Origin of the sequence: Nitrosomonas sp. ANs5, from assembly GCF_050584665.1 — a bacterium.
GTDB lineage: Bacteria > Pseudomonadota > Gammaproteobacteria > Burkholderiales > Nitrosomonadaceae > Nitrosomonas.
Genome location: NZ_JBEUDO010000002.1, coordinates 1 through 57,671 on the forward strand (window position 1 = coordinate 1; position 57,671 = coordinate 57,671).

Annotated in this window: 53 protein-coding genes, 1 tRNA gene and 1 CRISPR repeat array (1 of these 55 running past the window's edge); of the genes, 19 read left to right on the top strand and 35 right to left on the bottom strand. The window is 54.8% G+C overall.

Translation table 11 applies throughout. The annotated features are described in order from the left end of the window. The coding region (locus ABTW62_RS00630; RefSeq protein ID WP_430902640.1) for a transposase at positions 1 to 334 on the bottom strand (334 nt) is incomplete at its 3' end. Between the two features lie 139 nt (positions 335 to 473). Here ABTW62_RS00630 and ABTW62_RS00635 point away from each other — a divergent pair. Then, positions 474 to 878, top strand: coding sequence for an IS66 family transposase (locus ABTW62_RS00635; protein WP_430902755.1), 405 nt, complete (start codon positions 474 to 476; stop codon positions 876 to 878). Positions 879 to 1,089: 211 nt separating this feature from the next. Here the strand turns inward: ABTW62_RS00635 and ABTW62_RS00640 are convergent, their stop codons facing one another. Continuing rightward, the gene (locus ABTW62_RS00640) at positions 1,090 to 2,346 is read right to left on the bottom strand and encodes a glycerophosphodiester phosphodiesterase family protein (RefSeq protein WP_430902641.1); all 1,257 of its coding nucleotides are present in this window, start codon (positions 2,344 to 2,346) and stop codon (positions 1,090 to 1,092) included. A gap of 279 nt (positions 2,347 to 2,625) precedes the next feature. Here ABTW62_RS00640 and ABTW62_RS00645 point away from each other — a divergent pair, with 279 nt between their 5' ends. Both ABTW62_RS00645 and ABTW62_RS00650 read left to right on the top strand, forming a co-directional pair. Continuing rightward, positions 2,626 to 3,417, top strand: a complete 792-nt coding sequence (locus tag ABTW62_RS00645) for a hypothetical protein (protein WP_430902642.1) — start codon at positions 2,626 to 2,628, stop codon at positions 3,415 to 3,417. A gap of 97 nt (positions 3,418 to 3,514) precedes the next feature. Continuing rightward, a complete protein-coding gene (locus ABTW62_RS00650) occupies positions 3,515 to 4,603 on the top strand; it encodes a DUF1624 domain-containing protein (protein WP_430902643.1) in 1,089 nt (362 codons plus the stop codon). A gap of 160 nt (positions 4,604 to 4,763) precedes the next feature. On the opposite strand, the gene ABTW62_RS00655 is transcribed toward ABTW62_RS00650, so the two are convergent. Next, complete coding sequence (locus ABTW62_RS00655; RefSeq protein WP_430902644.1) at positions 4,764 to 8,675, bottom strand: EAL domain-containing protein; 3,912 nt, start codon at positions 8,673 to 8,675, stop codon at positions 4,764 to 4,766. A gap of 742 nt (positions 8,676 to 9,417) precedes the next feature. Here ABTW62_RS00655 and ABTW62_RS00660 point away from each other — a divergent pair. Genes ABTW62_RS00660 through ABTW62_RS00670 form a run of 3 tightly spaced genes read left to right on the top strand, consistent with a single transcriptional unit; the run spans position 9,418 to position 11,750 of the window. After that, positions 9,418 to 9,930, top strand: coding sequence for a DUF6580 family putative transport protein (locus tag ABTW62_RS00660; protein ID WP_430902645.1), 513 nt, complete (start codon positions 9,418 to 9,420; stop codon positions 9,928 to 9,930). Beyond that, a complete protein-coding gene (locus ABTW62_RS00665; protein WP_430902646.1) occupies positions 9,923 to 10,624 on the top strand; it encodes an ATP-binding protein in 702 nt (233 codons plus the stop codon). The genes ABTW62_RS00660 and ABTW62_RS00665 overlap by 8 nt, the downstream gene beginning before the upstream one ends. Then, positions 10,593 to 11,750 (top strand): damage-control phosphatase ARMT1 family protein, encoded by a 1,158-nt coding sequence (locus tag ABTW62_RS00670; protein WP_430902647.1) that lies wholly within the window; start codon positions 10,593 to 10,595, stop codon positions 11,748 to 11,750. Before ABTW62_RS00665 ends, ABTW62_RS00670 begins: the two co-directional genes overlap by 32 nt. Positions 11,751 to 11,789: 39 nt before the next feature. Here the strand turns inward: ABTW62_RS00670 and ABTW62_RS00675 are convergent, their stop codons facing one another. From ABTW62_RS00675 to flgB, 13 genes are all read right to left on the bottom strand, one after another. After that, entirely contained in the window at positions 11,790 to 12,926 is a 1,137-nt protein-coding gene (locus ABTW62_RS00675) for a hypothetical protein (protein ID WP_430902649.1), read from the bottom strand. Further along, on the bottom strand, positions 12,919 to 13,470 hold the full coding sequence (locus ABTW62_RS00680) for a hypothetical protein (protein ID WP_430902650.1): 552 nt from the start codon (positions 13,468 to 13,470) through the stop codon (positions 12,919 to 12,921). Before ABTW62_RS00680 ends, ABTW62_RS00675 begins: the two co-directional genes overlap by 8 nt. Positions 13,471 to 13,709: 239 nt before the next feature. Then, a complete protein-coding gene (gene flgL, locus ABTW62_RS00685) occupies positions 13,710 to 14,915 on the bottom strand; it encodes a flagellar hook-associated protein FlgL (protein ID WP_430902651.1) in 1,206 nt (401 codons plus the stop codon). Between the two features lie 29 nt (positions 14,916 to 14,944). Continuing rightward, positions 14,945 to 16,843 (bottom strand): flagellar hook-associated protein FlgK, encoded by a 1,899-nt coding sequence (gene flgK, locus ABTW62_RS00690; RefSeq protein ID WP_430902652.1) that lies wholly within the window; start codon positions 16,841 to 16,843, stop codon positions 14,945 to 14,947. Between the two features lie 156 nt (positions 16,844 to 16,999). Then, entirely contained in the window at positions 17,000 to 18,016 is a 1,017-nt protein-coding gene (gene flgJ, locus ABTW62_RS00695) for a flagellar assembly peptidoglycan hydrolase FlgJ (RefSeq protein ID WP_430902653.1), read from the bottom strand. 12 nt (positions 18,017 to 18,028) lie between these two features. Beyond that, positions 18,029 to 19,141 carry a flagellar basal body P-ring protein FlgI gene (locus ABTW62_RS00700; RefSeq protein WP_430902654.1) on the bottom strand — a complete coding sequence of 371 codons (1,113 nt, stop codon included), beginning with the start codon at positions 19,139 to 19,141 and terminating at the stop codon, positions 18,029 to 18,031. A 32-nt stretch (positions 19,142 to 19,173) separates the two neighbouring features. Beyond that, on the bottom strand, positions 19,174 to 19,911 hold the full coding sequence (locus ABTW62_RS00705) for a flagellar basal body L-ring protein FlgH (RefSeq protein WP_430902655.1): 738 nt from the start codon (positions 19,909 to 19,911) through the stop codon (positions 19,174 to 19,176). A gap of 60 nt (positions 19,912 to 19,971) precedes the next feature. Further along, positions 19,972 to 20,754 (bottom strand): flagellar basal-body rod protein FlgG, encoded by a 783-nt coding sequence (flgG, locus tag ABTW62_RS00710; RefSeq protein WP_430902656.1) that lies wholly within the window; start codon positions 20,752 to 20,754, stop codon positions 19,972 to 19,974. A 65-nt stretch (positions 20,755 to 20,819) separates the two neighbouring features. Next, positions 20,820 to 21,563, bottom strand: a complete 744-nt coding sequence (flgF, locus tag ABTW62_RS00715) for a flagellar basal-body rod protein FlgF (protein ID WP_430902657.1) — start codon at positions 21,561 to 21,563, stop codon at positions 20,820 to 20,822. A gap of 48 nt (positions 21,564 to 21,611) precedes the next feature. Next, positions 21,612 to 22,880 (bottom strand): flagellar hook protein FlgE, encoded by a 1,269-nt coding sequence (gene flgE, locus ABTW62_RS00720; RefSeq protein ID WP_430902658.1) that lies wholly within the window; start codon positions 22,878 to 22,880, stop codon positions 21,612 to 21,614. A gap of 15 nt (positions 22,881 to 22,895) precedes the next feature. Continuing rightward, the gene (locus ABTW62_RS00725) at positions 22,896 to 23,570 is read right to left on the bottom strand and encodes a flagellar hook assembly protein FlgD (protein ID WP_430902659.1); all 675 of its coding nucleotides are present in this window, start codon (positions 23,568 to 23,570) and stop codon (positions 22,896 to 22,898) included. An 11-nt stretch (positions 23,571 to 23,581) separates the two neighbouring features. Further along, positions 23,582 to 23,986, bottom strand: coding sequence for a flagellar basal body rod protein FlgC (gene flgC / locus ABTW62_RS00730; protein WP_090413377.1), 405 nt, complete (start codon positions 23,984 to 23,986; stop codon positions 23,582 to 23,584). 2 nt (positions 23,987 to 23,988) lie between these two features. Continuing rightward, positions 23,989 to 24,402 (bottom strand): flagellar basal body rod protein FlgB, encoded by a 414-nt coding sequence (flgB, locus tag ABTW62_RS00735; RefSeq protein ID WP_430902660.1) that lies wholly within the window; start codon positions 24,400 to 24,402, stop codon positions 23,989 to 23,991. Positions 24,403 to 24,626: 224 nt separating this feature from the next. Between flgB and flgA the strand changes: the two genes are divergently transcribed. Beyond that, positions 24,627 to 25,322 (top strand): flagellar basal body P-ring formation chaperone FlgA, encoded by a 696-nt coding sequence (gene flgA / locus ABTW62_RS00740; protein WP_430902661.1) that lies wholly within the window; start codon positions 24,627 to 24,629, stop codon positions 25,320 to 25,322. A gap of 135 nt (positions 25,323 to 25,457) precedes the next feature. After that, on the top strand, positions 25,458 to 26,165 hold the full coding sequence (locus ABTW62_RS00745) for a hypothetical protein (RefSeq protein WP_430902662.1): 708 nt from the start codon (positions 25,458 to 25,460) through the stop codon (positions 26,163 to 26,165). A gap of 93 nt (positions 26,166 to 26,258) precedes the next feature. On the opposite strand, the gene ABTW62_RS00750 is transcribed toward ABTW62_RS00745, so the two are convergent. The 5 genes from ABTW62_RS00750 to ABTW62_RS00770 form a co-directional block, all read right to left on the bottom strand. Next, positions 26,259 to 28,616 carry a PhoX family protein gene (locus ABTW62_RS00750; protein ID WP_430902663.1) on the bottom strand — a complete coding sequence of 786 codons (2,358 nt, stop codon included), beginning with the start codon at positions 28,614 to 28,616 and terminating at the stop codon, positions 26,259 to 26,261. 110 nt (positions 28,617 to 28,726) lie between these two features. Beyond that, a complete protein-coding gene (locus ABTW62_RS00755) occupies positions 28,727 to 29,671 on the bottom strand; it encodes an alpha-L-glutamate ligase-like protein (protein WP_430902664.1) in 945 nt (314 codons plus the stop codon). Position 29,672: 1 nt separating this feature from the next. After that, the gene (locus ABTW62_RS00760; RefSeq protein ID WP_430902665.1) at positions 29,673 to 31,208 is read right to left on the bottom strand and encodes an inactive transglutaminase family protein; all 1,536 of its coding nucleotides are present in this window, start codon (positions 31,206 to 31,208) and stop codon (positions 29,673 to 29,675) included. Then, positions 31,205 to 31,795, bottom strand: a complete 591-nt coding sequence (locus tag ABTW62_RS00765; RefSeq protein WP_430902666.1) for an ATP-dependent zinc protease family protein — start codon at positions 31,793 to 31,795, stop codon at positions 31,205 to 31,207. Before ABTW62_RS00765 ends, ABTW62_RS00760 begins: the two co-directional genes overlap by 4 nt. Before the next feature lie 97 nt (positions 31,796 to 31,892). Further along, a tRNA-Gly gene (locus tag ABTW62_RS00770) sits at positions 31,893 to 31,963 on the bottom strand. Between the two features lie 58 nt (positions 31,964 to 32,021). Between ABTW62_RS00770 and thiS the strand changes: the two genes are divergently transcribed. The 3 genes from thiS (at position 32,022) to trmB (ending at position 33,810) form a co-directional block, all read left to right on the top strand. Beyond that, on the top strand, positions 32,022 to 32,222 hold the full coding sequence (gene thiS, locus ABTW62_RS00775) for a sulfur carrier protein ThiS (RefSeq protein WP_430902667.1): 201 nt from the start codon (positions 32,022 to 32,024) through the stop codon (positions 32,220 to 32,222). Between the two features lie 70 nt (positions 32,223 to 32,292). Further along, complete coding sequence (locus ABTW62_RS00780) at positions 32,293 to 33,096, top strand: thiazole synthase (RefSeq protein ID WP_430902668.1); 804 nt, start codon at positions 32,293 to 32,295, stop codon at positions 33,094 to 33,096. Positions 33,097 to 33,126: 30 nt separating this feature from the next. Next, positions 33,127 to 33,810 (top strand): tRNA (guanosine(46)-N7)-methyltransferase TrmB, encoded by a 684-nt coding sequence (gene trmB / locus ABTW62_RS00785; protein ID WP_430902669.1) that lies wholly within the window; start codon positions 33,127 to 33,129, stop codon positions 33,808 to 33,810. Positions 33,811 to 34,258: 448 nt separating this feature from the next. On the opposite strand, the gene hemW is transcribed toward trmB, so the two are convergent. The 5 genes from hemW to ABTW62_RS00810 form a co-directional block, all read right to left on the bottom strand. After that, positions 34,259 to 35,503, bottom strand: a complete 1,245-nt coding sequence (gene hemW / locus ABTW62_RS00790) for a radical SAM family heme chaperone HemW (protein WP_430902670.1) — start codon at positions 35,501 to 35,503, stop codon at positions 34,259 to 34,261. A 102-nt stretch (positions 35,504 to 35,605) separates the two neighbouring features. Further along, positions 35,606 to 36,220, bottom strand: a complete 615-nt coding sequence (gene rdgB / locus ABTW62_RS00795) for an RdgB/HAM1 family non-canonical purine NTP pyrophosphatase (protein WP_430902671.1) — start codon at positions 36,218 to 36,220, stop codon at positions 35,606 to 35,608. 201 nt (positions 36,221 to 36,421) lie between these two features. Beyond that, positions 36,422 to 37,150, bottom strand: a complete 729-nt coding sequence (gene rph, locus ABTW62_RS00800) for a ribonuclease PH (protein ID WP_430902672.1) — start codon at positions 37,148 to 37,150, stop codon at positions 36,422 to 36,424. A gap of 63 nt (positions 37,151 to 37,213) precedes the next feature. After that, complete coding sequence (gene map / locus ABTW62_RS00805) at positions 37,214 to 38,020, bottom strand: type I methionyl aminopeptidase (protein ID WP_430902673.1); 807 nt, start codon at positions 38,018 to 38,020, stop codon at positions 37,214 to 37,216. Positions 38,021 to 38,220: 200 nt separating this feature from the next. After that, on the bottom strand, positions 38,221 to 38,823 hold the full coding sequence (locus ABTW62_RS00810; protein ID WP_430902674.1) for a hypothetical protein: 603 nt from the start codon (positions 38,821 to 38,823) through the stop codon (positions 38,221 to 38,223). Between the two features lie 111 nt (positions 38,824 to 38,934). Between ABTW62_RS00810 and ABTW62_RS00815 the strand changes: the two genes are divergently transcribed. Next, positions 38,935 to 39,573, top strand: a complete 639-nt coding sequence (locus ABTW62_RS00815; RefSeq protein ID WP_430902676.1) for a c-type cytochrome — start codon at positions 38,935 to 38,937, stop codon at positions 39,571 to 39,573. Between the two features lie 200 nt (positions 39,574 to 39,773). On the opposite strand, the gene der is transcribed toward ABTW62_RS00815, so the two are convergent. From der to ndk, 9 genes are all read right to left on the bottom strand, one after another. After that, a complete protein-coding gene (gene der / locus ABTW62_RS00820) occupies positions 39,774 to 41,177 on the bottom strand; it encodes a ribosome biogenesis GTPase Der (RefSeq protein WP_430902677.1) in 1,404 nt (467 codons plus the stop codon). 251 nt (positions 41,178 to 41,428) lie between these two features. Further along, positions 41,429 to 42,628, bottom strand: a complete 1,200-nt coding sequence (gene bamB / locus ABTW62_RS00825) for an outer membrane protein assembly factor BamB (RefSeq protein WP_430902678.1) — start codon at positions 42,626 to 42,628, stop codon at positions 41,429 to 41,431. A gap of 29 nt (positions 42,629 to 42,657) precedes the next feature. Then, the gene (locus ABTW62_RS00830; RefSeq protein ID WP_430902679.1) at positions 42,658 to 43,302 is read right to left on the bottom strand and encodes a YfgM family protein; all 645 of its coding nucleotides are present in this window, start codon (positions 43,300 to 43,302) and stop codon (positions 42,658 to 42,660) included. A 24-nt stretch (positions 43,303 to 43,326) separates the two neighbouring features. Then, complete coding sequence (gene hisS, locus ABTW62_RS00835; RefSeq protein ID WP_430902681.1) at positions 43,327 to 44,589, bottom strand: histidine--tRNA ligase; 1,263 nt, start codon at positions 44,587 to 44,589, stop codon at positions 43,327 to 43,329. Further along, on the bottom strand, positions 44,582 to 45,826 hold the full coding sequence (gene ispG, locus ABTW62_RS00840) for a flavodoxin-dependent (E)-4-hydroxy-3-methylbut-2-enyl-diphosphate synthase (protein ID WP_430902682.1): 1,245 nt from the start codon (positions 45,824 to 45,826) through the stop codon (positions 44,582 to 44,584). Before ispG ends, hisS begins: the two co-directional genes overlap by 8 nt. 54 nt (positions 45,827 to 45,880) lie before the next feature. Then, on the bottom strand, positions 45,881 to 46,948 hold the full coding sequence (locus ABTW62_RS00845) for a helix-turn-helix domain-containing protein (RefSeq protein WP_430902683.1): 1,068 nt from the start codon (positions 46,946 to 46,948) through the stop codon (positions 45,881 to 45,883). After that, entirely contained in the window at positions 46,941 to 47,732 is a 792-nt protein-coding gene (pilW, locus tag ABTW62_RS00850) for a type IV pilus biogenesis/stability protein PilW (protein ID WP_430902684.1), read from the bottom strand. Before pilW ends, ABTW62_RS00845 begins: the two co-directional genes overlap by 8 nt. A gap of 41 nt (positions 47,733 to 47,773) precedes the next feature. Further along, a complete protein-coding gene (gene rlmN, locus ABTW62_RS00855; RefSeq protein ID WP_430902685.1) occupies positions 47,774 to 48,895 on the bottom strand; it encodes a 23S rRNA (adenine(2503)-C(2))-methyltransferase RlmN in 1,122 nt (373 codons plus the stop codon). Positions 48,896 to 49,077: 182 nt separating this feature from the next. Next, positions 49,078 to 49,503: a nucleoside-diphosphate kinase gene (ndk, locus tag ABTW62_RS00860; RefSeq protein WP_430902686.1), complete on the bottom strand. Its 426-nt coding sequence runs from the start codon at positions 49,501 to 49,503 to the stop codon at positions 49,078 to 49,080. 94 nt (positions 49,504 to 49,597) lie between these two features. Here ndk and ABTW62_RS00865 point away from each other — a divergent pair, with 94 nt between their 5' ends. The 7 genes from ABTW62_RS00865 (at position 49,598) to cas6 (ending at position 57,327) form a co-directional block, all read left to right on the top strand. Further along, a complete protein-coding gene (locus ABTW62_RS00865) occupies positions 49,598 to 49,744 on the top strand; it encodes a hypothetical protein (RefSeq protein WP_430902687.1) in 147 nt (48 codons plus the stop codon). Positions 49,745 to 49,840: 96 nt separating this feature from the next. Further along, positions 49,841 to 52,495 carry a type III-A CRISPR-associated protein Cas10/Csm1 gene (gene cas10 / locus ABTW62_RS00870; RefSeq protein WP_430902688.1) on the top strand — a complete coding sequence of 885 codons (2,655 nt, stop codon included), beginning with the start codon at positions 49,841 to 49,843 and terminating at the stop codon, positions 52,493 to 52,495. Between the two features lie 72 nt (positions 52,496 to 52,567). Then, a complete protein-coding gene (csm2, locus tag ABTW62_RS00875; protein ID WP_430902689.1) occupies positions 52,568 to 53,020 on the top strand; it encodes a type III-A CRISPR-associated protein Csm2 in 453 nt (150 codons plus the stop codon). 23 nt (positions 53,021 to 53,043) lie between these two features. Further along, the gene (gene csm3 / locus ABTW62_RS00880) at positions 53,044 to 53,781 is read left to right on the top strand and encodes a type III-A CRISPR-associated RAMP protein Csm3 (RefSeq protein WP_430902690.1); all 738 of its coding nucleotides are present in this window, start codon (positions 53,044 to 53,046) and stop codon (positions 53,779 to 53,781) included. 1 nt (position 53,782) lies between these two features. Beyond that, entirely contained in the window at positions 53,783 to 54,757 is a 975-nt protein-coding gene (gene csm4, locus ABTW62_RS00885) for a type III-A CRISPR-associated RAMP protein Csm4 (RefSeq protein WP_430902691.1), read from the top strand. Positions 54,758 to 54,762: 5 nt separating this feature from the next. Next, positions 54,763 to 56,367, top strand: a complete 1,605-nt coding sequence (gene csm5 / locus ABTW62_RS00890; RefSeq protein WP_430902692.1) for a type III-A CRISPR-associated RAMP protein Csm5 — start codon at positions 54,763 to 54,765, stop codon at positions 56,365 to 56,367. Then, the gene (gene cas6, locus ABTW62_RS00895) at positions 56,368 to 57,327 is read left to right on the top strand and encodes a CRISPR system precrRNA processing endoribonuclease RAMP protein Cas6 (protein ID WP_090412888.1); all 960 of its coding nucleotides are present in this window, start codon (positions 56,368 to 56,370) and stop codon (positions 57,325 to 57,327) included. 75 nt (positions 57,328 to 57,402) lie between these two features. After that, positions 57,403 to 57,671: direct repeats of the CRISPR family, unit length 36 nt; unit sequence GTTGAACTACTGCCCTGATTTAAAAGGGATTGAGAC (it continues 1,219 nt past the right edge of the window).

A 57,671-nucleotide genomic window follows, 5' to 3' on the forward strand; every position in this document is an offset into this window, starting at 1 on the left:
AGACATATCTTGTCAGTTCCAGCAGGTAGGTGTCCTTCTGGATCAAGATCGCCTTGTAGCGCCCCTGGAACAGGTGCCCCACTATGCCATGGCGGCGATTGAAACGCTGCGTATAGACGCCGTTCAATTGGCGCATGCTTTTGGACAGATTTCCATCGACCGTTTCCACAAGCAGGTGATAGTGGTTGGTCATCTGACAATAGGCATGCACGATCCAGTTGAAGCAAGTGCAGACATCGCCGATAACGGCCAGCCATGCTGCCCTGTCATCATCATCCAGAGAGATGTCCTCGCGCCTGTCGCCTCTCGAAGTTACATGATACAGGACGCCCACAAATTCTAATCGTAGAGGTCTAGCCATGGGCCGAGTGTAGCGCGGAGTGGTGTAAAATGTTGGAAAGTGAGAACTGACCCCGTGGATACGTGGATACCGAGAAACCTGTAAAGAAGTTTCCAGCAGCACGGAAAAACGACTGAGCGATAAAGCGTTGGCCAATTTGCAAAAGCGCTACCGGAATATTTTAACGCGCGCCGAAAAAGAGCTGCCGGTCATTCCCCCCAAACCCAGCGGCAAGCGCGGCAAACTTGCCAAATCTGATGCGCATAATCTCTGGGTAAGACTGAAAACTCATGAAGCGGCTGTACTTCTGTTTGCCAAAGATCCGCATGTCTCGTTTACCAATAATCGGGCAGAGCGGGACTTGAGGATGTCCAAAGTCAAACAAAAGGTCTCGGGCTGTTTCAGAGTCATCGACTATGCGCAGGCCTATTGCCGTATTTCAAGCTATCTGCAGTCCATGGCCAATAGAGGATACAACCCGCTTATCGCCATTCAAATCGCTTTGGCGGGCGAGGCTCATAGGGTATGGGGCGAGTAGTTACGCCGCAAAAAAATCATCAACCTCGCAGTGGCCATACGGCAACGTAAATGGTTTGATGGACTCTGTAAAAAATCCAGTACTTTTACGATTCCCGTCAAATTTACGCCTATTTTTTCACCGTAGAAATTTCTAATGGGAAATCTGGGATGAAGATGGGTTTGCTGTCTATGCCCACGAAAAAACCCGACCCATCCTGCTGCCAGGCCAGTCACTCCAGATTCATGCAGTTAGCATAGTAAGTGACCGTCGCGGGCCAGTCGGAGAAAATGCCGCGGATGCCGACCTGCCTGGCCAGCACATCGAGCAGGATGTACATGTCGCCGTCGCTGCCGATCGCATCAGCAACCGTCTGATAGTACCAGCCGCCACCGGTTTTCAGCGGGCCGGAACGCTCCAATGTCCAGGTGATGATGCCCAGACCGTTAGCTTTTGCGATCCTGGCATATGCCGAGGGCACCATCTCACCAGAAGCGTTCAATGTCACCACCCCCCATAACGGGGGCGCGACGATCTTGATGCCTTCGGCCGCCAGCGAAGGCAGCCTGACGGTTGCGGCCTCCAGATCGGCTTCATCCTGCATCGCTTCCAGAAATACCGCCTGTTTGCCAAACTGCGGCGCGTTGCTGATCCAGTAACGAATATCCTCCAGGGAAAACGATTGCAGGTAAACGTCTTCGGCACGGATACCCGCCGCCTTGTATTCATCGATGATTTTCTGCGCGTAGGCCTGTTGCGTGAAACCGTCGAAGGGCATCGGTACACTGGGCACCTTCAGCTCCGGCGCCATCTTGACGCCCAACGCCCTGAACAGTTCGATACTCTCCGCATGCGTCATCAATGCCGCATCCGTCGCGTATAGATCGGTGCGCCAGCTCGGAGTCGCATCCATATATTCTTCGAGCGTGCTGGCATCCGGATTGCCGGCATCCATTCTGGCGCGAAGCGATTTGAATTCGGTGACGGTGATATCGCTGGTACAGCAACGCACATTCGCAAAGGGTTTGTCGGCGTCATAATCGGGTGGCATCGTGCATTTACCGGCCAGATCGGTTGTGAGGATGTTGGTCGTCGTATGCAGGTCGCACTGCGCATGACGGCAGACCAGTGCCTTATCCTTGGTGAACGTCACATCACATTCGAGTACGCCAGCGCCCATACGCGCGGCCGCCGCATAGGACTGCCGGGTATGCTCCGGGAACTGCAGGGGTGCGCCACGATGGCCAATCGAGAACCCGGTTTGATGAAAAGGCCCTTCGGCGCATTTTTGCAACGCGGTTTTCAGATCCCCTTCGGCCATGCTGTCAACCAGATAATAAGGACGTGGCCCAAGCTGAACGTTGAAGCTCGATGCGGCCAGGAGCGGAGTATCACGGCAGTTTTCGTTACAGTCGGCGGTTGCTACCGGGCGCGGCAGCAGTATTGCGGCCACCATGGCTGCCGCCCATGCTTTGCGAAGGAGATACATTGCGTTTTCCTGAGGACTATTGTGTGATTGCCGAAATCAAAGCTGATATGCAATCATAATCGCTACAGTATGCCAAAGCTATCAAGAACAGTTCGATGTGCGCCGGAAGCATACAAGCACGAAGTGGCCGGCTGCAGCAAGTTGGGCCGCAAAAGCGCAAATCACATTGCAAGCGTCAGCAGGTTCATACCGACAATCGGTACAATCACCAGAGAACACAAAGCTAACAAATCATTACAAGATGCCATGCTTGCACCCTTGACCGGCATCATAAAGACTATGCGTACAACTGCTCCAAAAACGACTAACCGGATCGTACTGCTGGGCGCCAGCAACCTGACGGTGTCATTGCGCCGGATCATCCAGTGCATGCAGCACCACTGCGGCCGGCCCAGCGAGATACTGGCGGCAGCCGGCCACGGGCGCTCCTATGGGCTAAGCAGTCAATTTCTCGGGCGCGAACTACCAGGCATCGCCGCCAGCGAATTATGGGCACAGCTGGATGACTGCAGGATACTGCCCACTTACGCTTTCCTGACGGATATTGGCAATGATATTCTGTATGGCGCAACACCCGCACAAATTCTGGGCTGGGTGGCCTGGTGTATCGAGCATTTACAGCAACAATCCGCCCAGATCATTGTGACAGACTTGCCACTCGCATCCATTGAATCGCTACCAGCATGGCGTTACAAGCTCTTTCGCAACCTGTTTTATCCCTATTGCCGGCTCTCCCTGGATGAGGTACGTGAATGCGCACGGGCGGTTCATCATGGCCTGCTGACGCTGGCGGCACATCAGCCGTTCGTGTTGCAGGCGCAACATCCGGAATGGATAGGCGCGGATGCCATTCATCACGTTTACTGGAAACGCGATGCCTTTTATCAACAGGTTTTCCGGCATCTGCGGGCGTCGCCAGGCACAGCCGGGCTGGATGGATGCAAGCAATCAGTTTCTCAGCGCTGGTTGCATCGGCCAAAATTTGCTTACAAAAAAGTGCTGGGCAGGGAAAAACGCCACCCGCAACCAAGCGGGCTCTTATTCGATGGATCGGTGGTTTCCCTGTATTGACCGCAGGCAGGCATAGTGGAACAGACGGTACAATGTGGCCTTATCGGTTTGCCCGAGACAACGGCAAACACCTCACAGACATGAACGGATCAGCCCTATGAATCGGATTGCAGCAATCGACTGGATGCGTGGCATTGTCATGGTATTGATGGCACTCGATCACGCCTCGATTTTTTTCAATGAAGGACGCGTCGCCAACGACAGCATCGTGACCCATGTAGTCGGCTCAAGCTTCATAACCGAACAATTCTTTACACGCTGGATCACTCACTTGAGTGCACCGACCTTCATTTTCTTGACGGGCACAGCCATGGCATTGAGTTTCGCGCAACGACGGGCAAGAGGCATGGACAGCCGCGCGATCGATCGCGATTTCCTGATCCGCGGCGCATTCATCGCCCTGCTCGATGTCACCGTCTTTTCGCTGATGGCCGGGAAACTGTATCTGCAAGTGCTGTATGCCATCGGTATCGGCATGATGCTGATGGTACCGCTCTCCCGCCTCAGCAGCCGAAGCTTGCTAATCGCCGCACTGGTTCTGCTGTTTGGCGGAGAGGCCTTCACTGTAATGTTCTGGCAGCCACATGGCGATGTGCCCCTGTGGCTCGCACTGACCTTTGCCCCCTGGCTGAGCGAATCGTTTACTGTGCTCTATCCGGCCATTCCCTGGTTCGCCATCATGCTGCTCGGATGGGTATTCGGAGCATGGCTGACGACGGCCGAAGCCAGCGGCCGGGCGGTCGCGGGCGTGCTCCTGGCCAGCAGCCTGATTGCCATCGGTGGTTACTTGCTGGTGCGCGGCTTCAATGACTATGGCAACATGCTGTTGTATCGTGAAGACGATTCGATCATTCAGTGGCTGCATGTCAGCAAATACCCACCCAGCATTGCCTATATCTCGCTGGAGCTGGGGCTGATGGCATTGTTAATGGTGATTATGCTGTGGCTGAAACCACGGGTAGGGGTACGTCGCTATGGTTCCATTCTGGTTTTCGGCCAGACCGCGCTTTTCTTTTATCTGGCCCATTTTGCAGTGCTGGGCATGCTCACCCTGTTCATGGAACGGGCCGGCCTCGGGCAAGCGTATCTCGCCGCCATGATCACGCTGGTATTGCTCTACCCGGTTTGTTGCGGCTATCGTGCCTTGAAATGGCGTTATCCGGACAGCTTGCTGCGTTTTGTTTAAACCCCGGGGTTCCGGATTGCTCACCCTGAAAATGGCATCATTCAGTCCGTGACATTGCCGGTAGCGCGCACATGAAAAAAGAACCGCTACACTTTTTCTCGCAAGATGGGGACTACAAACAATTGCAATCTAATGAGGAATGCGGGCCAATTGCTGCGATTTATGCCAGGAAACTCACTACTCCGGAGGCCGGCAATGGCTCACTGAAATAAAATCCCTGATAAAAATCACACCCCTTTTGCGCCAGATAGTTGGATTGCTCCACTGTTTCCACCCCCTCGGCAATCACTTTTATATCGAGACTATGCGCCATGGCAATGATGGCCGTCACGATCGCATCATCGTTGCTATCGACCATGATTTCATGAATGAATGACTGATCGATCTTCAGAGTACTGATAGGATAGCGCTTCAAGTAATTGAGACTGGAATAGCCCGTTCCAAAATCATCAATCGAAATCTTAAAGCCCATCATACTGAGTTGACGCAGGGTCTCAATCGTTTTTTCAACATTTTCTGTCAGGATACTTTCAGTAATCTCGAGAGTCAGGCAGTCTGCCGCCACGCCTGTTTCGCTCAAAATGCGTGCGATATTTTCAGTGAGCGCCCTGCCCTGCAATTGCTTGATAGAAATATTGATAGCCAATCTTGGTACAACATATCCCTTAGCTTGCCAGTCTTTTATCTGCAAGCATGCTTTCTCCACCACCCACTCACCGATCGGTACGATTAGGCCTGTTTCTTCAGCCAATGCAATAAATATGGATGGCGAAATCCATCCTCTCTCGACATGCTGCCAGCGCAGCAGCACTTCCATACCCACCAGCTTGCCACTGACCATATCCGCAATGGGCTGAAAATACAACATCAAGTCACTGCTTCTCAATGCATGATGCAACTCGATCCCGAGATAATGCCTTTCCATGGCCTTCCGGTCCATTTCCGGCGAAAAAAACTTGTATGTATTCCGCCCGGTGCTCTTGGCATAATACATGGCGATATCGCTGCGCTTCATGAGTGTATCGGCATCGCTCCCGTGTTCGGGAAAGACAGATACACCGACGCTTGCACCTATACTTAATTCCTTTCCATCTATATGGTATGGCTGCGCCAATACTCTCAGTATTTTCTGGATCACAATTTCGACATCCTGATCAGCATGAATCGATGGCAGGATGATGATAAATTCATCCCCTCCCTGCCGGGCAACCGTATCCTCCTCACGGATACTCAGCAATAGCCTTGCTGCAACTTCTTTCAATAGCAAGTCGCCTACACTGTGCCCGAGCGAATCATTGATGACCTTGAAATGATCCAAATCCAGAAACAGGACTGCCATTTTCCTATGGTTGCGCCGACAATGTGCAATTGCCTGAGAAATGCGATCTTGCAACAGAAGCCGGTTAGGCAGGCCCGTCAACACATCATGATTAGCCATATAATTTACCCGTTGCTCGACCTGTTTGCGCTCAAGCCATAGTCGCAAGTCATCCGCAACAAGATCAATAAAATTTTGCTCCTCAGGCAAAAGAAAGGGCATGTCCTTTATATAACATACATGTATCCAGCCCTCGACTTTGTTGTCCAGGACGATCTCTGCCTGCAACTTGCATCGACCAAAGGCATGCTTGCTATACTTTTCAGAAAAGAATTGCTTGTCCCCGTATTCAATAATCGCCACGGCAAATTCAGGAAATTGCATTGACTGCGCCAGATGCCCAGCCACCCGATTGAACAGTGTCTCTACCGAATAGTCTTGTTCCATATCGCGGCGAATTGCATACAAGCCAGTGGTTTCTTTCAACCGTTCATGCAATGCGATTTCTTTTTGTTTACGCGCAGTAATGTCTACCCTGACCGATAAATAGCGGGTAACACTTCCCTGATCATTCTTGAGGGGCACAATGGTAGAATCGACCCAATACAGCTCGCCATCCTTGCGCCGGTTACAAATTTCTCTATGCCAGATATTTCCCCGTGCAATAGTTGCCCACATTTCGACAAAAAAAGCTTTGGGATGCATACCAGAATTGAGGATACGATGATTTTGGCCCAGCAGTTCTTCCCGGTTATATCCACTGACCTGGCAGAACCTATCATTGACTTGTAAAATTCTTCCTCTCCGGTCTGTAACCGAAACCACTGCAAGCTGTCCAATCGCTTCGATATAGCCGCTGAGCTCGCTGTTACTCGTTTGCAAATCCTCATTGAGCAACTGCAACTTCGTTTTCGAGGACATCAATTCCTCATTGGCAAGTTGCAACTCCCTGTTAAGAAACTGCAATTCGTCATTAGTCGATAACAGTTCCTCGTTACTCGATCGAAGCTCTTCCTGCGATGTCAGCATTTCCTCACGAGTAAGCTGAATCTCTTCCCGCGCTGCTTGTAGCTCAGCAACCAAAGATTCGAAGGTCGTATTCTGCAACGGAGCATGCTCCGAACCCCCTGCAGCAATCACGTGACGACCACTTTCCTCACTGACAAGCAGAATATCTCCCTCCCTGTTGACCATAATTGACACAGGAAAATAATCGTTCAATGGCAGAAATCCCTTCACGAGCGATTCAGGGAATCTTGAATGGCGTGTTTTAGGTGCAAACTTGAGCATGCCAGAGAAATCCTTATTGGATAAATTCATGATTGCTAACGGTGCAGCACTGTCAGCCCGGCGGTAAATCTGCAACCTATGCTCAAGTAAAACAAACAGATCTGTCAGGTTATCAATCGCCTCTGCAGTACCCAGCAATAGAATCCCGCCGGGATTGAGGGCGTAATGAAACAAGGGCATGATCTTTTCTTGGAGCTCGCGATCGAAATAAATCAATAAATTTCGACAGGAAAGAATGTCCAGTTTGCAAAAAGGGATATCCGTAATCACATTCTGTGATGCAAAAACCACCATATCGCGGATCTCTTTGCACACCCGGTAGCCATTCGGTACTGGAACAAAAAAGCGACTCAGACGCTCTGGTGACACATCTTGCTCAATTTTGGCTGGATACGAAGCGCGTCGCGCCTTATCGATAACCTCCTGATCCAGGTCGGTCGCAAAAATCTGTAGCGAAAACTGGCCTTCCAATCCTTTTTTCTCAAGCGTTTCTTTGAAGACCATGGCCAATCCATAGGCTTCCTCCCCCGAAGCACATGCGGGCACCCACGCTCGCAACTTCTTTCCAACCGGGTATGCCGCAAACAATTCAGGAAATACTTTGGATTCAAAGTATTCCCAGATTTCCGGGTCGCGAAAGAAATGTGTCACATGAATCAGCAATTCCTTGAGCAACAGATCGATTTCTTGCGGATACTCAGATAGATAACGTATGTAACAGTCGATGGTATTTATCTTGTGTACACGCATACGGCGCTCAATCCGACGGCGCAAGGTACTTTTTTTATATAAAGAGAAATCATTACCCGTTCGTTTCAGCAGCAATGTGATCACTTCACCCAGATGATCGCAGGTTTCGCGCTCATCAACCGTTCCAACGGGATGAGCCTTAAGGATTGGCTCAAGTAGTTCGATGATCTTGCTTGGCAATACCTCCACTGGTGCAATAATATCGACCACACCCTGATCAATGGCGCTGCGCGGCATACTATCGAATTTCGCACTGTCGGGCGCCTGCGCCAGCGTCATCCCTGCTGCTTTCTTAATAGCAGCCAAACCCTGTGTGCCGTCATAACCAGTACCCGAAAGCACGACACCTATTGCACACTCACGCCGATCCTCCGCCAGCGCTCCAAAGAAAAAATCGACAGGTCGTGGTGCTTTGTTTTTGTCCGTGTTCACCGACTCAAGCAAGTACAGCACTCCATGCAGAATGCTTACAAACTTACCGGGAGGTGCAACATAGACACAACTCGGTTTCACTTTAATCTGATTCTCCGCCCAGGAAACCTTGAGTGCTGTCATGCGTTGAAGCAGTTCGGGCAGCATACTTTTATGGACTGGATCAAGATGCTGCACAACGACAAAAGCCATATCATTATCGGATGGCATATGCTCAAAAAAGCACTCCAATGCTTCCAGCCCACCGGCAGAAACGCCAATGCCAACAATCGGGGGCGTCATGTGCTGTAAACTTTTTAACTGATCAGAAGAATCACCTGAAACAGATGGATAACAGGAAACGGGAGGAGACAGTTCCGATTGCGATTGGGTTGTTGGGGCCTTACTTGATAAACCTCGTGCGCGCTTAGCCATAACTGAATATATCCCCTTTGAAATTAGGGCACCTCTAAAAATCCATATTTCGTCACAATACGTCGTTGTTCACAAAAAATGTCTCCTTACACATCCATCATATGCTGCGTCAACATTTTTTGTTCTCGCCACGTCTTGTTTAAAACTCTGAATTTTTAGAGGTGCCCATTAGTATTCATAAGTCATTGCTTCGCGCAACATTACCCGGCTCATGGTACCGCATGAAAATAGCAGACTTTTTGTTTTCATAACAAGTGTTGGATTGTCTGTGTTATTCATGCAACGTGCGCGAAGTGCCTGCTGCCATTTCCTCAGCCAGCCATCTGGAAACGGCACACCCCCCGCAAGGGGCCCATTATGCTTGATATAATTCTCTCATTGGGGCCGAATAACCATAAAAATTTGCTCTGTTTCTTTCAATAGACACACTATAAACGCATGATCCTGCGGACTATTTTCATGTTTTCGGTCGACCATAAAATACACGTCGAGTAACCGTTACGATGGCATACGGCACTAACAATGCATACTCGGACAGCCTCCTCGGCGAACAAGTGAGAGGCTCTGCTACAATCGGTTATCCATTTTCATTCTACAACGGAGGCCCTTCATGCCAAGATCGCAATTGACGACCATCGTCCTGTTAATCTTGCTGGTCGCGGCAGCGCGCCTGCTGCCACATCCCATGAATATCACACCAGTGGGTGCGCTCGGACTGTTTGCCGGCGCCATGCTGCCCGCACGCATCATGTGGCTGCTACCGATTGGTGCGTTGCTGCTCGGCGACAGCCTGATCGGCTTCTATGCTCTGCCGATATTGCTCATGGTCTACCTGGGATTTGCCGCTAGCGCATTGATCGGCCGGGCCTTGCTTGCCCATCGCCGCACGCCCTGCCGGCTGGGTGCCGCTGTCCTCGCTTCCGCCTCGGTTTTCTTTTTATTGTCGAACTTTGGCGCCTGGCTGGTGCTTTACCCGCCTACACTGGCAGGCTTGCTCCAGTGTTATGTCAATGCGCTGCCATTTTTTGGCAACAGCCTGCTTGGCGATACTTTCTATACGTTGCTGATGTTTGGCGGCTACGAATGGATCAGCCGCCATCAGGACTCGTGGCGTTATGCCTGAACGCGTGGCGCTGGCCTGGAGCAGCGGCAAGGATTCGGCCTGGACATTGCATCGGCTGCAGCAGGATCCACAGTATGAAGTCGTGGTTCTGTTAACCACCCTGGACACTGCAGGCAATTGCGTCACCTCGCATGGCGTCGCGGCGCAGTTGCTGGCACGCCAGGCAACAGCCGTCGGTCTGCCGCTGCATCGCGTTTCACTGCCTTGGCCCCGCCCCAATCAGGTTTATGAAGATGCCATGGCGGCCGCCTGCGCACAGTTGATCGATGATTTCCAGGTCACGCATCTCGCGTTTGGCGATCTACTGCTCGAAGATGTGCGCGCCTACCGGGAACGGATACTGCAAGGGAGCGGACTGTGCCCGCTGTTCCCGCTCTGGGGCAGCCACACCGCCGCGCTGGCACGGGAAATGGTCGATGGCGGCCTGCAGGCCCGGCTGAGCAGCGTCGATCTGGGCAGGCTGCCCGCGCATCTGGCCGGATGCCGTTTCGATCATGATCTGCTCGATGCCTTGCCTGCCCATATCGACCCCTGCGGGGAAAACGGCGAATTCCATACCTTTGTCAGTGCTGCGCCACCGTTCAAGGACGAACTCAATGTCACTGTCAGCGCGGTGGTGGCACGCAACGGATTTGCCTACGCTCAGCTGAACGCGGCCGACAATGATCCAGGCGACATCACTGATACCGACTGAAATCAGCTCGATGCCTGCCAAGCTCAGTCCAGGCGAACCCGGCTCGTTTGCCGCCTTCACGCTTGAACGACGCATGCCAGCCATATTGGCCGGTCTGCAGGCGCATGCCGATACGTCCACCCGCCAGGCACTGCACCAGCTGGCGGCGGAAATTCCGCAGGGAAGCATCACGCCATTACCTGCAGCCATTTTCGGTGAACTGGGCCAGTCTATCGCACCCCATTGCGGGCTGCGGTGGCACGAAGCACCTTTCCTGGATGTCGAACTCTACTTCTATGCACGCATACTGCTCGCTTTTGGCTATACACCGGCAATAGCTGCCGATCCCTTTGCAGCGGTCAAGTTCAGGGCCACGCAGCAGGCGATCGCATGGCTTGCCGGAACACCTTGTTACAGCGATCCCGCGCGCAGCATCACAGCCATCATTCGCTGGGCAGTAACGAGTAACTCGGCTGATCTCAGCCAACTGACTACCGCTGACCAGAATCAAATCTCGCTACTTGTGGATGACAGCCAGGCAGTCGCTGACCTGTTGCATGCCGCGCCCCAGCGAATCGACTTCGTACTCGACAACGCCGGCCTGGATGTGCTGGCGGATTTACTGCTGATCCGTGCGCTCTGCAGGAAGGGTTTACGGGTGGCGGCACATGTTCGCCCCTATCCGATGTTCGTTTCGGATCTCACGCTGTCCGATCTCGAACACTTGCTGGCAACTTTGGCGGGCAACCCGGTTTCATCGATACAGCAACTGGGAGAAGAATCGATCGCTGCCATCCAGTCCGGTCAGCTGACCATTCACGTCAGTCCCGCGTTGGGCCTGCCGATCTGTTTTTGCGAGGACCGCGCACGCACTGCCGCCACATTCGGCGATGCCGATCTGGTGATCTTCAAGGGAGATTTGAATTATCGCTATTTTGTCGGCGATCGCCATTGGCCGCATACCACTGCCAAGCAGCGGTTTGCAGAGCGTTTCGGCCGGCCGGCCATCGCCTTGCGCTCGCTCAAATCGGAAGTGCTGGTGGGCCTTTCCGTTGAGACCCAGGCGCAAACCGGTCAACTGGAACCCGCCTGGTTGACCAATGGCCACCATGGCATCATTCAGGTTTTTAGCGGCAACTGCCTATAGCTTTCCTTGCTGAAACCGAAAGCGTACAGCGCCACAGCATCAGACATACGCCAACCCCGTCTGCGACAATCCCACCAGATCGATGTTGGTCTCATTGAGTGCCGTGGCCGCAGCCATGACACCGAGTGATGCAACGCTATACTCACCGGCTTCCAGCAAGCCCACATAGTGCGCCTGTTCCGTCGCGGCAGGCGCCACGCCGACCACGTTCTGGTAGAGCAAGTCGACCACGGCCGTATGACTGGCCGCCTCCGCGCCAAGTGCGGCATCGATCGCCAGTTGCATCAGCGCCTCATAGTGCATGCCGTTATCCAGCAGGCCCAGCCCGATGCCGACCAGCGCCTGGTCCGATACGGCCTCCTGACCGAATACCGCGCCGGCTATCCTGGCTGTGATGCCCGCATGACCATCCAGATCCAGCGCCAATGACAAATCGGAAAACTGGACGCGTTCGATATCGATCAGTATATCCGTGCTGATGGGGCCGCTCTGTTTGTGCGTGACGGTCCAGGCGCCATCAAAACGGCTGTCGATGTCGTAATCCGCAACAGGATCGCTGTACAGGGCAGTGTCGATGCCGCCCTTGCCGTTCAGAACGGCGTTTCCGCCGTAGCTGCTCAGGACGTCTCGCCCCGGCCCACCCTCGATCACGACAAATTGACCGCGATTGACAGAGAAAGGGGTTTCATAGCCCTCGAAATGGGTCATGTAATCATAGGCAGTGGTGCCGAACCCGTCCCCCGGGCTGGTGACCGCGCCTGACTGCAGGAATGACCGCAGCCCACCGGTGCCCAGCAGGTGCGAGGCCGCCAGCATGCCGGAAATCGTGATCGGCACACCGTTGAGAATCTGGCCGTCATACTTGGCAAGATCATTGTGCTCTATCCTTCTCCATAAAACCTCATGCCACTCTTCTATGATGATTTCCTGTACTGGCCCGTTGTTGAGATAATCCTGCTTGCTGTGGATGCCGTTCTTACCCGACCAGTTGCCGACCCAGTCGTTTCGGAACAGATTGGGATCGCTGTTATCGATGGCATAGTAGCCCAGGTCATGCAGCGCTGCTTCCCCGAACTGATACTTGCCGATGAAACCGAACGGATTCTCGATGGCATATCTACTGGATGATTCCCTGAAGCCGAGCGCGTCAAAATAATCCTGGTAAGTTCTAGTCACAATGGTCCTCCGGTGATGGCAACCGCAGCGTCTCGCCGGTCTGCGCCAAGTCACCCTCCTGCCATCGGTATAGGGTGTATTGCTCGGCCCTGATCAGGCTGATGCCGTCCATCTGCCTGATGGCGAGATGACGATAGCCATCGGGCTGATGGTTCAGTAGCAGGATATCGTCGGAGCTGCTATGCACGGTTTGATACTCGAGTTTATGCTTGCTCGGATTGAACGCAAAAATAATTAGATGACAACCGCCCCGTCCGCACATGCCCCGGCCGGACAGATAAAGCAAAAGCTCTTTCCAGCCATCGCCATTCAGATCGTACCGGGCAATGCTGGCCTCGGGCGGTTCCGATGCAAATTTTTCATTGGCCTCGCGCCAGCTTGAGGCAATGATTGCTGGCACGCTCTGATCATTCAGCAAAGTGCTGGCCAGCGAGTGACTCGCTTTCTCGAATCTCAATTTGACCGGACAAATGTCTTCCGCAAACACCATGGCAGCCTGGGTGGCGATGACAAGCAAAAGACAGAGAGTTGATATTTTGAACATAAGAGTCGATCCCGGTTGCTGGACAGGCAGAGCGCCTCAGAAACCGCCAGCGGCAAAGCGGCATGTGGGATCCATTGTACTCAAATGGAATCGTGCAGGAAACCCATCCTGGATGCTGCGGTACGGTGCATGAATGCACCCTACGGTAACCTACCCTGCCGATCATTACCGGGTGCGCTTGCGCACCGCGATGCCTTGTAAGCCTAGGAGGCTATCCGAGACACACCCTGGCATTAGAATTAGATCACGTTAAACAACGACAGATTGGCGATGCGGGCAAAGGATTGCTGGGCGGCTTCCAGTTGAGTCTGCCGGCGCATCAGGTCGGAGATGGCCTGGGCATAATCGAGATCCTCCAATTGCGAGAGCGACTGCTGGTACTGGAGCGTGACCGCCGAACCGGTCTGTTGAAGGGCGTCGATCTCCTGCAAACGTGTGCCAGCGGCAGCGCGCGCACTCAGGACATTATCGAGCGCATGCCCCAGGTTTTGCATGGTGTTCTGCAATACATTGCTTAGCCGCGCGTTTCCGGGGCCACTGGCCGGTGTTTCCAGGACGTTGATAAAATTTTGCATGGTTTGGAACAAGCTTTCGTGGCCGCTTGGTTCGATGTGAAACTGATCACCATCGGCTGGCATGCCTTTAATCTCAAATTGCAAACCGTCGAAAGCGATAACATCCCCGCTGGCGAAAGAATTACCAGCTAAAAGAACGATGCCTGTCGAAACATTGGTAATATCGTAACTTGCTACACCTCCAACAACACTGAAATCAATCTGGTATTCATCCCCCGTCAAGCCAGCCGGTGAAGTGACCGCACCCGGACCGATCACGCCACTGCCGCTGTTGCCTGCATCAGCCGAAGTAACGAATACGCCATTACCGTTACGGATACGTTCGAACACCGCCTGCCCAGTTTCGCCAACGGCAATCTGGCGCGAGCTGCTCACCTGCACCAGGCGCTGGCCCTGATCGCCCGCATATTGCACACCCGCCGCTGTTTGCACAAACGGCTGGTTTTTGCTCTGGAAACCAGCAAACAGAAAATTGGCTTCGCTGTCGGCGCTATTGGCCAGTCCCAACAGCTCCTCAAAGCGCCCACGCAACTCGATTGCGATGCTGGCCCGGTCGCTGTCGGACAGTGCTGCATTGCCTGCAGTGACGGCCAGGGACTGCACATGCTGAATCAGATCGGTGACTCCTGCCAGCGTATGGTCCAGCAACTTGAGGCTGTCCGCTGCCTGGCCACGGTTGCCGGCATACTGGGTATTGATCGAGATCGCCTGCGACAATTCATGCGCGCGGGCGGAGCCAATCGGGTCATCTGCCGGCGTCAGGATGCGTTTACCGGTCGAAATTTGCTGCTGGGTTTTGAACAGCGCATGCTGTTGCTGCAACATGGATTTGACACCCTGGTCGTAAAGTGTATTCGTGCTCACGCGCATGATGGACTCCTCGTATCACTAATGATGGATCAAATTCTGAGCAATGTATCAAACAGCGAGTTGCTGATTTCGATGACCTTGCTGGCTGCCTGGAATGCCTGTTGGTAGCGCAACAGGTTGGCGGCTTCCTCTTCCAGATTGACGCCCGACAGCGACTGTATCGACTGATCGACCTGGGCGAGCATGTTGGTCTGCGCCCGGTTCATCACTTCCAGTTCGCGCGTCTTGCTGCCGACCTGGCTGACCAGGCTGGCGTAAGTGGATTGAAACGAAGCGGTTTCGTTCAATAGGCTGTTTTGTGTCTGCAGTCCGGCCAGCAACAACGCATTGCGGTTATCCGCGACACCATTGGTGTTGGCGCGAATGACAAAAGTATCGCCGGCCGCCGGCTCGCCGTCGATTTGCACGGTCCAGCCGTTGAAGCTGATGTCTTCACCGGATTTGTAAGTCTGGTCGTCGGCCGGCAAGCCGTCTCCGGTCAAATTGAATATACCGGGTGATTGAAAGGTGATAGTGACAGTTTCCTGCAAATTGAGATCAAGCGGCAAGGGGTCAACCCGACCTGCGCTGATAGTGGCTGTGCCGGCATTGGCGATGTCTGCCTCGGTCCGGATCGGCGCCGCGGCAGCAATCCGGGCAGGATCCTGGATGGCAACACCGATCCCCTGTGCAGCCTGGCGGGTCGGCTGGATGAGAAAATGTTCATCCGCATTCATACTGGCAGCGGTGATGCTCAGGCCGTCCAGCGTCAGAGGTGTGGCCACACCCGGAGCGACTGCCGTACTGACCGAGAAATTATCCGACAAGCGGGTCAGGGTATAGTTAGTGTCATCGAATTCGAAGCGATAATCGCTGGCGGTCAGGTCGCCAACATTGCTGACAGCAACCGTCACGCTGGAAGCCGGGTCATTGCCGCTGGCCGCTTGCACGCCGGGTTCAGGGATGTGAAAGAAATCACCGCCCAGAAAACCATGCAAATCCTGCCCCAGGCGATGCTGATCATTGAAGGTCTGCGCCAGTCCCAGGGCGATCAGGCCCAGGGTATTCTGGGTGGTATCGAGCGTTTCTTCACGAAAAGCGAACAGGCCGCCCAGGCTGCCACCCTGCAACTGATGCTCAGGCAGCAATATGGTCTTGTTGCCCATATCGAGGGCGACAGTCAGACGCTGTGCATCATCCGGTGCGACCACGGTTTTGAGAGTCATGGTCCGGTCACCCACCACCAGCGCCTGACCGCTACCTACGAATACATTGTAATGTCCGTTGTCCTGCCGGACGACATCCACCTTGATGAACTGGCTGAGTTCACGCAGCAGAAGATCGCGTTGATCGCGCAGATCGTTGGCCGGCTGCCCGCCCGCCACGCCTTCGGCAGTCTGGATATTGATATTCAATTTGGCAATCTGCGTGGCGAGCACGTTGATTTCCTCCACGTTGCTGGTCAGCTGCTTGTTCACACCATCGCGCATCTCCGAGAAATGCTGGTCCATTTCCTGCAGGCGGCCGACCAGGATTTGCGCATGGCTCAGCAACGCTTGGCGCGAAGGGATTGAAGTCGGATTGGTTGCCACGTCCTGGGCCGCGCTGAAGAAATTCTGCATGGCCGGGGACAGGCCAGACGATGTGTCGGCCAGCAAATTATCGATTTGCTTGATTTCGTTGTAATAGCTGCTCAATTGACTGCTTTGCGTCTGCACCTGCAGCGCCTGGCTGGTCAGAAACTGGCTGTAAATACGCTGGACGGTTGTCACCTGCACGCCCTGGCCGACAAAACCGCTGCTTCTGGGTAAAGGATTATTGGTATTTTGCACGATCTGCTGGCGATTGTAGCCAGGCGTATTGGCATTACTGATGTTATGGCTGGCGGTCAGCAATCCGGATTGTGCACTACGCAAGCCGGAGATGCCGATATTCTGAATACTGCTCATTGTTTCACTCCTAGATTAGATGGCGCTTACGATATTGCTTACGGCAAAAGCCGGACAAAATTGAAGCAATCGGTTGTGTTGCTGACTATGGCCCGGTGAGCAAATGCATCCTTGCACCCCCATTCGATCATCCCAATTTATCCCACAAAGCATTATCTATATGCCTAATGCATCATTTTGAATTATTTTAATTAACTTATCGGCATAATTAGGATCGGTCGCGTAGCCGGCCTGCTGCAATCCCCAAGCAAAGGCGGTTGCGCTGCGGCTTTTCAGCACGCCCGCGTAGCGTGGTTGGGTTTGCAGTAAATGCGCATAGTCACGAAAAGCTTCTTCGTAGGAAGCATAGGCACGGAAGGCTTCCTTGATCTTTTGCGGACGGCCATCGATATACTCGGTCGTAACGGTCTCGACAACGCCGCCCTGCCAGTTCTTGCCTGCCTTAATACCAAACAGATTGAAGCTTGGGCGGCCATCGGCATGCTGGATCTGACGCTTGCCCCAGCCGCTCTCAAGCGCTGCCTGGGCAATCATGAAGCGTTCGGGAATGCCGGTTTCACGCGCCACCCGGCGGGCGTGCGGCAGCATCTCACTGACGAAGGCATGGGGCTGGCTGACAGCCGGGTGGGCAGCAGTGGCTTGATTCGAAGTATTGGAATCAAATGGCGCTGCCAAAGATGCGGGCGATGCGGTGGAAAAAGTCGGCCGGGCAATCGATTGCGCGGGATTGTGCCACAGCTGACTCGGCAGATCCTTGAAATGGTCCTGTGCGAGCGTGACCAGCGGCACCGGATCATCCTGCCTGCCACCAGCAATCGACGCCAGCAATGACGTCGCGCCGTCTATGGCGGTATCCGGCTGGTCTGCCGCATCCATCACTTGATCGAGCTGCTGTACGATCAGATCCGCCAGGCCGATACCCTGCCCGGCAAGATTCTGGGCCAATTGCTGATCAAGCATTTGGGTATAGAAACGCGACTGCTCGTTATCGAATAGCCCCTGTTGGGGCGATGCGTCACGCATGCTTTTAAGCATCATGTTGACGAATAACGCTTCGAATTGACGGGCGGCCTGCCGCAGACCGGCCTGCGGATCGTGCCGGGCCTGATTGCGCAGTTTGTCGATATGCTGGCTATCGATCGCCAGCTGGCCGGAAAGATCATATGCATTCATAGGGGCTGCCGATTAAATGATTTCCAGCTCGGCGCGCAGCGAACCTGCAGCCTTGAGCGCCTGCAGGATCGCCAGCAGATCCTGTGGTGTGGCGCCGATCGAATTGAGCGCATTCACGACATCGGCCAGCTTGGCCGAACCTGGCAGCAGCATCAGATTGCCTTCATCCGACCGAATCTCGACTTGCGACTGCGCCGCGACCACCGTCTCGCCACGCTCCGCAAACGGCCCGGGCTGGCTGATGATCGGCTGGGTTGTAATGATGACCGATAGATTGCCATGCGCAACCGCACTGGTATCAAGTGTGACCGCCTGATTCATCACGACCGAGCCAGTCCGCGCATTGATGATGACCTTGGCCGCGCCCTGAGAGGGTGTGATATCCAGACTTTCGATTTGCGACAGAAAGGTGACACGCTGGTCATTGTCCAGAGGTGCCCGGATCTGTACGACGCGGCCATCGATGGCTTGCGCCGTACCCGCCGAGAAGCGGTAATTGATGGTTTCAACAATACGCCGGGCTGTCGTGAAATCCGCATCACGCAGCTCGAGATGAATATATTCCCCCTGCCCGAGCGCAGTCGGGACGGCCCGTTCGACAATTGCGCCGGCGCTGATCCGGCCAGCACCCAGATGATTGATCTGAATACTGCTGCCGGCCGCACCCGCGCCTGCGCCACCAATCACCAGGCTGCCCTGGGCGATGGCGTACACCTGATTATCGATCCCTTTCAGCGGCGTCATCAGCAGCGTACCGCCACGCAGACTTTTGGCGTTGCCCATTGAGGAGACCGTGACGTCGATCTGCTGTCCCGGTTTGGCAAATGCCGGCAGGGTGGCGATGACCATCACCGCCGCCACGTTACGCAACTGCATATTGATACCGGGCGGCAGATTCAGACCCAACTGCCCCAGCATGCTGAGTATGCTTTGCACCGTGAAGGGGGTTTGCTGAGTCATATCGCCGGTGCCATCCAGGCCGACCACCAGGCCGTAGCCAATCAACTGATTGTTGCGCACGCCCTGAATGCTGGCCAGATCCTTGATGCGCTCGGCCACAACCGAGCCGGGGATGAGCAGGCCAATCAGCAAAGCGGCTCGCAATATGGAGTGAAGTAATTTCATGATAATGCGTTTCCCGATGTGCCCAGTTAGCTTCAGAAGGGTGAAATCGTCATAAAGAAGCGCGATAACCAGCCCATGGTTTGCGCCTCATCCAGATAACCGGTTCCGCGATACTCCAGACGAGCATCTGCCACCTGAACCGATGAGACGGTGTTATGCATGATGTTGATCGGATTGATCACCCCTGACAGCCGGATAAACTCATGCCCCTGGTTGATGCCGATCTGCTTCTCGCCACTGACCAGCAAATTGCCGTTAGGCAAGATATCGATGACGGTCACAGTGATCGTGCCAGTGAAATTGTTGTTGCTGGAACTCTCCCCCCTGCCATCGAAATTATTGGCGGAACTCGCTTCCAGTGAGATGTCCTGAAAGATGCTTTTCAGTGGCAACCCCATGAAGGAGGGAATCGAGAATTCGGTATCACCTGCGCGCCGGACGTTGCTGCCGCTCCGTTTGCTCGCGTTGGTGCGCTCGTTGAGGGTCACGATGATGGTATCGCCAATCCAGCGCGAACGCCGGTCCTCGAATAAAGGAATATAGCGTGTGCCGGCCTGCTGATTGAAAGCCGCCTGAAAGATCCCGCCGTTGGTTTCGTTGACGGTCAAAGGTGGCAAAGCGGGTGGGCGCACTGACATCGGTTGCTGCACCTTGGGCTTGGGGGGGCTGGTGCAACCCGAGAATATGCCGATCAGAGCCAACAACCCCAGCCACACTGCCCAGCGTCCACGGTTGCGCTCGATGGAGTTCATGCGGTTAACAGTATCCATAACTCTGTATCCTGAATTACGAAGTTGAACGAAGGGACATAGCTAGCGAACCCCGCGTTCTCACAGTTGCGCCAGTCTCTGCAGCATCTGATCGGAGGTCTGGATTGATCTCGAGTTGATTTCATAGGCGCGCTGGGTCTGGATCATTTCGACCAGTTCTTCCACCACATTGACGTTGGAGGTTTCCACAAACCCCTGGTTGAGCAGCCCCATGCCGTTGACGCCCGGAATCTCCGGGTTGGGCACGCCGCTGGTGGCCGTCTCGAGATACAGGTTTTCGCCGAAACGCTGGAGACCGGCCGGATTGATGAAACGGATCAATTGTAAGTTGCCGACTGGCACTGGCGCGGCCACTCCCGGCATTTGGGTCGAGACGGTACCATCACGTGCAATGGTGATGCTGGTGGCATCGGGCGGAATGACGATGCCCGGCTGCACGATAAAGCCGCTAGCGGTCACGAGCTGGCCATCCTGATCCGACTGGAAAGCGCCATCGCGGGTATAGGCCAGGGTGCCATCCGGCAGCAGAATCTGGAAAAAGCCTTCGCCCTGGATCGCGACATCGCGCGGATTGCCGGTTTGCTGCAGGTTTCCCTGCAAGGTGATATTCTCGGTCGCCACCGGCCGCACCCCAGTGCCCATCTGCAATCCGGAAGGCAGGCGGGTGATCTCGGATGACTGCGCACCGGGCTGGCGCAGGGTCTGGTAAAGCAAGTCCTCGAAAACCGGCCGCATCCGCTTGAAGCCATTGGTGCTAACGTTGGCCAGATTGTTGGCGATCACGTCCATTTTGGTCTGCTGGGCATCCAGACCGGTTTTTGATATCCATAAGGCACGAACCATGTTGCTATCCTTTGTTCAAGATTGAAAAATTATTTTTGGCAGTAAGGTACTTATCTTCACTGTTTTCAGCCTCGCAGCACCATGATCTCACTCGCCTGCTGGGCATTTTGCTGGGCACTTTCGAGGATCTTGATTTGCATGTCGTATTGCCGCGCGAGTGAAATCATCTTGACCATCTCGCTGATGGCGTTGACATTGCTGCCCTCGAGTGCACGGTCGACCAGCACCACCTCCGGATCGACCGGCGCTTCACCCCCGTCACGCAGACGAAACAAGCCGTCATCGCCCTTGATCAGCTGTGCTGCCGGCGGATTGACCAGCTTGATGCGGCCGATGATCGACACGGCCGTGATTTTCGGATCGCTCGGCAATACCGAGACAGTGCCATCCTTGGCGATCGTGACCCGGCTCTCGGGAGGAATGGCGATGGCTCCGGTATCGCCCTTGACCTCGAATCCCTGACGGGTCATGAGCACGCCATTGGCATCCAGTTGCAAGTTACCATGACGCGTATAGGCTTCCTTACCGTCTTCCAACTGGACGGCGATCCAGCCCTCGCCTTCGATCGCAACATCGAGTGCCCGCCCCGTTTCATTCACAATGCCCGGCGCGAAATCTGCACCGGTGGTCGCGTCCAGCACGAATGCCCGGGTCGGCAGACCATCGCCGAATACCGGCACAGCCCGAAAGGCATCGGTTTGCGAACGGTAGCCGGTCGTCGAGGCATTCGCCAGATTGTGTGCCACCGTGGCCTGCTGGGTCATGGTATGCAAGGCGCCGGTCATGGCGGTATAGATCAATCGGTCCATATGCGTTTCCTCGTCAACAATTGCTTGTATGCCTGCAGCATGTGCTCATCAGATATTGACCAGGGTCTGCAGCACTGTGTCCTGGGTCTGGATGGTTTTGGCATTGGCCTGATAGACGCGCTGGGCGGTGATGAGGCTGACCAGCTCGTTGGTCAGATCGACATTCGATTCCTCGATGGCGGCCGACTGGAGCGCGCCCAATGTGCCACTGAGCGGCACGCCCACCAGCGGCAGACCCGATTCACCGGTCTCCACCCACTGGTTGCGCCCGAGTGGACGCAAGCCATTGGGGTTGGCGAAATTGGCCAGCACGACCTGACCCATCGCCCGGTTGACACCATTGGTGTAGTTGCCCTGTATCACTCCATCGTCCCCGACACTGAAACCGGCCAGCCGTCCCGAGGTGAAACCATCCTGGCTCATCTTGTTGACACCGAACTGGCTGCCAAACTGGGTGGAACTGGTCAAGTCGAGCTTAAAGTTAAATGGTGAATTTGCACCCAATACTGGAGGAAGCGTTACCGAAACCTCAATCGGGGCAGCGGGTAGTGTTAATGCACCATTCCCATCAAAACTTATTGGTAATGGGGCACCAGCAGCGGCGCCAGCAAGCTCCACATCGTTGATATCACCGTTCAAGGCAGCGTATACATTCCAGTTACTCTGCACAAGCGGAGGCGCGGATGCATCAATTTTCTGAAAATAAAATGTCAATGTATGAGAGTTACCCAGGCTGTCGTAAATCGCGCCCGAGGTTGAGTTGGCATAGGTCGCCGGATTGGTGGCATCAAATGCTGGCAAAGGTGCCGGGACATCCGTGCGTGAATCGAGATTGACGCCGAGCCCAAAGCTCTGGGTTGCCTGGGGCGTCAATTCGGCGGTGGAAAGCTGCAGATTGGCCGGGGCGGTGGTGATGATTTGACCGTTCGCGTTGGCGGGATAGCCGGTGACATTAATGTTGTCCGCATTCACCAGAAAACCATCCTTGTCGAGCTGAAACTGACCGTTGCGCGTGTAGCTAATGGCGCCGTTGTCGTTCATGCGGAAAAAACCCTTGCCCGCTATCGCGATATCGAGCGGATTGTTGGACATGGTGATATTGCCCTGCGAGAATTCCTGGGCGATTGTCGATACCCGCGTGCCGATGCCGACATGGTTGCTGCCAGAAGCGCCGCCGAGCGAGTTGGCGAACACGTCGCTGAACTGCGCCTGTGACTGCTTGAAACCGACCACATTAACATTGGCGATATTGTTACCGACCACCTCCAGTTTGGTCGAAGCAGCTTTCAATCCACTCAATCCATGTTGAAATCCCATCGTTTATCTCCTGTCTCAGAATATTTTTTTGATGTCTGTCATACTGCTATAACCGAGCTCACCAACGCCCAGCGCCACGCCATTGGCACCGAGCGAAGCGCTCTCGACCGTGCCAAATGCCAGGGCCGAAGCGGCCACTTCCTGATCGCCACGCAGTGCTTTCACGGCGAAACTGTAGCGCCCCGGAGCAGCCTCATCACCGCTGTTGGCGACGCCGTTCCAGACGAAGGTGCTGACGCCCGCCGCCTGCGGCCCGAGATCCATGTCGCGTACCGCAATACCGGCGCTGTCCTTGATGGTGATGACCAGTTTGTCGACCGGCTCGCTCAATTCAAATCCACCGACGCCCGCGTGGTTCTCTAGCGCCATCGAGGTGCCCGGCACCAGCACACTGCGGCCGATCATGGTCGCTGCCTCAAGCGAACGCTTGGCATCGGAATTGGCCACCAGTTGTTCCAGCGTGCCATTCAGCTTCTCGATGCCGTTGACGGTACTGATCTGGGCCAGCTGGCTGGTCACCTCGGCATTGTCCATCGGACTGAGTGGATCCTGGTTCTGCATTTGCGTGACCAGCAGCTTGAGAAACCGCTCCTGGGGATCTTCCTCGCTTTTGCGCGCGCTCTGGATGCTGCCGCCATGCGAGGCCAGCAGCTGGGAAATACTGGAATTTGCTTGATCTACCTGGGTCATGCCTGACTCCCTTATTGACCGATTGAAAGTGATTTCTGCAACAATGTCTTAGTCGTATTCATCATGTCGACGCTGTTCTGGTAGGAACGCGAAGCCGACATCATGTTGACCATTTCATCCACCACATTGACGTTGGGGGTGGTGACATAGCCATTGTCATCCGCCATGGGATGCTTGGGGTTATAGGCCACCTTCATCGGTGACGGATCATGGACCACGCCGGCGACCTTGACACCCTTGGCCAGTTTGGCCGAGGTATTAAGGGTGCTGAATACCACCTGCCGGGCGCGATAGGGTTCACCTGATGAATTGGTCACGCTGTCCGCGTTGGCCAGATTGCTGGCCACCACGTTGAGCCGTTGCGACTGGGCGGCCATGGCCGAGCCCGAAATATCGAAGACACTGAATAGCGACATGATTAAACGTTTCCTTCTCTGATGGCGGATAACAAGACCCGGATCTGATTATTGATAAAAGTCAGCCCGGCGTCGTACTGGATGGAATTGTCGGCGAACTGCATCCGCTCGGTATCCATATCGACGGTATTGCCATCGATACTGGGCTGCTGCGGCACGCGATACTGCGCCTGGGTAGTACCGATCGATCGGTAGCCGACGGGATTGATATGCCGTGGGGATGTGGTCGTCAAGCCTTGCTGGGCAGGATTCGACGAAAGCACATGCTGCAAGGCTTGCGCAAATTTGACATCCCGCGCCTTGAAACCGGGCGTATCGGCATTGGCGATATTGCCGGCCAGCAGTTCCTGCCTGGCTGCCCGCACATTGAGGGCCTTGTGATGAAAATTCAGGGTATTGTCTAGCTTGTTGATCATGAATGACTCCTACGAGATCGTCACTCTTATCTCAAGCATGAACCATGCCAGAATTTATTGACGATAATATATGCTCAATTGCCGGAACAAACCCGGTAACCTGTTTCAGTTCCGGCTTTAACTTACCGGCCACGGCACTACCATGCAGGGCAGGCGGCAAAAATTGCCGCTACCGGCAAAAATTACCCTGCGCCCGGGGCAACAACCTGGATGCTCAACCCAATATGATTAAAACCCTCCCCCTGCTATGGGGTCTTTTCTGTTTATTGACGCCCGTGCTGGTGCATGCCAGCAATCCCTCACCGGTCAGCGCGATTCTCGAAGCGGTGGAAGCTTTCGTCCATGAGCAGGGACGTGACTTACCCGGCAGGGTGATTATCAAGTCCAGCAGGCTTGATTCACGCCGCACCCATCAGCCCTGCCAACAGCTCGAAACCTTCCTGCCGGCCGGCGGACGAGTATGGGGAAGATTCTCGGTCGGTGTGCGTTGCCAGGATGCATCCAGTTGGACGCTTTATGTGCCGGTCGAAATCGAGGTCATCGCTCCCATCGCGCATGCAACCCGGCCGATTCGCAAGGGCAAGCTTTTGGGTAGCGACGATATAAGCATGCATGAAGCCGATCTGGTGCGCTTGCCGCAAGATATACTCAGCGATGCCGGACAAGCGGCAGGTAAAATGGCAACCAGTTCGATCGCTGCCGGCCAGCCCTTGCGCCAGCGACACCTGCGCGCCCCGCACGTCATTACGCGCGGCCAGAAGGTTCAGCTGATCGTGACCGGCTTGGGATTCACAGTCAGCACCGAAGGCGATGCGCTGACCTCAGCCGCGAGTGGAGAAATGGTACAGGTACGCAACCCGGCCGGCCGGATCATCAGTGGGATCGCGCGCGCAGATGGCAGTGTTGAAGTCAGGCCATAGCAAAAATGGCGTATGCTTCCAAACATTTCCAGTCGATACATGCGGCCGGGAATAATCCGTCGTCGGTTGGGTGAGTAGAAATTACAGGCTGTCGCCAAAGCTCGCCGGCTGACAGCCCCGATCCAAGGTAATAATATGAATCAAATGTTTTACAGGATAAAGAAAACGTCGAGCGAACTGGGGACCAAGGACACGCTGCTCTATATTTTCGATCGATTGTTATACCAGATCAGTTTCAAGAAGCTGATACTGCATAAATATTACATTACCCAACAACCGGTAAGCCAGGATTGCCTCGTTCCAGTCGATAAAGGTCGGGATATCGAGATTGTTCAGATCGGACCCGATCATCCTCTGCTACAGCAGATGGACAGACCTTTTTCCGTATTGCAGAAACGTTTCGCCAACGGTGGTCACTGTTTTTCCGCCTGTAAAAGCGAACAATTTTCAGGTAATTTATGGCTGAATTTCGACAAATATCAGGAAGATGAAGTCCGCTGCACTTATATTCTGCAACCCAAAGGACGGGCGGCCTGGGATTACGATGTATTTGTTTTACCCAAATACCGATTTTCCTATGTATTCGCCAAATTATGGGATGAAGCGAACAAGGTCATGCGGCAGCGCGGCATTGAACATGTCTACAGCAGGATCAACTACTACAACATCACCTCATTGCAGGCCCATAAGCGATTGGGCAGCAGGATCATCGGTTCGCTATTCTTCATTAACCTGGGTCGCTTTCAGTGCGCCATCAGCTTGCAGTTCAAGCCAAAATTAACCCTCAGTCTGAATCGCGACGTTTTTCCGGCAGTGCATATTGGCACCACTGACGAGCGGTAGCCCAACAACCAAGACAATTGCATAAACACACAGGATCAAGCGATTGAAAAACCACTTGATCCTGCGATCACACCGGAGACTGGGACGCTCCCGTTACAACCCGACCACTCCGTCATCTTCACGCGTAATGACTAACGTTGCCGAACGGGGACGGGGTCCATTGGGATCAGCCACGACGATTGCCTGGCTCGGATGTCTGTAGACTGCACCGCTGTCCGGCCAGTTGCTGGTGAACTGACCTGGCAATGAACGATCACCAGGATGCTGGAAATTGACAAACAGGGTTTTGCCATCCGGCGTTGACACCACACCCGTCGTTTCCTGTTCGACCGGACCGGACAGGAAGCGCTTGATTTCACCGGTGACCGGATTGGCAGCCAGCATGGCATTGGCGCCGAATGGACCTTGCGCTTGCTGGGCACCGCTCATATCGGTTTGGATCCAGAGTATGCCGTTCTGATCGATCCACAGGCCATCGGGGCTGGCAAAAATATTGTCCTGGGTCAGACCTGGGCCGCCCTGCCCTGGCAGAATCTGGCTGTCAAACTCAGGTCCAGCCAGCACGAACAGATCCCACTCGAAGCGGGTGGCCCAGGACTGGTTGCCGCGTTCGCGCCAGCGGATGATATGGCCATAAGGATTGGGGCCGCGTGGATTAGCAGCATCGACATTATCGGCCGTGCGGTTACTGTTGTTAGTCAGTGTCATATAGACTTCCCGTGTCTGGGGATGCACTGCACCCCATTCCGGGCGGTCCATTTTGGTTGCGCCGACCACATCGGCTGCCAGGCGGGTATTGACCAGCACATCGGCCTGATCCAGGAAATAGATGCCCTTGCTGATGGACATCGCGCGGAAATAGCGGTCATTGATATCCAGCGCCAGCCATTCACCGGTTCCATTGTCATAGAAGCGCGCGACATAAAGCGTGCCCTCGTCCAGGATATCGCGGTTGTCGTGCTGACTGTTGTAACGCGCCTTGGTCACGAATTTGTAGATATACTCATCCCTGGCATCATCGCCCATGTAAAACACCACCGGCTTGCCCGGTTGGGGCGGAGCCATCCAGCAGCCTTCATGCGCAAAGCGGCCCAGTGCGGTCCGTTTCTTGGGCATGCTGTTGGGATCGAACGGATCAATCTCCACCACCCAGCCCATTGTGTTGGGCTCGTTGCGATAGTCCCGGGTTGCCCGGCTGCCTTTGATTGAAGCATCGAAGCGCACATAGTGATCTTCCCCACTTTGCGCCTTTTCCCAGCTATAGCGGCTACCCGTCGTTCTCACACCATAGCGGCTGAATTCACGTGGCTGCGTCAATTCCAGATCATCCCGAATGCCGGCACGGGCCAATAAAATGGCCATCGTTCCAAGCGATTCGCGTTCCTCATCATTGAAGGTCGAGCCAAGCTGGGTATAAACATGGTTGGTCACCTTCTGATCGTGTATCTCATCGAAGATGCCGATAATGCGATCGGTCTCGGGATAATAACGTGCGTAGTAACGGCCTTGGGTGAAAGAAACCTTGGGCCCAGGGTAACGGCCCGGTTCGTTGGCCTCGAACCAGTTCAACAGCGCATCGGCACGCACCTGCTTGATCTGGTTGTTGAAGTAACCTGCCCAGTTTTCTTCGCAAGTCAGATAGGTGTTCCAGGCGGTATAGCCATGCGCGCAGTTGTTGATCGTGCCGCGCGCCCGAGTCCCATCCGGACTGAACCGGGTCTTGACCAAGTCGCTGCCACGCACAGGCCCACTGATTGCCATTTCAGTGCCCGCCGTGATTCGACGGTTATAGGCGCCCCTGATAACATGCCATGCACCACTCGCTGAATTTTTCTGCAGTTCTACAACACTCACGCCATGCGCTGCAATTTCTTTTCTGACTTCATCGGTAGGACGCATCCCGTCCACAAAGCTGGGTCCGGCTGGATGCAATACACGCTGATCGACATACTCATGATTCACACACAACAAACCATGACCATTGGGATCGTCGTTGAACGGAAAATAATGCATGCCGTCGTGATGCGAACCGACCTGCTGTTCCTGCTCCTCACCGCTATTACCATCGATTGAATCGAATTCCGGGTAGCTGCCGGTTAGCGGTTCCCCCCAGGGAATCAGCGCCTGCGCCTTGTAGCCTTGCGGAATGACAGCGGTATCTGAGCGGGAAACCGGAATTGCCTCAAAATTCAAAACGGGGTTCAGGGAAAACGAGGGCTTGGCCGGAACAGGCAAGCCGGTGGTAGAGGGAAATTTTTTGGCTTCAGCCTGTTCAACCAGGCCGGGTAGACCGAATACGGTCGCCACGGCAGCCCCCAGACTGCCGGTCAAAACCTCCCGGCGAGACAATCTCCTTTCAAGGATGGATACAAAATGTTCGTTGTCGGAACGATTACTCAACGGCTCATCGCCGCTATCGATTTCAGTTAGGAAATTTTCTTTGTCGTTCATGGTGTTCTCCATTGATCAGTGTTAACCGAGGAGTTGCTACCATAACGAACGAAAGTGAAGCTGCCATGACGGCTACATTTCAGAAAAATGAAGCCTGGCAAGCAACCAGATCAATTGCCCAGGGATAAGGCCTGACCCAATGTAGCCCGCTCTGCAGCCGAGGAGGGAATCGTCTCCATTTTTTCTATTTGCGCCAGGACATTGTTCAGCCCTCTGCCATTGGCAATTTGGATGGACAAGCCCGGCCGCGCATTCAGCTCCAGTATCAGCGGACCCAGATCGCGATCAAGCACCACATCCACCCCCAGGTACCCCAGCCCCACCAAATCATGACATTGCGCCGCCAGTGTCAACAGCTTGTGCCAATGAGGAATTTCCAATCCTCTGATCATCGCGCCGGTATCGGGATGCTGGGTGACCGGACTGTTCTGCCAAACTGCATGAGTCGTGCGGCCGGTCGCCAAATCGATGCCGGCGCCGACCGCGCCCTGATGCAGATTGGCCTTGCCATCCGACATTCGGGTCGGCAAACGCACCATGCATGCGACGGGCACGCCCCTGAACACAATCGTGCGAATATCCGGTACACCCCGGAAGGATACGGCCTCGAACAATGGATCGAACTTGACCCGGTATTCAATCAGTGCTTGATCGGGCTGGCCACCGAGACTGTAGAGGCCGCTCAGGATATTCGATATGTGATATCCAATTGCATCCTCGGTCAACAAATCGCCGTTATTCTGCCGGTAACGTTCGTTGAGGCGCCCGGTGATCACACAGATACCATTTCCACCCGAACCATGAGCGGGCTTGATGACGAAATCGTGATGGTCCTTGACGATATTGGGAAGATTGGCGACATCATGCTGGATCTCGATCACGCCGTACAGCGTCGGCACGGCAATGCCGGACTCGATCGCCAGATATTTGGTACGCAATTTGTCATCCACCAGCGGGTAGAGCGAACGTTTGTTATAACGCAGGATATAGTCGGCGTTACGCTGGTTCATGCCAACGATACCCAACCGCCTGAGCTTGGACCAAATGCCAAACATACTATGACGCTTTATTGCTTAGGAATGCGCGGAAGCGCCAGAGCTCGGTCAGCCGGTAGCCCGAATAACGGCCAAGCAGCAATATCCCAGCCAGAACGACCAGCAGCAGTTCCGGGAAAACGAAAAACATATATTGCAGCTCATTGATATTCATCGCCAGGTAACCAATGATGGCCACCAGCAGACTGCCCGTCACTTGCTTGAAAGCTTCCATGGGGCCAGCCTCTTCCCAGGTCAAAGACATACGCTCGATGGTCATGGTCATGATCACCATCGGGAACAGAGCCACCGACAGCCCCATTTCGAGTCCGAGCTTATGCATGATGACACTGATGCCCGCCATGAGCAGCACCACCATGGTCAGCACCGCGGCCAGCCGCGGCACCAGCAGCAGTTTCAGCTGCTCGACATAGGCGCGCAGCAATAACCCCATGCCGACAATCAAACCGAACAAAACAATCCCCCACAGCAGCTCTGTTTCTCGAAAGGCCAGCGCGATCAGCACCGGCATGAATGTACCAAATGTCTTGACCCCGATAAGATTGCGCATGAGCACGACGACCAGTGCACCCAATGGTACCATCAGCAAAATCTTGTAAACATTCTGGGTGTGTACCGGCAATGAATAGAGCGAGAAATCTATCAAGTGCGAGCCTTGCTCCGCCGCACGGCTCCCGGCAATATCAATGATTTCCCGCAAGGTACTGGCGACTGAATACTGTATGCTGACTTCAGTCGCGCCTTCGGTAGAAAAGTTTTTATCGTCATCGATTTGCCACACTACAAAATTTGGCGGTAATCCTTCCTGGCCATCCCGGATATTGAGCGACCGCCATTGCTCGCCGTCATAGACTTGCAGAAACGACTCCAGATCAGAATAATCCTTGCCGTTCTGCAGCCGCAAGCCACGCACAACCCGCGACGGAATGCGGGCACCGGCCAACAACCAGCCAACACTTTTGGCGAAATTGCGGGAACGGCCGATATGCTCCAGCAGCAGCTTCAACTCAGGTGCAGGCTTCTCTGCGTTCAATTGCTCGATCACACGCCGCGAAAAAGAAACGGTATCGGCTGATTGCTGCCGTGCCTTTTCGAGCAGCCCCTGAATGACAGGCGCCAGATTTTCCGAATAATCAGGCACTTTAGGATAAGCAGGGGGGGCGCTCGGTTTGGGGACCATCTCCTCGTCCTCGAACAACACCGCCCGGTAAAATAACAACTGCTTGCCTTGGGCGCGCCGTTTTGCCCACAGCGCCACCCGCCCGCGCTCATCCTGCTCGGTTGCCAGGCCGTAATTGGCGCCCACAAAATCCTCGTCGAGGATGGCATAGCCAGTGGGATTGTGTGGCAATGGCAGCGTTACCTTAATGGCAGTGTCAGGCTTAGCCCGGAAACTGATACGCGCCTCGATACTCCAGACTTCGGCCTGATCGGAGGTCGTCAAGGGCAAGCCGAGCACTTCGACTTTGTAATAGGCCAGCCCCAGTCCTGCCACGCATAGAAACAATGTCAACAACAATAGATGCAGTTGCCTCATTCAGCTGCTCCTGGACTGGCCACATCACTGTCTTTCATTTTCTTTTTTTTCTCATGGCCACATCCTGCCTTGTTCAGATAAGCATTTGCAGAATCAACCAGCGCATAGCCAGCGAGTGCCTTGCGTCCAAGCAATATAGGATAATTGAGGGCGCGGCGGTCGATCAGGCTGAATTCAATTGTTCGCACTTCATCGGCCAGGCAAATATCCATGCTGACCACGGGACGCTCCTGAGGAGGCCCGCTGTGCTGCTTGATTTTCACCAAACGGATCAACGGCCGTTCGATTTCAATCGAGCGTTCATCTTTAGCGGTTTTGAAATCGAAAGTAAATCTGGCCCACCGTTTGCCGTTTTTCTTGAACACATGGATATCGCGCGCGCTCATGGAAGAAGTATTGGCACCAGTGTCCAGGCGTGCCCGGGTTTTCAATCCCCATGGTTCCAATCGCACAAACTCGACCCAGCCAAGAATTTTCAGGGTATCGGGCGTTGCAACGGTTTTCTCGGCCGATGCCATGCCATAAGGCATCAGCAACAGCAGCAGTGCAATCGCGGCAGACAGTACACGCTTGGCTAGACTAGTCATTATCGGATTTCTGATATATTCAGTAGTAGGGTTTAAAATTTGTTTTCAGTCTGGATCGACCTGGCCTGGACTGACAGACGTAAATACATTGACATTGAGCGGGTGAAGGGAATCGAACCCTCGTCTTAAGCTTGGGAAGCTTCTGCTCTACCATTGAGCTACACCCGCATGCTAGAATGATTAGCTTATCATTAAAGTCTACCTTAACTGCGGTATTTTTAAAACTATGCAACTCACGATCAACGGTCAATTGCAAAGTTTTGACGGCCCGATGAATATGCAACAGCTGATCGAGTGCCTGTCATTACAAAACAAACGCATTGCCATCGAATACAACGGGGAAATCATTCCCCGCAGCAAGTATCCTGAGCAAATTTTAGGCGAAGGCGACCAGCTCGAAATCATCGTGGCAGTCGGTGGTGGCTGATACGCGCAAGTAACTGAATCCCGCTTGTCCAGGACAGCCTGATAATCAAACGTAATCATTGAAATATTTTATGGATCCACTCGTCATAGCTGGTACAAGTTACAGCTCTCGGCTATTGGTCGGGACAGGAAAGTACAAGGATTTCACTGAAACCCGCGCCGCGGTCGAAGCAAGCGGCGCGCAAATCATTACGGTAGCGATACGCCGCACCAATATCGGCCAAAATCCGGATGCACCCAATCTGCTGGATGCCCTGCCCCCATCCCAATTCACACTGCTTCCCAATACCGCTGGCTGCTATACCGCCAAAGAAGCAGTGCGCACCTTGCGCCTGGCACGCGAACTGCTGGACGGACACTCCCTGGTCAAACTGGAAGTGCTGGGGGATCAGCAAACCCTGTTTCCAGATGTCGTTGCCACGCTCGAAGCGGCAAAAATCCTGGTCAAGGAAGGTTTTCAGGTTATGGTCTATACCTCGGATGACCCGATCGTCGCCAAACAACTGGAAGAAGTTGGCTGCGTTGCCATCATGCCGCTGGCCTCCCTGATCGGATCCGGCATGGGGATTCTCAACCCTTGGAATCTACAAATCATCATAGACCATGCGCGGGTACCCGTACTGGTGGATGCCGGCGTCGGCACCGTTTCGGATGCTGCCATCGCGATGGAGCTCGGCTGTGATGGGGTATTGACCAATACCGCCATTGCGGGTGCACGCAATCCGGTGCAGATGGCTTCGGCCATGCGCAAGGCAGTGGAGGCGGGTCGCGAAGCTTATCTAGCCGGGCGGATGGCCAAGAAAATTTATCAGGCCAGTCCGAGTTCACCGCTCGAAGGCATTATCACGAGCACCCCCACGATTGCAAATAACTAGGCGCCAGGTTGTCCTGGACGATTGACCGCTTTGTCCTCATCCCCATCCCGCTCGATTCGGAGCTATGTCCTGCGCCAGGGGCATTTTTCGAATGCACAACGGCAGGCCTGCGAAACCCTGCTGCCAATCTACGGCATACCCTTTACTGAAAATGCGATTGACCTCGACCAGATTTTCGGACGCTTGGCACCCCGGATTCTGGAAATAGGCTCAGGCATGGGGGAAACCACCGCCGCCATCGCCAGTCAGCAGCCCGATAAGGATTTTCTGGCGATCGAAGTACATCTGCCAGGTGTCGGCAGCCTGCTTGACCTGATCAGAAAACTGCAACTCACCAACCTGCGCATCATCTCGCATGACGCGGTCGCTGCCATACAACAGATGCTGCCCAATCAATCGCTGGATGGCGTGCATATTTTTTTTCCGGATCCGTGGCCCAAGGCTCGGCACCATAAACGTCGCCTGATTCAGCCCGATTTGATCGCATTGCTCTGCGACCGAATCAAGCCTGGCGGCTATCTGCATATTGCCACCGACTGGGAACACTACGCCGAACATATGCTGCAAGTGTTGCGCGACGAGCCACGCCTGACCAACACGGCAGCCGACTACGCACCCCGACCCGACCATCGCCCCTTGACCAAATTCGAGCAACGGGGCCTGCGGCTGGGTCACACCATCCGGGATCTGATATTCATCCGCAACCCGGCATAATTCAACAAGATCCTGCCTAGTACTCCGTTCCGCCAAACCGCTTACATGAAATCGCGCCTTCGCCTGTCATGCGTTGTTGCAAATCCTCGCCATAGCTACGGCTATGACTGCGGTTTGCGCCTAGCCTGGCAGGCGAATCCATCGATTTCATTTGTAAGCTAATTGACGGAACGGAGTACTAGGAGGCTGTCCGAGAATAGCGATCGTAGCGAGGGCGAGGCTGGTTGAGTTGGATTTTTCGATCATTTGAGGCGAATAGTCGTTCTATTTAACGAAATAGGATCGTAAAATCCGGCCAATCAGGCTCGTCCGCAGTAGATCAGTCTATTCTCGGACAGCCTCCTAGCTCATGCGAAAGGCCATTCAGAGCGGTTGCAGCGCCTGGCCTATTGCCATCTATCGCCTGCCTGCAACGGCCGACAATACCCCGGAATAACGCTTCCCGAGTTCAGCGACCAGACCCATGATGCTGGTTTTCTGGCCGAGGCAAGAATATTTCCAGCAAGTCATTGAGAAAACGCCTGCCCTGTAAAGTTGGACGGATGCTGTCATGCCGCCATTCGATCAATCCTCGCTGCTCGGCCTCGGCCAGTTGCCGCTGCATCGCAGCGGTCGTCAGGCCGGTATGCGCCTGTATAAGGCCGGGATCGAACCCGTTCGTGATACGCAGCGCATTCATCATGAATTCAAAAATGCGGTCCGGCACATTCACTTCCTGCTCCACCGCAATCAAATCTTTTATATCGGCCTGGCTGGCCAGCGCATGTTCCAAATATTGCCGGGGATGTTTATAGCGCATATGTCGCAAGATTTTATCCTGGAAGCTGATTTTGCTGTGCGCGCCCGCGCCAATACCAAGATAATCGCCATATTGCCAATAGTTCATATTGTGCACGCAGTGCTGCCCAGGGCGGGCAAAGGCAGATACTTCATAATGCTGATAGCCGTTGTCTGTCAGCATGGTTTCGATCATACCCTGCATGTCAGCCGCATCCTCTTCATCTGGCAACCGGGGCGGATGGCGGTAAAACGGTGTATTGGGCTCGATTGTCAGATGATAAGCCGAGATATGGGGCGCACCCAGCATCACCGCGCACTCGATATCTTGCCGCGCTTGAGCCAGCGACTGATGCGGCAACGCATACATCAGATCCAGATTGAGATTATCAAAATACCTCAAGGCCGTTTCTGCCGCCCGCCGTGCTTCCGCGCCATCATGAACTCGCCCCAATGCCTGCAGATGGCGAGAGTTGAAGCTCTGTATGCCGATCGAAAGCCGGTTGATGCCGGCCGCCTGAAAATCCTGGAACTTCTGCGCTTCAAAGGTTCCGGGGTTGGCTTCCAGCGTAATCTCTGCGCCCAGGGCAAGCGGTAACAGCATCCTGACATGCGAGAGAATCGCATCGATCGAAGCGGCGCTGAACACACTTGGTGTCCCACCACCAAAAAAAACGCTGACAACCGGTCGGCCCCAAATCAGCGGCAGCGACAACTCGAGATCACGTTTGAGCGCCACGACATATTCGGATTCAGGTACGCCATCACGCTCATTGATCGCATGCGAATTGAAATCGCAATAAGGACATTTACGCACGCACCAGGGAATATGGATATAAAGACTCAGCGCAGGCAGCACCCTTAACCGAGGAGACTTCGCGGCTAATAAAGACAAAAGTGGGGTAACTGTATTCATACCGGTCAAATTTGGTTAGTCTGGCAACCTGAGTGGGACGCATTGACATGCATGAAATTCACGGCAGACTTCTCGGCCACAAGCACACAGGCTCATTCGTCACTACACCTGATGCGGCAGATCTTTGGACAGTATTGCAACCAGTTTGGCAAGCGCCTGCCCGCGGTGGCTGATACGATTTTTTTCTTCCAGTGAAAGCTCGGCGGAAGTTTTGTTCAGTTCCGGCTGGAAGAAAAATGGATCATAACCGAACCCCCCTTCTCCCCTTGGCTCCAGAATGATTTCACCCTGCCATACGCCTTCCGCGATGATGGGTTGAGGATCTTGTGCATGGCGCAGCAATACCATTACACAATAATAATAGGCACTGCGATCGGCATATGCACGCAGCGTCTCGACCAGTTTCTGATTATTGCGTGTATCCGATTTGGGTTCGCCTGCATAGCGAGCGGAGAAAACGCCCGGCGCCCCCCCCAGGGCGCTGACGCAGATCCCCGAATCATCCGCCAGCGCAGGCAAGCCAGTCTGCTGACTGGCATGCCGCGCCTTGGCCAGGGCATTTTCCACAAAGGTGGCATGCGGCTCTTCCACTTCTCCGATTGCGCAAGATGCCTGGGAAACGGTTTCGATACCCAATGGCGTGAGCAATTTCTCGATTTCTCTCAGTTTTCCGGCATTACTGCTGGCGATGACAATCTTGTTCAGATATGGTGTCATTTTTCAATCAATGGGTTAGAAAATAGCCTCTGGGGCTATCTTAAGTTCAGTTCAGTGCGCGTGGTGCGGTGCATACAATGTACCGCACTGAAAATCAGATAGCGGCACAACCATCGGATTCATGGCAGATCGCACAGCGATAGCCGGATACGAGCGAGCCAGCTGGCCCGCAAACTGGCCCGGGTTTGCTGATGACTGGCCTCAGGCCTGGAAGGCGCCAAGTGCCTGCTTCTGCAAGCTGAACAATTCCAGCAATCCCTGCTGTGCAATATCGAGCATGACTTGCAAATCCTGGCGGCTGAATGCGGCCCCTTCGGCAGTTCCCTGAATTTCCACCAGTCCCAGATTGCTGGTCATCACGATATTCATATCGGTATCGCAACCGGCGTCCTCGACGTAATCGAGATCAAGCAAGGGCTGTCCATTCAGCATGCCTATCGAGATGGCTGCTACCTGTTCCCGGATCGGGTTATCCACGATCATTTGCTGCGCAGTGAGCCATTCAACCGCATCACACAGCGCCACGAATGCGCCTGTGATGCTGGCGGTACGCGTGCCGCCATCCGCCTGGATCACATCGCAATCGATATGAATGGTGCGCTCACCAATCTTGTCCAGATCCAGCACTGCGCGCAGTGCCCGGCCGACCAGCCGCTGTATTTCCATCGTTCGCCCCGATTGTTTGCCTTTTGCAGCCTCCCGCGGCATTCTTTCACCGGTTGAGCGCGGCAGCATGCCATACTCGGCCGTCAGCCATCCCTGGCCCGTGCCTTTCAGAAACGACGGTACATTTTCGAGCACACTGGCCGTACAAATGACCCTGGTTTCACCACACTCGATCAATACCGAACCTTCGGCATGACGAGTATAGTGGCGCGTAATCCTGACCGGACGAATCTGGTCAGGAGCGCGATGATTGTGTCGCAGCATATCCCTCGCCTGTTAAATAAGAAGTAAGTGAAAAGTTGGATAGCAGAGACCGGCAGATGAGCGTCAGGTGGAAAACCGGTAGCTGGGTTTGTCCGGTGCACCCGTGGAAACGGTCAACACTTCATGACCGGCCTCAGTTACCAGGACGGTATGTTCCCATTGTGCGGACAGGCTGCGATCCTTGGTGATCACCGTCCAACCATCCGGCAGCGGCTTGATGGCGGCCTTGCCGGCGTTGACCATGGGCTCCACCGTGAAGATCATGCCGGGTTTCAGTTCGATACCCGTTCCACGACGCCCATAGTGCAGCACCTGTGGATCTTCATGAAATTTTGCGCCGATACCATGCCCACAGAACTCCTTGACTACACTGTAACCCGCGTTTTCGGCCAAACGCTGGATAACATGGCCGATATCCCCCAGGCGTTTGCCTGGCTGGATTTCCTCGATACCCCGCCACATGGCCTCGAATGTCAGTTCGCAGAGCCGCCTGGCCTGGATGGAAGGTTCGCCGACATAATACATGCGGCTGGTATCGCCGTGATAGCCTTTATAGATGACTGTCACATCGATATTGACCACGTCACCTTCCTTGAGCTTTTTATCTCCCGGGATGCCATGACAAACCTGATGATTGACCGAGGTACAAATGGATTTTGGGTACGGAGTGTAACCGGGCGGCGCATAATTGAGCGGTGCCGGGATCGTTTTCTGGACATCCACCATATATTTGTAACAAAGTTCGTCCAGCGCAGCGGTCGTGACGCCTGGTACCACATAGGGCTGAATATAGTCCAGCACTTCTGCCGCCAGCCTTCCGGCCACACGCATGGTTTCTATTTCTTGGATGGTTTTAATATGAACTGCCACGCCTACTCCAGATTCATTCAGTGATTTTGATAAACATTCAAGCTTGCTAAAAAGTCTGCACCAGCATTGGTGACCGGCTAACCGACATGTATTCTAACAGCCTCTAGGAGGCTGTCCGAAGCGCAGAACAATCCCGTGCCAGTCCTATGGTGCAAGCAATGCGCCACAAGAATAAAAATAGTTCAGAGATAATTACTGCATTAGATGCGGTCACATTCAGTAATTTCCAGGCCGGTATCGGGAAAACGTTGCACGATTGGCTGCAGCTGCCGGGCAAGCTGCGCGCTGGGCTCGCGTATCACGAACACAAACTGCTGAAACATGTGTGCGCTTTGTTTTACATGGACCAGTCCCTGGTCTTGCAATTGGTCGACCAGGGCATCGGCAGCAGATTCATCGCGCAATGTGGCCAGCGCAATCGTATTATGCCATGGCCCCTCCCCATTTTCCTGTATAAGCAAATGCGGCACTCTCAGCTTCTTCAGCGCATCGATTTGCTGCGCGATCTCCTGCGCCGTTTTCAGTGCGGGGATATGTACCCAATAAACTGCGGCCTTGCCTTCGGGCACCTCGGTCAAGTGGCTCTGCCCGAATTGCAATTCCGCAATGGCGGTTCTGGCCGGTTGCAAGACAGGATCGAACAACTGGCCCCATTTGAGACAGTCCACCTTGTCCGGCAACAGGACGATCTTCTCGGGATGCAGCAAAGACGGCTGTGCAGTCGGTTTGTCACCCGGGCCCACATATAGGTAAAGCGCAGCCGAGATATTGGCTAACAATAAAAAAACAAAAAACTTTTTCATCCTGTCGATTTCGATCCTGCCACCATTGCCGTTTACTGTGACCCGCAAACCTTGCTAGAATGCAGGGCTCTTTACAGTTTTTTTTATAAAAAATTTCAACCCTATAAAATCATGAAACTCATTGAAAACGCTGCGGTAGTCATCACACTCATGTTTTCCGGCCTTGCACTTGCCGGTTCCTCGTCTACAGACGGCGACGCCGAGAAAGGCAAGGAAATCGCAATGGGCGTCTGTGCGGGCTGCCACAATGCTGACGGCAACAGTATCATTCCGTCCAATCCCATTCTTGCTGGGCAATACGCCGTCTATACCGCCAAGCAATTGATGGATTTTAAATCAGAAGAAGGGGCACCTGCCAAACGGGACAATCCCGTCATGGCCTCCATGGTGGCACCCTTGAGTCAAGACGACATGCAAAATCTGGCTGCCTATTATGCCCAGCAAGCACCACAGCCCGGCATGGTAGGCGATGAATCCCTGATTAAACTCGGCAAACAGCTATACAATGGCGGCAACTTGGAAAATTCCATCCCGGCCTGCTCAAGCTGCCATTCTCCCGATGGGAAAGGTATTCCGCCCCATTACCCAAGACTCGCTGGCCAGCACGCAGTTTACACCCTGTCCCAGTTGCAGGCGTTCCGCCAGGGCACCCGCCAAAACGACACCAACAATACCATGCAATCCATCGTTTCGCGCATGAGCGTACAAGAAATGAAAGCAGTCTCTGAATTTATCGCTACACTCAAATAAATTCAGACCGGCCCCCGGCCACCTGCGATACGACCTTCGATGCTTCGATAGCGGTCCCACCCAACCGGGCGAGGCTGCTATCGGCGAAGCAAGTCCGGCAAGCAGCCGGGTACAAATCCTACCTTTTTGTTCGTCCGTCACACCATCTCGTAGCGCCGCTCAGAAAAGCAATCCAGGCATAAGCCAGTTCCGCTCGCACTTCATCGCCCATATTTCTTACGATTACGGCGCCGGCGGCTATGCGCGCGCCGGGCCTCTTGCTCGCTAGGCGGCGGTGCTTTCTTATCAGCATAAGGGTTATGTCCGGTTCTGAACTCCACCCGCAGCGGTGTGCCTTTCAGCCCAAAGACTTCGCGGAAGGTGTTTTCAAGATAGCGCCGGTAAGTCGCAGGCACATGCTCGAGCATCGATCCATGCACAATAATCAACGGCGGATTCGATCCTCCCTGGTGCGCATAACGCATTTTCGGCCGCGATATGCCGCCACGCGGGGGAGGTTGTTTGTTCACTGCAGCCAGCATGGCGCGCGTCAGGCGTGGCGTGGGGATATGCGCCATCGCTGCCGCATAAGCTGCATCGACCGATGGCATCAATGCCTTCAATCCACGCCCATACAGAGCGGAAATATAATGCAGGCTGGCGAAATCCAGGAAAGCGAGCCGGCGCGCGAACTCGCGTTTAATCACATCGCGCTGATAATCATCCAGACTATCCCATTTATTGATCGCAACCACTAGGGCGCGGCCGGTCTCCAGAATAAACCCGGCGATATGCGCATCCTGATCGGAAATACCTTCTTTTGCATCGAGCACCAGTATGACCAGATTGGCTTCCTCGATCGACTGCAATGTTTTGACCACAGAAAATTTTTCCAGCGTCTCCAGCACCTTGCCACGCCGGCGCAAGCCAGCGGTATCGATCAGCGTATAGCTGCGCTGATCGTATTCAAAATCGATATAGATACTATCCCGGGTGGTGCCGGGCTGGTCGAAGGCGATCACGCGCTCTTCTCCAAGCAGGGAATTGATCAGCGTCGACTTCCCGACGTTTGGACGCCCGACAATCGCAATCCGGGGATGTTTTGCCTGCTGGGCGTCGGCATCCTCCTCATAGGGATAATCCTCCAGCGCCAGATCGATCAGCTCGGCAATATGGTCGCCATGCAAGGCAGAGACAGCACAGGGATCACCCAGCCCCAATTCATGAAATTCAGATGTAATGATTGACGTTTGCATCCCTTCGGTCTTGTTGACAACCAGCAGGATTGTTCGACCGGTTTTACGCAACTGTTCAGCGATGATCTTGTCATGCGGGGCCAACCCTTTCCGGCCATCGACGATAAATAACACCACATCGGCTTCATCCACCGCCTGCAGGGTTTGCCTGGCCATGGCATGTAATATGCCAGACTTCACTACCGGTTCGAAGCCACCCGTATCCACGACGAGATAGGGTTTGAGACCGATCTTTCCATGTCCGTAATGCCGATCACGGGTCAGTCCCGGAATATCCGCCACAATCGCATCACGTGTGCGGGTCAGACGGTTGAATAGCGTCGATTTACCGACATTCGGACGCCCAACGAGTACCAGCGTGGGTTTCATGATAAAAGCCAGTGTAAAGAATAGGAGAAAGGAATCATCCTGGATTTCCCGGGCAAACCAGCCGATGCGCAACGCTCACTGGCCGGCATACGGGTCTCGTGACAGGCAGCAACAACACGGCTCGATGAACCCAATAATATCGGAAGGAAGATGAGGGATTTAACAAGAGATCAATTAGTGAATACTTCACTTCAGGGCCAACGATCATAACCACGGCACGATCCTGACATAGATCCGGAGCAAGCGTGAGACTACAACGCAAATGCGTACAAACCGCCTTTACGTGTTTGGACCACGAAACCATCGGGCAAATATTCCGGACGTGCCTGGATAGCGCTGTCGTCCGTGGGTGATCGGGCAACCAGCGAGCCATCCTGGCGATTGATCAACAGGATATGCCCGCTATCATCCCCTATCACCAGACGCATCCCTCTGGCGATCATCGGGGCTGAAAGTTTACGGCTCCCCAATTTGTCCCGTTTCCAGGCCAGCACGCCGCTGCTTTTATCGTAGGCGATCACGGCGCCGCGTTCTTCACTGATATAGACATAGTTGCCATCCATGATCAGGCCAGCATTGCTCGAAGTATCCTTGGCCCAGATCTGATTGCCTGTGGTAATTTCAAAGCAGGCGACTTTACCATGATAGGCCACCGCACAGACCTCATTCTGGTCCATGACTGGCAAACTGCTGATATCCGTCATGCGCTCCAGCTCGGTCACGCCATGGGGTTCGGCAACCGTCACTTCCCAACCGACATTGCCGTTGAGCAGATTCAAGGCAATCAGTTTTCCTCCCGGGAAACCGGCGAAAATAGCCCCGCGCGATATCAGCACACCGGCAAAGCTCCGGACTGTCAACGGTGGGGTCGCGCCTTGATAAATCCACACCCGCTTGCCGTCGGTCGCATTCAGCCCAAATAGCCGGCCATCGCCCGTGCGCACCACGACCATACCGCTATCCGCCTGGGGTGGACTTAAAATCTCGCTGGTGACGCGTGCCTGCCACAGCGAATTGCCGGATTCATCAAAGGCGAGTACCTCACCCTTGTAAGTACCGAGCAAGATCATGCCGTCACCGATACCCACTCCCCCTGACAATTTATGATCGGTGTCGATGCGCCAAATTTCGCGGCCAGTTGCCGGATCAAGTTTCACCAGCCGGCCATTCTCCGCAGCGGCATAAAGCGCACCGTTTTCGTATACCGGCGCGAAGACCGCGGTCTTGCTTTCCCCCAGTTTCGCTTGCCACAACGATTCAAGCTTGGGCAACGCCTCCAGGGCGGCGATTTCAGCTTCGTCGATGACAACTTCGTCATCGCTACTGAAAAGATCGGTGAAATGGCCACCACCCAGGTCACTCAAGGATGCACACCCGCCCAACAGGGTCAACTGGGTCAGCAGCAACAATAGCCTGGCACGTGCCGCCCAGCTGCTGACTGGTGAAGTCAAACTATGTATCAGTAAAGAAATTCTGCCAATCACTGCTGATCGTCTCGCAATGCATCCATTTTCATTTGAATAACATTCTGATAAGCGCTTTGTCCACTCATGTGATCGAGCGCCTGTTGATAGGCCGCGCGCGCTTCACTGATTTTTCTGGATGCGGCCAGCGCGTCTCCCCGCACATCGGCATACAGGCCGGTAAAAGAAGTCCCATGTCGAACGTTCAGAAGCGCCAATGCCTGCTCCGGTTTCCGCTCGTCCAGCCAGATACCGGCCAGGCGCAACCGGGCCAGATCCTGTATTTCAGGCTCATCGCCATGATCGAGTATCCATTGCAGCATGTCTTTGGCGCCCTGCCGGTCACCAGCCTGCGCACTGGCATGCGCGGCCACCAAGGCTGCCCGGGGAGCATAACCGCTTGCCGGGAAGCCCTCGATCAACAGCAAAGCAGCATCCTTGATTTTATTCGCATCACCAGTCTTCTCGAGCTGTTGCTGCAATACCGCATACAAATCGGCCGCCTGCTGTTTCTGTTGTTTTTGATAGTGATTCCACAACTGGCTGCCCGCGACCGATGCCGCGAAAACAGCCGCGACCATCAGAACAGTGCCGCCATGCGCCGCCCACCAGGCTTTCAGGCGGTCAATCTTTTCTTGCTCTTCAAAATTGTAGGTTGACATCTTTGTTGTTTTCCGAGGATTGAATTAAACATTTCCCAGCAATGCAGCGGCTTCTGTCAAATCGATCCTGACCTGCTCCGCCGCTTCACGCAAGGGTTTGATACTGATCTGACCGGCCAGCGCTTCTTCTTCGCCGATGATGGCGGCAAAGTGCGCACCACTGGCATCGGCTTTTTTCATTTGTGCCTTGAAACTGCCGCCACCGCAATGCTGCATCACTTTGAATCCCTGGTCCCGCAACGATTCCGCCACTTTCCAGGCAAATTCGGTTGCCATCTCACCCTGATGCACCAGATAAACGTCAGGAACAACCGGCACACCTTCCACCTGGTTCTCAAGCATCAGCGCCAGTATGCGCTCGACACCCATCGCAAACCCGCACGCCGGCGCCGGCTTGCCGCCGATTTGTGCGATCAGGCCGTCATAACGCCCACCGGCGCAAATGGTCCCCTGCGCGCCCAGCTTGTCCGTTACCCATTCAAAAACCGTGCGATTATAGTAATCTAACCCCCTCACCAGGCGCAGATTGATTTCGAAACTGATACCCTGATTACGCAGAATCTGCTGCAATGATTCGAAATGCTTTAGTGAATCTTCGTCCAGATCATCCAGCAGGCGCGGCGCCCCTTCCAGAATCTCGCGCATGGCAGGATTTTTGCTGTCGAGAATACGCAGCGGATTGCTATGCAATCTCCGGCGGGCATCCTCATCCAGTTCATCCATAAACTTTTCGAGATAGTTAATCAGGCGGCTGCGATAGATCGCGCGGGATTCGACGCTGCCCAGCGTGCTAATTTCAAGCCGGACATCGGGAATACCCAGCAGACGCCACAAGCGCGCGCACATGAGGATATGTTCCGCATCGATGTCTGGTCCCGCCAGGCCGAGCGCTTCCACGCCAACCTGATGGAACTGACGATAACGGCCTTTCTGCGGACGCTCGTGACGAAACATCGGCCCGCTGTAATAAAGCCGCTGCGGGCCTGCATACAGCAGATTGTGTTCAATCACCGCCCGCACGCAGGAGGCGGTGCCTTCCGGACGCAGCGTCAGGCTTTCCCCATTGAGATGATCGATAAACGTGTACATCTCTTTTTCGACGATATCCGTGACCGCGCCGATCGAACGCACAAACAAATCGGTCTGTTCGACAATGGGCGTGCGCAGATTGCGGTAGCCATAGGCGTTCAACCACTGACGAATGGTGTCCTCGAAAAAAGCCCATAGCCCCGTTTCAACGGGCAGGATATCGTTCATTCCGCGTACCGCCCGGATTGAATTAGACATTGGCGACTTTCTTCCGGTATTTGGTACGCACGTATTCGTCGACAATCGCACGGAATTCGCCAGCAATATTATCGCCCTTCAAGGTGACAGTCTTCTGTCCATCCACAAAAACCGGTGCGACAGGATTCTCGCCCGAACCAGGCAGGCTGATGCCAATATTGGCGTGTTTGCTCTCGCCCGGCCCATTGACGACACACCCCATGACCGCAAGCGTCATATTCTCGACGCCATCATATTGATCCCGCCAGTCGACCATTTGCTCACGCACATAGGCCTGTATGCTTCCCGCCAGCTCCTGGAAATAAGTGCTGGTGGTGCGCCCGCATCCTGGACAGGCGGCAACCAGCGGAACAAAGGCCCGCAGGCCCATGGTCTGCAGAATTTCCTGCCCCACGATGACTTCACGGCTGCGATCGCCACCGGGCTCGGGTGTCAGCGAGATGCGTATGGTATCGCCAATGCCTCTGAACAACAGCACGGACAGGGCAGCCGTCGACGCGACGATGCCTTTCGAACCCATGCCTGCCTCGGTCAAACCCAAATGCAATGCATAGTCGCATTGTGCCGCCAGTTCACTGTAAACCGCGATCAAATCCTGCACACCGCTGACCTTGCACGACAACACGATGCGATCACGGCCCAATCCCAGCTCTTCTGCCTTGGCCGCGCTTTCCAGGGCGGATGTAATCAATGCCTTGCGCATCACCTGGGCTGCATCCATCGGTGACGTCGCACGGGCATTCTCATCCATGATGCGCGCCAACATGGTCGGATCGAGGCTTCCCCAATTGACACCAATGCGGACCGGCTTGTCGTATTTGCAGGCCGTCTCGATCAAGGTCGAGAACTGCTCGTCGCGTTTCTTGCCCTGCCCTACATTGCCGGGATTGATGCGATACTTGGCGAGCGCCTGCGCGCATTCCGGATAAGCAGTCAACAGCTTGTGTCCGTTGAAATGAAAGTCCCCCACCAGGGGCACATGGCAGCCCATATCGTCCAGTCTGGCACGAATGCCTGCAACTGCCCGGGCGGCTTCCATAGTATTGACCGTAATCCTAACCAATTCAGAGCCCGCCCGCGCGAGCTGGGCCACCTGCATGGTGGTGCCGATTTCATCGGCGGTATCGGTATTGGTCATCGATTGCACCACAATAGGCGCACCGCCCCCAATCGTGACCGAACCCACTTTGACACCCACGCATTTTCTACGTGGACTTGGAATATTGTTAGATGACATGTTGTGTAATGTAGATTTCAAAAATACCAGGCTCAATCAGACGATAGCTCAGACTTATTCGAGCGAGAAGCGGGCGACATCGTCATTGCCGCGCGTGTACGGCGCAAGATCGACCGTCCGTCCGTTATAGGTAAGCGCGACCCCATGCGCATTGCCAATCACCAGATATAGCGGCGGTTTCCCTGTAATCATCCGCTCGGTGCCACGGGCATGCGTTTTCTCAAGGATGACCTTGCCGTCACTGTCCTTGACCTTGACCCAGGAATCTCGCGAAAAAGCAAAATGCAGGGATTTCATTTCATCATCCGGCGCTCCGGCAGCACTCGCATCCGCTGTTGAAGATTGTGGCAAGGCAGGCAAGGCAGCGGTAACAGTTGGTGTCTGCTGTGCCACGACGGGTGGGCGGACGGGATGCTCAGCCGGAGAAGAAGGCGCCATAGGCAAGTTCAAATCGATCGCAGCCTGGCTATTTCCGCTTTCAGACCTGATCAACTCGGTTGCATCAAAGCCGTCCAGCAAGGATGATGGTGCCTGCTCCGGCTTGTCATTCTGATATAACCCGTAAGCCAGCAGACCTGCCACCAGTAACGCGGCAGTGTATAGCAAACCGGGCCGGCTACGATTGCGCCGGCTAAATACCGGCTCGATCGACTTGAAGCGCTGTGCCAGAATCTCGTTCGAATGACTGTTTGCAGGCGTGAACTGCGGCAACGCTGCCAACAATTGTTTGACATTATCAAGTTGCAACAGGTTCGCGTAATTACGCACATACCCGCGCAGGAAAGTCGTGGATGGCAATTTCGCAAACGCCTCTGCCTCAATGGCCTCGACTTGCTGTTCAGTCAGCCGCAGGCGCCGGGCAACCTCGCCAATGCTCAAACCGCGCCGGGTCCGCTCCTCCTGCAGTATGCGCCCGACATTCGCCACGCCATTTGTGGTCTCGATATCTGCCGCCTGGCCAGCCGGTGCAGCTTGGGAAAAAGACGCATGTGCCTCAGTCTGCCCGAAGGATGCATCGGCCTGATTCTCAGGCTGCCTGGTATGCTCCAGTTGCGCGGCACCCAGCACATCCTCTGGCTGCTGCGCAGTCTCAGACTTATTTCTTCCGTCAGTATCATTCATGATTCAACCTACCTGCACGCAATGCTTTGGCTTCCCTGGAATCAGGAAAGCGTCGTTGTAATTGAAAAGCATAATTCGCCTCCGCGTCAACATCCTGCCCCGCCCGCGCGATACGAATCGCCAGCCACAGGCTCTCGGGTGCAGCAGGATATGTCTGTAGATACTGGATGATGCCGGACCGGGCCGTTTGCAAGCGGCCACGCTCGAAGTCCAATTCGATCAGTCCGCGCTGCGCCAGGGCATCAGCAGGACGAATAACCAGGGCCTGTTGAAAAAAAGCCTGCGCCTGTTCGAAATCATTCTGTTTCAGGACACACAGCCCTGCATTGGCATAAGTTCTCGCAGGCCTTTCATACAAAGGATCCCGGATTGCCGCCATAAAATGATTCACTGCCCGTTCCATCTGATCGGGTTGGCGTTGACACAGGAACCAGCCAAAATTGTTATGTATATCCGGATCATTCGGCGCCATGCCAAGCCCTTGTTCAAAATGCCGCGCCGCCCGCTCATCCTCCTGCAGATCCATATAGATCAATCCCAGCATATTATGCGCCGGCGCATAATCCGGTTTGGCCCGCAGCGCTGTTTCCGCTTCCTCGATGGCGACCCGATACTGACCACGATGATAGTATTGACCAGCCAGCTCGGTATGGATGGTTGCGCTTTGCAGCGCGCTCTGCCTCAATGCCTCGGCCGAACGTTCATCCTGGGCCGGCGGATGCGCGCAACCGACGACAAGCCAGACCGCACATCCGACAAGGAGGCCAGCATACCGTTTTTTCACCCGCGCGCGCAATTAATTCAGCCCTTCTCCCCCGCAGTGCCTCAGCCCGTGATCTCGGTATCAATCGCAGCCCGCACACGCGTGCGGCGGGTCTTATCCTGCACCTGGCCCGCCAGCTGGCCGCAGGCCGCATCGATGTCATCCCCACGGGTTTTGCGCACCGTCGTGACAATACCGGCCTGCATCAGCACATCGCGGAACACGCTGATGGCCGCTGTTTTCGATCGCCTGTAACCCGAGGCCGTAAAACCGTTGAATGGGATCAGGTTGAGTTTGCAGGGGATGTTTCTCACCAGCCGCACCAATTCACGCGCCTGCTCGACACTGTCATTGACGCCATCCAGCATGACATATTCGAACGTCACAAAATCCCGGGGCGCAGCCGGCAAATAGCGTTCACAGGCGGCCAGCAATGTCTGGATCGGGTATTTCTTGTTGATCGGCACCAGATGATCGCGCAATGCATCGTTCGGTGCATGGAGCGAAATAGCCAAGGCAACCGGGCACCGCTCGCGCAAGCGATCGATGGCCGGCACCAGGCCGGAGGTGCTGACCGTGACACGCCGGCGTGACAGCCCATAGGCATAATCACTCAGCATCAGATCGAGCGCGATCACCAGGTTGTCGAAATTGGCAAGTGGTTCACCCATCCCCATCATGACAACATTGGTCACGGCACGGGAAGCCGAAGCAGGCTCTCCTGTCGAAACGGCCTCATCACCATTTGCCCGGAGCAATTTGTTTGCCCACCACAGTTGGCCGATGATCTCCGCCGCAGTCAAATTGCGATTGAAGCCCTGCCGCCCGGTCGAGCAAAAGCTGCATGCCAGCGCACAGCCCACCTGGCTGGATACACACAATGTGCCGCGGTTGGGCTCCGGGATGAAAACCATTTCCACCGCATTGCTCGCGCCGGTCGACAGCAGCCATTTACGGGTACCGTCGCTGGCGGTATGATCGCTCACGATTGTTGGCGGCTGGATCATAGCGAGCGCTGCCAGCTTGCTCCGGAACCCCTTGGCCAGATCACTCATCTCCGCAAATTCCGATTGGCCGAACTGATGCATCCAGCGCAGCAATTGTTTTGCGCGATAAGGCTTCTCGCCCGCCTCCTGACAAAAGCGGATGAGTCCTGTTTCATTAAAATCGAGCAAATTAACCATTAAACCAGACTTTCAAAACTTGCCGGCATTTCACATGCCGCACGGGATAGGGATGGCCAAGGAAAACCGTTAAGACCATACATGACACACAAAGTGCCGCAGCCATACGCAATCGATACAGACAGCCGGCGTAACCGCTCATGCCAGCGGCAAAAGCCGCGTACGCCAGCGCCGGCAGACACTCAGCGTGAATAAATATTCAGGCTGGGGAAAAAGCAGGCAATCTCGACCGCTGCCGTTTCCGGTGCGTCGGAACCATGCACAGCATTGGCATCGATGCTCTCGGCAAAATCAGCACGGATCGTACCCTTATCCGCCTTCTGCGGATCAGTCGCGCCCATCAGCTCGCGATTTTTGGCGATGGCATTCTCGCCTTCCAGCACCTGGATCATTACCGGCCCCGAGATCATGAACTCAACCAGATCATTGAAAAAAGGGCGTTGCCGGTGCACCGCATAAAAATTTTCTGCATCGAGCCGCGATAAATGCGTCATGCGCGCCGCGACGATCTTGAGACCCGCCGCCTCGAAACGGGCATAAATCTGACCGATGACATTCTTGGCCACGGCATCCGGTTTGATAATGGAAAGCGTTCTTTCAACAGCCATCAAATACCTCATAAAATTAGTTTGTTGTAAACGCTTATTCTAACAAAAAACCTTGCTGGCATTTGACAAACCGCATGGCTAGGAGGCCATCCGTTTGCAAACATTTATTGCCGGCATCATTTTTGATTGGATGCATAAACCGGCCAACCCAATCAGCCAACCGCTTCCGGCAAGCTTGCCAAAGCAGCCCGCGCACGCCAGCCTGGGTTATTCTACCCCCCGCAAACAATGCTTGTTTTGATAGCCTGTTCTGCGCATGACATCTGGCAACAACGCCATAGAATCAGGAAAAGTACCAGATAAACCATTCAGCATAATAACAAACAAGGATGCGAACATGACTTTACTCGATGCCACCAGCCGCGTAGCGCTGAGCGCCTACTTGCACGACCTGGGCAAGCTTGCGGAACGCGCCAACATCGATCATGCCGGCCGACTCGATGCGCACAAAAACCTCTATTGCCCCTGGCAGGACAATGGCCGCTACCATAGCCATGTCCATGCCGCCTATACCGGCATCGCCTGGGATGAACTGGAAGCAACCGGGCATTTTCCTGACCTCAGAGGAACATGCCCGCCATTTGTATCGATCGAGACGGATGCCAATCTGCCTGACTCGGTTGTCAATGCCGCATCAGCACATCACAAGCCTGACACCTTCCTGCAATGGGTCGTGGCGACCGCCGATCGCGTCGCCTCCGGCTTTGAGCGCGATGAATTCGACCGCACCTACAACCATCAAAAGGAACGTGACAATCATTACCGCGCACGCCTGCTGACCCTGTTCGAGCAAATCGGCAAAGGCGAGATCGCAGAAGGCGAACTCAACTGGCGCTACCCGCTGAAAACACTCTCGCCCGAATCATTGTTTCCAGGCATCGGCTGCACACCCACTGACAATGCGGCCGCCCGCGCGGAATACCACCAGCTATGGAATACGCTGCTGGCAGGATTGAAGCAGATCCCCCGATCGCACCGCGACAATCTGCCGCTGTGGCTCGACCATTTCGACGCGCTATGGCTGACCGTCTGTCATGCGATTCCGGCGGCGACAGCCTTTGGCGTCAAACCGGAAGTCTCGCTGTACGACCATTCCAAGACCACTGCCGCACTCGCCGCTGCACTCTGGCGCTGGCATCACGAGCAAGACAAGCAAACCGTCGCAGACCTCAGAAACGGCTGGGATGAGGAAAAATTCCTGCTCATCCAGGGTGATTTTTTCGGTATCCAGCATTTTATTTTCGCTGAAGGCGGCCAAACCAACAAACATGCGCACAAGCTGTTACGCGGCCGCTCATTCCAGGTCAGCCTGCTGGCAGAATGTGCCGCACTCACGCTGCTGGACAATTTATCACTGCCACCCACCAGCCAGATCATCAATGCAGCCGGCAAATTTCTGATTGTCGCACCCAACACCGCCCAAACACGCGCAGCAGTCAAGCATGCCGAGCACATATTTAACGATTGGTGCCTGCGGCAGACCTACGGCGAAATCGGCATCGGATTGGCGGCCACACCCGCCAGTTGCAATCATTTCGTGCAGAAGCGCTTCAACGATCTGATCAAGAATCTGTTCAAGGCACTGGATGTTGCCAAACACCGGCGCTTCAATCTTTGCGATGCGCACAGCCCCGCAATCTTTGACGATTTTCTGCAGCGATTCAACAACGAGCTGGGCGCTTGCAAAATCAACGGCCGCTATCCTGCCGAATCGGATTTACCCGGCTACCCCATCAGCCCCCTGGCCGAAGATCAAATCGCAATCGGCAAAGCGCTCACCCAACGCGCCAGAGTGCTGATCAGCCGCGATACCGATAGCCTGAAATCGAAATCATTATCACTGGATTATTTCGGGTGGCACATTGCCTTTGTCCGTGACCCGGATGAATCCGGACACTATGGCCAACTGGCCAGGGAACGCAAACTGATCCGCTGCTGGGATTTCCGCCGGCCCGACGCAAACGGCCAGGTCTTTCATGGTCTGGCAAGGCGGTTCGTCAACACCTATGTACCGATCTTCGATCAAATCGATGCAGCCACTGCGGACAAATATGGCCATTGGCAAAGCGAAGCAGACTTCGATGCCGAGCATCCCATCAAAACCCTGCATCACCTGGCCTGCGAAGACCGGCAGCTGGCGGAAAACGGACAATGGCGCGGCGAAATCGCGCTGGCCACACTCAAGGGTGATATTGACAATCTTGGCGCGCTTTTTGAGCAAGGCCTGGAAACTCCCACCTTCGCCAAATGGGCATCATTGTCCCGCCAGATCCATCTGTTCTTCACCTTATGGCTGCCATGGTTCTGCAAGCATGGCAAGGATGACAAGGGCATCGGCCGTTATTGCAACACCTATACCGTCTTTGCCGGTGGAGATGATTTCTTTCTGATCGGCCCATGGCACGCCACCATTGCGCTGGCCGGGGAGATGCAACAACACTTCAAGCGCTACGTCGCCAACTCAGGCATCACCTTCTCGGCGGGAATAAGCATGACTCAACCCAAAGTGCCGGCCCGGCATTTGGCGCGGTCTGCAGAAAGGGCACTGGAGCAATCCAAGGCACGCCAAAACGAAGCAGGCATACCGCTCAAGGATGCTATCACGCTGTGGGACCAGACTGTGGGCTGGCAAGAATGGCACACACTCCTGACCGAACGGGCCGGCAAACTGGCACAACTGCTGGCTGAGGCAGAACAGCATGGCGCCAAACTTTCTACCGGCTATCTCTACGACTTGCTGCAACTGACCGGCAAAGCCGAGCGGGCCAGACTGGGCAGAAACCCGGAAGACAGTCTATGGCGCTCGCAACTTGTTTACCGCACCACCCGATTCATCGGCGACCGGCTGAGAATCAGCGGCCAGGCAGATGCGAGCACACTACGCAGGCCCCTGCAGGAAGCGATCAACAAGGAATTCACCCTGGCGCTGGCTGAACATGGCGGCGCTTACCGGCTGCCGCTCTCCATCCTGCTCTATACCAGGCGCGAATAACGGCAAGCTTGCCATGCAACTGACAAACCCACCTCATCCAATAAAATGATCACTCGATAAGGGAAACAACTGATGATAAAACAATCTGGATACCAATCACCAAAAGAAGAGCCCGCACACAAAAAAGTCAGCCCAGCCATTCGCGAAGCAGCGGCCAAGCTCGCTCTTTCCCATGATCCGGTGCCCGCCGATTTGTTCGATGCCACTGCCTCTGCAATCGCCGCAGAGCTGGCCAATACCAAGGATAAATTCAACCGGCCCAATCAAATCCGCCGTTTTTACGATGAGCTGGTGACCTGGCAACAGCGCATCAAGGACGACGAGGATGCATTCAAAAAGCATGAGGCATTCATCCGCATGATGAATGCCAAAGTCGCCTACGCAAAAGGAAGAGATTTGGTGGATGCCAATTTCGAACACTGGTTCGGAGCAGGCATCAAAGCCACCACCAGCGCCAGGGCGCTCAAGCATTTCCAGCTGCATTTCGAGGCAGTGCTCGGTTTTCTTAAAGGCCTGCGCGGCTAAACACAATTGAAAAGGATAAACAAATGCAATTGACCCAAATCCAGCAAATTACCGGCACCATCATTCTCAAAACTGGCCTGCACATCGGCGGCGGCGACAGCGAGATGCGCATCGGCGGCATCGACAACCCTGTTATCAAGGATCCTGTTTCCGGGCTGCCCTACATTCCCGGCTCATCGCTCAAGGGCAAGATGCGCAGCCTGCTCGAATGGCAGCTGGGTTTAGTTGGTGTCGCGCAGGGCAAGCCGCTCTCGTTTCAGCATTTGAAAGATTTGAAGCCGGACGAGACCCTTCAAGCGCGTGACTTGCTGAAACTGTTTGGCGGCGCCCCGGGCGGGGAAACCGAGGCCATTGCGAATGAGATCGGACCCAGCCGGTTGGCATTCTGGGATTGCCCTTTGAACAGCCAATGGCAGCAGGACGAGCTGGGCGAGCATGCCAAGGCGACCGAGGCCAAAACGGAAAACAGCATCGACCGCATCAAGGGTGTGGCGGCCAACGGCGCAATTCGTCAGACCGAGCGCGTGGTGGCAAGCGCGCAGTTTGATTTCCGGCTAAGCCTGAAAGTGCATGATGACGAAGACCTGCTGGATATGGTTCTGACTGGCCTCAAACTGCTTGAGCTCGACAGTCTCGGCGGTTCCGGCTCACGCGGTTACGGCAAGATCAAATTCCTCAATATGCAAATGGCGGGGAACGATTCATTACAAATGCACTTCGATCAGATCCAGCCCTTCTCCAACATGCATGGAGCTGCCTGACATGACGCTTGCTCTTTATCGCGCCCGGTTGCAGTTGCATACCGCCCTGGGCACGCCGCTGGCAGGCGACACACTGTTCGGCCAGTGCTGCTGGGCAGCGCGCGAACAATGGGGAGAAACTGAATTGCAGCGGCTGCTGGATGGCTATACGGACGGCCACCCCTGGCTGGTCGTCTCCGATGGCCTGCCGGAAGGGTATTTGCCCAAACCGACCCTGCCCCAGTCATTCGAGCCGGCAGCCGGCTCCGCCACCGGGCCAATCGACGCTGCCACACGCAAAGCCAACAAAGCCAAGCGCTGGATACCGCTGACGGCCACAGGCAAACCGCTCAAGACCATGTTGAAAGCAGCCCAGTCAGACAAGGAGGCCTACGCAAACCGGCCGCCCATCGAGTCCATCCAACCGCATAACACACTGAATCGTCTGACAGGCACGACAGGTGCCGATGTGTTTGCACCCTATACGCAACGCCAGACCTTTTTCGCAAGCGGCCAGGCCATCGACCTGTATCTGGTACTGGATGAATCCCGGTTGGCTGTCGAAAAATTGCGGATCCTGCTCGAGGCCATCGGCATGCATGGTCATGGCCGTGACGCCAGCAGTGGATTGGGAAAATTCGGCGTTGGCGCAATTTCACCGCATCGCTTCGAGGTCATGGCCCCCGCAAAGCAAACGCCCAGCTTCTGGACCCTGGCACCCTGCGCGCCCCAGGGCCTGGGGTTTGACGGGAACAACAGTTATTGGCGCATCATCACCCGCTTTGGCAGGCATGGCAACCGCCATGCGCTGGCCGCCAATCCTTTCAAGAATCCCGTACTGCTGGCCGCCACCGGCGCTGTTTTTACAGCGGACAAGCCTGCCGGCACGCTATTTATCGGACAAGGCCTAGGCAGCAATGGGCAGCTTTCTAACAGCGAACCGGCCACTGTGCAGCAAGGCTATGCGCCCGTAGTCAACATACATATGGATGATTGATAAATATGCAAAATACCGATTACCGCCCGATCACCCTGACCCCTCTCTCACCCATCCATATCGGCTGTGATGAGGATTATGTCCCCACCAATTTCGTGATCCAGGACAACCTGCTGCACTACCTGGACATGACCATGCTGGCCGATCTGCTGGAAGACGACGAACGCCGCAAACTGGGCGAGAACCAAACCATTGGCGCGATCCAGTATTTCTTCAAGTCGCGGCGGGATCGCTTCGCGCCACTTGCCCATCACATCGTCGGCATCGCCAGCGATATCGCACAGGAATACGAAACCAAAGCGGGCCGGCCCGTGCAAAGCCATACAGACGGCAATCATACCTACAACCTGTTTCCGATCTCGCGCACCTCATACCGCAGTCTTGACCTGTCCCCCTATCTGCCTGGCAGTTCGCTCAAAGGCAGCATACGGACAGCCTGGCTGGAGGCGATCAATCAAGGCAGACCCTTGCTAGACGCCAAGGAAAACAATCAGGCTCTTCAGCAGAGGCTGCTGGGTTACAGTGCAGGCCAATTCGAGAACGATCCGCTGCGCCACCTGCACGTTGCGGACGCCCATCATGAAGAGGATCCTGCGCCCACCCATATTCTGTATGCAGTCAGCAAGAAAAAACGGCCAAGCGAACATGGCACACCCGAGCTGAAGGTTTTCCTGGAGACCATTCCGGGCTTGTTGAGCGACGCCTTCAGCGGAGAAATCCGCATTCGTCCGGACAACAAAGATGGCGCAAGCAACCTGACATGGCAACACCTTTGCGATGTCTGCAACGCTTTCTACTGGCCCCAGCTGGAAGCCGAACTCGATCACACGCATTTAGCCAAAATGCTCGATCCAGCTTGGCGGCAGGTAATCCAGGACCTGCTCCGTGAAGAACTGGCCGAATTGCGTGCAAAACAGCAAGGTTTTCTGCTGCGTGTCGGCAAGCATTCCGGCGCGGAATCCGTCACACTCGACGTTGTGCGCGATATTAAAATTCTGGGTAAAAAAGGTGCCCCACCCAGTTACCGCAAGGAAACCACCGAGAAACGTTTCGCCAGCGAACGTAAGGATGCTGCCAACAACCTGCTGCCATTCGGCTGGCTATGGGTCGAATCCTGTCAGGATGCCTATCAGTATCTTTCCATTGCCATGCGCGACAGGCTCCGGCCCCATACGCTGGTTTTGCGCGAGGCGCAGCAGAATCGCCTTGAGCAAATCGAGCAGGCGCGAAAACAACGGGATGCGGCCAGACAGGCTGCCGAGCAGAAACGCCTGCAAGCCGAGCAAACCGCCCGGCTAGAAGCAGCCGCCGCACAGGCCAAAGCTGCGGAACTCGCCAAGCTCAGTGAAAATATGCGCCAGATCGTGCAGTTGCGCGATGCAATCGACAAACGCCTGGTCATCGGCCAGAAAATACCGGTAAGCGATCATTTCTTCGGCGGCCATATCATGGCCCTGGTGCAACAGGCGTTGGCCAGCCAGGACTGGAGTTCGGAGGAAAGAAACGCACTGGCTGCCATGCTCGAAGAACGGGCGAGCAAACTGATCAATCTCGACGCCAAGGACTTCCGCAAAAAGCTCAAACTGGCAGCTCTGCGAGGTCAGGCATAAATGTTCACCACTTACCCCCTCGCACGTTACCGTTTCGAATTCGAAGTGACTCGCCCAGTGCGGTTGCCGGAATTCGCCGGCTCGACCCTGCGCGGCGTCTTCGGCCGGGCGCTGAGGCAACTGGCATGCGTCACCCGTGCCCCGAACTGCCAAGGATGCCTGCTGCAGCGAAACTGCCCCTATCCCGCCGTCTTCGAGCCTCCCAAACCGGAAGCCGCTTCATTGAAAAACATTGCCACAGTGCCGGTTCCCTATCTCATTGAGCCGCCTGAATGGGGAATCAAGCACTATGCACCAGGAGAAATACTGACTTTTGGCTTCACGCTGATCGGCCATGCCCAGCAACATTTACCGCTTTGCATCATGGCATGGCAGCGGGCTTTCGCGCGCGGCGTTGGCGCGGGCCGTGGCACGGCGGAACTGCTGGGCGTAAACCTTCTCTCTCAACAAGACAGCGGCCAGGAAACCGAAATGCCGGTTTACCAGCCCGGCCAAAGCCTGATCGAGCACCCGCAATACACTACCCTGCCCCCACAGGCACCGCTCACACGAATTACCCTGCAGTTCGTGACACCGCTCAGGCTGCAACAAAATGGCCACGCGCTGCCACCTGCCAGACTCAACGCCCATATCCTGCTCATGGCGTTAGTCAGACGCATCAGCCTGCTGGCTGAAATGCATGCCGGCAAAGCACGCTATAATGCCGCAGAATTTACCGCCATGGCAACGGCAACCAGCCAGATTAGCGGCCAACACCAGATGAGCTGGCGCGACTGGACACGGCATTCTTCGCGCCAGCAGCGCATCATGCGGTTGGGTGGCTGCGTGGGCGCCTGGCAATTAAGCGGTAATCTGGTACCATTTCAGGAAGCGCTGCATCTCGGAGCATGGCTGCATGTCGGCAAGGAAGCCTGTTTTGGTCTTGGTAAATATCGCATTCTGGCAAATAGCGAAACATAACTATGCTTCAAGCAGCCATTTCAACGAACGCCCATTGCAACAAACTGATTAGCAAGGATAAAATTGCCACGATGAGTTGAACTACTGCCCTGATTTAAAAGGGATTGAGACCATCTACACAGTCTTCTAGATATCCTATCATGGTTGAACTACTGCCCTGATTTAAAAGGGATTGAGACAGTATCCCTTCTTCGAACATCTCGTTAAGGTTTTGTTGAACTACTGCCCTGATTTAAAAGGGATTGAGACGCAGAATTTCATATTCTTTTTCAAACAACTCCGTTGAACTACTGCCCTGATTTAAAAGGGATTGAGACCTGTATCGGCGTGGCCTACTGCCGACA

Coding starts and splice junctions, on each gene's coding strand:
- ispG (WP_430902682.1), bottom strand. CDS start 45,826: ATGTCATCTAACAATATTCCAAGTCCACGTAGAAAATGCGTGGGTGTC.
- ABTW62_RS00670 (WP_430902647.1), top strand. CDS start 10,593: ATGATCCAGGCGACATCACTGATACCGACTGAAATCAGCTCGATGCCT.
- flgE (WP_430902658.1), bottom strand. CDS start 22,880: ATGGGATTTCAACATGGATTGAGTGGATTGAAAGCTGCTTCGACCAAA.
- ABTW62_RS00680 (WP_430902650.1), bottom strand. CDS start 13,470: ATGTTCAAAATATCAACTCTCTGTCTTTTGCTTGTCATCGCCACCCAG.
- thiS (WP_430902667.1), top strand. CDS start 32,022: ATGCAACTCACGATCAACGGTCAATTGCAAAGTTTTGACGGCCCGATG.
- flgG (WP_430902656.1), bottom strand. CDS start 20,754: ATGGTTCGTGCCTTATGGATATCAAAAACCGGTCTGGATGCCCAGCAG.
- ABTW62_RS00655 (WP_430902644.1), bottom strand. CDS start 8,675: ATGACGCCCCCGATTGTTGGCATTGGCGTTTCTGCCGGTGGGCTGGAA.
- cas6 (WP_090412888.1), top strand. CDS start 56,368: ATGTTCACCACTTACCCCCTCGCACGTTACCGTTTCGAATTCGAAGTG.
- ndk (WP_430902686.1), bottom strand. CDS start 49,503: ATGGCTGTTGAAAGAACGCTTTCCATTATCAAACCGGATGCCGTGGCC.
- rph (WP_430902672.1), bottom strand. CDS start 37,150: ATGCTGCGACACAATCATCGCGCTCCTGACCAGATTCGTCCGGTCAGG.
- ABTW62_RS00725 (WP_430902659.1), bottom strand. CDS start 23,570: ATGACCCAGGTAGATCAAGCAAATTCCAGTATTTCCCAGCTGCTGGCC.
- ABTW62_RS00830 (WP_430902679.1), bottom strand. CDS start 43,302: ATGTCAACCTACAATTTTGAAGAGCAAGAAAAGATTGACCGCCTGAAA.
- ABTW62_RS00665 (WP_430902646.1), top strand. CDS start 9,923: ATGCCTGAACGCGTGGCGCTGGCCTGGAGCAGCGGCAAGGATTCGGCC.
- ABTW62_RS00650 (WP_430902643.1), top strand. CDS start 3,515: ATGAATCGGATTGCAGCAATCGACTGGATGCGTGGCATTGTCATGGTA.
- ABTW62_RS00640 (WP_430902641.1), bottom strand. CDS start 2,346: ATGTATCTCCTTCGCAAAGCATGGGCGGCAGCCATGGTGGCCGCAATA.
- csm5 (WP_430902692.1), top strand. CDS start 54,763: ATGCAAAATACCGATTACCGCCCGATCACCCTGACCCCTCTCTCACCC.
- flgL (WP_430902651.1), bottom strand. CDS start 14,915: ATGCGCGTGAGCACGAATACACTTTACGACCAGGGTGTCAAATCCATG.
- flgA (WP_430902661.1), top strand. CDS start 24,627: ATGATTAAAACCCTCCCCCTGCTATGGGGTCTTTTCTGTTTATTGACG.
- ABTW62_RS00765 (WP_430902666.1), bottom strand. CDS start 31,795: ATGACTAGTCTAGCCAAGCGTGTACTGTCTGCCGCGATTGCACTGCTG.
- ABTW62_RS00645 (WP_430902642.1), top strand. CDS start 2,626: ATGCGTACAACTGCTCCAAAAACGACTAACCGGATCGTACTGCTGGGC.
- cas10 (WP_430902688.1), top strand. CDS start 49,841: ATGACTTTACTCGATGCCACCAGCCGCGTAGCGCTGAGCGCCTACTTG.
- flgB (WP_430902660.1), bottom strand. CDS start 24,402: ATGATCAACAAGCTAGACAATACCCTGAATTTTCATCACAAGGCCCTC.
- csm4 (WP_430902691.1), top strand. CDS start 53,783: ATGACGCTTGCTCTTTATCGCGCCCGGTTGCAGTTGCATACCGCCCTG.
- ABTW62_RS00780 (WP_430902668.1), top strand. CDS start 32,293: ATGGATCCACTCGTCATAGCTGGTACAAGTTACAGCTCTCGGCTATTG.
- csm2 (WP_430902689.1), top strand. CDS start 52,568: ATGATAAAACAATCTGGATACCAATCACCAAAAGAAGAGCCCGCACAC.
- ABTW62_RS00810 (WP_430902674.1), bottom strand. CDS start 38,823: ATGAAAAAGTTTTTTGTTTTTTTATTGTTAGCCAATATCTCGGCTGCG.
- ABTW62_RS00755 (WP_430902664.1), bottom strand. CDS start 29,671: ATGTTTGGCATTTGGTCCAAGCTCAGGCGGTTGGGTATCGTTGGCATG.
- der (WP_430902677.1), bottom strand. CDS start 41,177: ATGAAACCCACGCTGGTACTCGTTGGGCGTCCGAATGTCGGTAAATCG.
- ABTW62_RS00760 (WP_430902665.1), bottom strand. CDS start 31,208: ATGAGGCAACTGCATCTATTGTTGTTGACATTGTTTCTATGCGTGGCA.
- ABTW62_RS00745 (WP_430902662.1), top strand. CDS start 25,458: ATGAATCAAATGTTTTACAGGATAAAGAAAACGTCGAGCGAACTGGGG.
- rlmN (WP_430902685.1), bottom strand. CDS start 48,895: ATGGTTAATTTGCTCGATTTTAATGAAACAGGACTCATCCGCTTTTGT.
- ABTW62_RS00705 (WP_430902655.1), bottom strand. CDS start 19,911: ATGGATACTGTTAACCGCATGAACTCCATCGAGCGCAACCGTGGACGC.
- csm3 (WP_430902690.1), top strand. CDS start 53,044: ATGCAATTGACCCAAATCCAGCAAATTACCGGCACCATCATTCTCAAA.
- ABTW62_RS00660 (WP_430902645.1), top strand. CDS start 9,418: ATGCCAAGATCGCAATTGACGACCATCGTCCTGTTAATCTTGCTGGTC.
- rdgB (WP_430902671.1), bottom strand. CDS start 36,220: ATGACACCATATCTGAACAAGATTGTCATCGCCAGCAGTAATGCCGGA.
- ABTW62_RS00815 (WP_430902676.1), top strand. CDS start 38,935: ATGAAACTCATTGAAAACGCTGCGGTAGTCATCACACTCATGTTTTCC.
- hemW (WP_430902670.1), bottom strand. CDS start 35,503: ATGAATACAGTTACCCCACTTTTGTCTTTATTAGCCGCGAAGTCTCCT.
- hisS (WP_430902681.1), bottom strand. CDS start 44,589: ATGTCTAATTCAATCCGGGCGGTACGCGGAATGAACGATATCCTGCCC.
- flgC (WP_090413377.1), bottom strand. CDS start 23,986: ATGTCGCTATTCAGTGTCTTCGATATTTCGGGCTCGGCCATGGCCGCC.
- flgK (WP_430902652.1), bottom strand. CDS start 16,843: ATGAGCAGTATTCAGAATATCGGCATCTCCGGCTTGCGTAGTGCACAA.
- ABTW62_RS00845 (WP_430902683.1), bottom strand. CDS start 46,948: ATGAATGATACTGACGGAAGAAATAAGTCTGAGACTGCGCAGCAGCCA.
- ABTW62_RS00700 (WP_430902654.1), bottom strand. CDS start 19,141: ATGAAATTACTTCACTCCATATTGCGAGCCGCTTTGCTGATTGGCCTG.
- ABTW62_RS00750 (WP_430902663.1), bottom strand. CDS start 28,616: ATGAACGACAAAGAAAATTTCCTAACTGAAATCGATAGCGGCGATGAG.
- flgF (WP_430902657.1), bottom strand. CDS start 21,563: ATGGACCGATTGATCTATACCGCCATGACCGGCGCCTTGCATACCATG.
- flgJ (WP_430902653.1), bottom strand. CDS start 18,016: ATGAATGCATATGATCTTTCCGGCCAGCTGGCGATCGATAGCCAGCAT.